Raw genomic sequence first — 56180 nt, forward strand, 5'->3', positions numbered from 1 at the left:
GATGGGCATGGCGAAGCTCCCCTGTTCGCCACGTTGAATCAGAGCGCCGTCCTCCTGGGAATCCCCAGCAAGTCACGCTCTCCGAGACTTGGTATGAAGCAGGACAAGACGGTGCCGAAGGAGATGAACCGTCCGCCGGTCGCAGGCGGAGGCGCACAACAGCCAGCACCGCCACCCGGCCCACCGGACACGAAGGGGAGCCTCATCCTGACAAAAGGCGTCCTGACGACCGTCCAAACCGAACCGGCAGGCTTCAAGGCATTGCAGAGCGCGACGCTGCAACTGCCAGCGGAGAATGTGACACTTCTCGTCTACGATCTCGAGGAGGAGTTCCCGGATGGGACGAAGCGAATCTCCGGACCCTTTCTCCGATATGTCCGGGCACCGAGCGCCATCGCGACCGGAGCCGACCTGATGCTGGCGCAGCACAGCAAGCTGCGCTGACAGGCAAATCAATGCCGGAGTATCGCCTCGAGCAGACCCCGGTCGGGTGGAATCACCTGATCGGAGTAGCCTGCACGGTCAGCGGCAGGCAGATCCGGCGGTTTCGTCCATGACGCCAAACTTCTACTGCCGCAGCAGGGCGCGGTAACGCTCCAGCATCGCCCGCCCATCGGGGCCGGCCTTGACCAGCCATTCCTCCTCCTGCTTCGCGCCGATGGCGCGGAGGCCGGACATGAGCGCCTCGCTCGGCGTCGGGGTCTGCATGCCATGGGCCTGGAGGCGGGCGGTCATCTCCCGCTCGGAAGCCTGGGAGGCTTCCAGGCCACGAGCCGCGGCGCGCTCGGCGGCGGCGGTGATGGCGGCCTGGGTCGCGGCATCGAGCGAGCGCAGCGCGCGGGTATTCGCCACGACCACGTTCCGGGTCAGGGTGAAGCCGATGTTGTAGAAGTACTTCGAGTAATCCCAGGCGGCGCTGTCGACGCCGGTCTGGGCGCTCGTCACCATGGCGTTGACGATGCCGGTGGCGAAGGCCTGCGGGATGTCGGCCGCCTGCACCAGCACCGGCGTCGCGCCGAGCAGCTCCGCCATGCGGGCGATGATCGGCGTCTGGGCGCGGAAGCGGCTGCCGCGCAGGTCCTCGACGCTGCGCAGCTCGGTGCGGCTGTAGAGGGCCTGGCTCGGCCAGGGAACCATGTAGAGGGCGGTGAGGCCCTGGCGCTCGAGCCTGGCGCGGATGGCGGGCTCGACCGCCTGGCCGAGGGCGCGGCCTTCCGTCCAATTGCTGGCGAGGAAGGGGATGAAGTCGACCTCGTAGATCGGGTCCTCGTTGCCATAGGCGCCGAGGAGGAATTCGCCGAGCTGGATCTGGCCCGTCTGCACGCCGCGCTTGATCTGGGTCAGCGGCATCAGCGAGGCGTTGCTGTGGAGCTGGACGGCGAGCTTGCCGGGCGCCGCTGCCTCGATATCGGCGAGGAAGGCGCGGACGGTCTGAGTGTGGAAATTGGCGTCCGGATAGGCGGTGGCCATGACCCAGCGGGTCTGCGCCAATGCGGGGGCCGACATGGCGATGAGCGCGGCGAGGGCCGCGGTGACGAGGCGGTGCATGCCGCTCCTTCCTGAGTGCAGGTGTGCCGTGGAGCGGGCGTTCTTCCCGGCTGCGTTATGGCAGGGGGTGGCCGCTCAGGTCCAGTAGAGGCGGCGGGCCTGGGGCAGGTGGCCGGCGAGGCTGGCCTCCAGCCCACGGCGGAGCGACGCCATCTGCTCGCGGGGGAAGACGTATTTGATGCCGCCGAATTTGGTGGTCTTCCGGCTGCGCTGGGCGTCCTCCATCTCGAGGCGACTGCCGGGATACCAGTCGCGCAGGATCTTGCGCGAGGACTCGGTGAAGCGGTGGGTTATGAGCTCGACGGTGAGGTCGGGGTCGGGGATGCCGTCCAGGGCCTCGGCGCAGTCCGCCAGGAGCCGGTCGTATTGCGCTTCCCAGCCGGCGATGGGCAGGATCGGCGCGATGGTGAGGCCGATGCGGTAGCCGGCCCCGGCCATCCGGCGCAGCGCGGCGAGGCGGGCCGGCATACGGGGTGCGCCGCCTTCGAAGCGCTCGGCGCCGGCGGCATTCAGCGAGAAGCGGATGCGCGTGCGGCGGTTGTGCTGCAGGCCGAGCAGCGGCTCCACCGCGTCGTACTTCGTGGTGAAGCGGAGCTGCACCGGCGCCTCCCATTCGCCGAAGCGGCGGATGGTGGTGGCAAGCGCCCCGGTGATGTGCTCGAGCGCCAGCGGGTCGGTGTAGCAGGAGCATTCGAAGGTGGTGCCCTCCCCTGCCCTCGCCGCGTCGGTCGAGGTGACGCGGCCCTGGCCGAGGAGGGGCGGCAGTTCCGCCAGGATCTCGGGCAGGTTGGCATAGGCGCGGATGATAGGCGGGCCGGCCAGCGATCCCGCCAGGTAGCAATACTGGCAATGCGCCGGGCAGCCGGCGGCGAGGTCGAAGCGGAAATCGGCGCTGGGCGGTATGGGCTGGGGGCGGCGCTTGCTCGGCGGGGCGACGACCAGGGCGAGGGTCGTCTTGGCGTCGCGGTAGGTGTCGGGCAGGCCGGTCAGGCGGTCGGACTTCAGCCGGACCAGCTCGGCGCCGAGGGCCGCCGCGCGCTCGGCCATGGCGGCGCCTTCCGGCCAGGCGAGGGCGGCGGGCGTCGCCAGCACGCGCTTCGGCACCCAGAGGCGCGGCGGGGCGGCATCAAAAGGCATAGCGCACCCGGCAGTAGGGCATGTGCTGCGCGAGCAGGGCCTGGAAACGGGCGAGCCAGCGGCCCTTCCAGCCGGTGCGGTAGCGAAGGTTCACCCCGCCGGCCTCGGAACGCTTCTCCTCCTGGATGTCGGGGCGCCAGAGCATCTCCTCGGCCTTGGGGTGCCAGGCGAGGTTGACGTCGTGCAGCGCCTCGTTGTGGGTGAGCATGATAATCTCGGCCGCCAGTTGCTGCTTCACCGCAGCGGGCAGCAGGGCATCGAGTTCCGCGAAGAGCGCGGTCCATTCCGCCTCCCATCCCTCGTGCAGCACAACCGGGGAGAAGTTGAGGTGCACCTCGTAGCCGGCACGATGCAGTTCCGGCACGAAAGCCATGCGCTCGGCGATCGGCGGGGCGCGCACGTCAAGCAGCTTCGCCATGCCGTGCGGCATCAGCGACATGCGGATGCGGGTGCGGCCCTGCGGGTCGTAGTCGAGCAGCGCGGGGTTGACGCCCTTGGTGGCGAAGCTGCCCTTGGCGTTGGGCAGAGTGCGGAAGAGGGCGACGAGGTCGCGGACATTGTCTGAGATCAGCGCATCGACCGAGAGGTCGCCGTTCTCGCCGAGGTCGTAGACCCAGTCGCGCGGGTCCACTTGGTTCGGCTCCGGCTTCGGCCCCTGCTTCTCTGCATGGCGGGCGGTGGCGGCCATGATCTGCTCGATATTGGCGAAGACAGTGATCGGGTTGGCGTGGCCCTTGCGGCGGGCGACGTAGCAATAGGCGCAGGCCATTGCGCAGCCATTGGAGCTGGAGGGGGCGATGAAGTCGGCGCTGCGGCCGTTCGGGCGGAAGGGGAGGCCTTTCTTCACGCCGAGGACCAACACCTCGCGCTTGGGGCGGAGGTAGTCCTCCGGGTCGGCCTCGCGCAGTTCCGGGATGCGCCAGTGGGAGGCGACCTCGATGCGCTCTGCCTCGGGGAAGCGGGCAAGGACCTCACGGCCGCGCGGCAGGGCAGCGGCCGCGGCTTCGAGGTAGATGCGGCGGATGTCGAGGAGCGGGGCGGCCATCCTCCATCAGATGGGGGCGCGGACCCGGAACGTCAGGCCAGGAGGCGGCGCATCACCTGGGCATAGGCGGCGGCGATGGAAGCGGCGGCGATATGACGGCCTGCTTCCACTACCGGACGGCCGCCGGCGATGACGGTGCGGATGGGGTTCGCCGCGCCCGAGAAGACCCAGGCGTCCAGCAGGCCATCGGCCGAATGCCCGACGAGTGACGGATGGTCCGCATCGAGTTCTACCAGGTCGCAGCGGCGGCCGGGGGCGATGGCGCCGATGGGCCGGCCGCAGGCGATGGCGCCGCCGGAGAGCGCACCCTCCAGCAGGAAGCGGCCGGGATGGGGGAGTGCTTCGCTCGCCGCGACGGCGCGGGATTGGAGCAGCAGGCGCTGGCCGGTCTCCAGCAGGCGCAGCTCGTCGCGGGCGGCGGTGCCGACATGGCTGTCCGTGCCGATGCCGAACCGGCCGCCGGCGGCGAGCCAGCCGGGCAGCGGGAAGAAGCCGTCGCCGAGCGAGGCCTCGGTGGTCGGGCAGAGGCCGGCGACGGCGCCGGTCGCGGCCAGCGCCGCCGTCTCGGCGGGGTTCATGTGGGTGGCGTGGATCAGGCACCAGCGCCCATCGACCGGCGCGTTGTCGAGCAGCCATTGCACCGGGCGGGCGCCGGTGGCGAGCAGGCATTCCGCCACCTCGCGCTGCTGCTCGGCGATGTGGATATGCAGCGGCCCCGGCTCAGCCGCCACCGCTGCCAGCATCTCCGGCGTCACCGCGCGCAGGCTGTGCGGGGCGAGGCCGACCGTCGCTTGCGGGTCGCCCGTGACTGCGGAGCGGCAGGCTTCGGCGATGCGCAGATAGGGGTCGAGGTCGTTGAGGAAGCGGCGCTGTCCCGGCGCGGGCGGGCGGCCGAAGATGCCGCCATGGCGGTAGAGCACCGGCAGCAGGGTCAGGCCGATGCCGGTGCGGCGGGCGGCGGCGAGGTTGCGGAGTGCCATCTCGTCGGGATCGGCATAGGGCGTGCCGTCCGGCTGGTGGTGCAGGTAGTGGAATTCGGCGAGGCTGGTGAAGCCGCCCTCCAGCAGCTCCACCTGGAGCTGCGCGGCGATCGCCTCCGCCTCTTCCGGGCCGAGGCGCTCGCCGAAACGGTACATTACCTCGCGCCAGGACCAGAAGCTGTCCTGCCCTTCCGGGCTGCGCCGCTCCGTCGCACCCGCCATGGCGCGCTGGAAGCTGTGGGAATGGAGGTTCGGCAGGCCGGGGATTAGCGCGCCGTGCAAACGCCGCGCCGCGCCGGGCGCCACGCCAGGGGTGACGGCGGTGATGCTGCCGGCGGCATCGGCGGCGATGAGCACATCCGCAGCCCATCCGTCGGGCAGCAGGGCGGCGGGGGCGTGGAAGTCGGGCATCGGCGCATCATGGCCGCTCAGCCGGGCGGCGCGAAGACCCGCAGCGCCGCCCGGTGCAGGCGGAAGACGGCCGGGGTGTGGGTTGTCAACTCGCCATCGGTGTTGACCGGGCGGGGCTTGCGCGTCCGCACCTCCAGCGCCGTGGTGCGGAAGGCGCGCACATCCTGCCAGCGGCCCTGGGTGCCGCTGCGCAGCCAGGGGATCAGCGCCACCAGCCGCCACCAATGCGCGACCTCGAGGCTGTAGACGTCGAAGAGGCCGTCATCCGGCCTGGCATCCTCGGCGACGGTCATCCCGCCGCCGTAGTGCCGGCCGTTGCCGACAGAGACCTGGATGGTCTTGATCCGCTTCGTCACCCCGTCATGGATCAGCGTCGCGGTGAAGGGCCGGGCGCGGCGCAGCAGGCGGAAGGCGGCGATGCCGTAGCCGAGCTTGCCGAAGCGCCGCTTCGCATCCGCCTTCAGCTCGCCCGCCAGCTCGGCACTGAAGCCGATGCTGGCGACGTTGAAGTAGCGGTGGCCGTTGACCTCGCCGAGATCGACCGGCCGCGGCTGCTCCCTGGCGATGACCTGCGCCGCCTCCTCCAGCTCGAGCGGGATGCCGAGGCTGCGCGCCAGGTCGTTCGCCGTGCCGAGGGGGAGGATGCCGAAGGGCAGCCCCGCCTGCAGCAGGCCCGGGATGGCACCGTTCAGCGTGCCGTCGCCGCCGCCGATGACGATGCGGTCGATCCCCCCCTCCCCGGTCCCGAAGCGGGCGAGGCCTGCGGTGACGGAGTCGGCGCAGGACATGCCGGAGGGTGTCTCGAAGCGGGCGACGCCGAGGCCCGCCATCTCCAGCGCGTCATGGGCCGCCTCCGCCGCCTCGGCGCCGCGGCGGGCCTGGCGGTTCACGATCAGCAGGGCACGGCCTCGGTCATGCATCGTCGGAATGTCCCGGTATCGACCTGTTGCGGCGATGCAACCGGCGAAGCGGCCGGAGGTTGCCTGCGGATCGATACCCTGAAGCATGGTCCGCGGTCACCGGATCGCGGACCATGCTTCAGGATTTTGTTTCGTCGCATGATCCACGTCTTCGGCGATGATGCTTTAGGAGCGATACCGCATGCCGGACCCCGCCGAGCCCCGCCCCCTCCCCCTGCGGACCAGGCACCTGGCTCCGCTGCTGGCGCTCGCGGTCTGCGCCGGCGGGCTGTTCGGCTTCCTTGAGGTGATGGAGGTGCTGGAGGGCGACGGCCGCCATATCGACGAGGCGGTGCTGCTGGCGTTGCGCAACCCGGCCGACCCGGCGGACCCGCTCGGCCCGCCCTGGCTCGAGTTGACGATGCGCGACCTGACCGCGCTCGGCGGCATCCCGGTCCTCGGCCTGCTGTCGCTGCTGGCGCTGGGGTGGCTGGTGCTGCGGCGGCGCTGGCGCTCCGTCACGCTGCTGCTGCTCGCCCTGCCGGGCGGGCTGCTGGTGAACATGCTGCTGAAGCGCGGCTTCGACCGGCCGCGGCCGAGCCTCGTCGCGCATCTGGTCGAGGTGGAGACGAGCAGCTTCCCGAGCGGCCATGCGATGCTCTCGGCGATTGGCTTCCTCACCCTCGGCGCGCTGCTGGCCGGGGGGGCGGAGCGGCGGCGGGAGCGGGGCTACATCCTCGCTGCCGCCGTCGTGCTGACGCTGGCGGTCGGCGGCAGCCGGGTCTATCTCGGCGTTCACTGGCCGAGCGACGTGCTGGCCGGCTGGTTCCTCGGCGCCGCCTGGGCGACGGGGTGCTGGCTGCTGCTGGACCTCGCCCGGCGGGTCTTTCCCAACCGATGAGGCGCTATTCCCGCGCCTCCGGCCGCAGCGGCCGGGCGCGGGCGGTCTGCGCGGCGGGGTTGTCGGCGCGGATGACGAGCGCGTGCACGGCGCAGGCCGGAGCCGGGCCATTGGCGATGGCGCCCCGGTCCTCGACCAGCCCGGCCGCCTCCAGCCGCTCGCGGTAGGCGGGGATGGAGCGGTCGGCGACATGGCGGCCGCCCACCGGCGTCTTCCCCGCGTCCTGCTCGCCGCGCCAGAAGATCTCCGGCAGGAGGATGAGGTCGAGCTGGGCGCTCTCGGCCATGAGCTTGTCCCAGTCGATGCTGGTCTCGCTGTCGTTCACCAGCTCGATCACATGGGCGCGCATGTCGCGGCGGAGGAAGCCGTTGTTCACCGTGTTCGGATTGACCGACGTGGTGAGGCCGAAGACGCCGATGCGCAGCCGGTCGCCCTCGGGGCGCTGCGGCAGCAGGTTCGTCAGCCCGGCGAGGTCGCAGGCGTTATTGTCGCGCCAGCTTGCCTTCATCAATGGCCGCAGGGGCCGGCCTGGCAGCGGCCCGGCGACGGCGATCGCCCAGGCGAGGCCGAGCTGCACCAGCCCGGCCGCCGCCACCAGCACCGCCGCGCCGCGGGCGATGCGGCCATATTGCGGGTCGCGCAGCGCCCGGCCCATCGCCAGCCCGACCGGGAAGGCGGCCAGGATCAGGCTGATGCCGACATAGCGGTCGGTCTGGTTGGCGGAGAAGCTGTAGGCGAAGATTGCGGGCAGCGCGGCCACCACGGCGAGCGCGGCGAAGCTCCGCCGCCCCGGGCCGAGCCGCCGCCAGCAGAGCAGGAACAGCACCGCGCCGGCCGCCAGCAGCGCCAGGCCGCTGAAGCCCACTATGTCCCAGATCAGGCCATTGGCGACGCGCACGGGCTGGGACAGGCCGAGATCCTCGGGCTGGACGAAATAGGCGTAGCCCGCCGCCGTCTGCTTGGCATAGCCGACATAGCGGCCGCCATTCAGCAGGTAGAAGGGCCAGGCGGCGAGCGCGAGCCCGACCGCCGGCAGAAGTAGGCGCAGCCGCAGCGCCGGCGCGTCGCGGTCCTGCCACCAGCGCCAGAGCGCGATGCCGACCCAGGTGAGGCCGATGGTCGGAAGGAAGGTCAGCTTGGCCAGCGCGCCGAGGCCGAGCACCGGCCCGAGCAGGCCGAGCCGCCAGATGGAGGCGCGCGGCGCCACCGCCTCGTGCAGGAGCAGGGCGAGGGCGCAGGCGGCGGCGAAATGCAGCGGCAGCTCCGTCATGAAGCTCTGCGCGCCGATCATGTTGAGCGGCGCCAGCAGGTAGACCAGCACGCCCGCCGCCGCGCCGGCGGCGCCCGCGACGCGGCGCAGGCCGAGCCAGATAACGCCCGCCGTCAGCGCCGTCATCACCGAGGCGAAGAGCCGCAGCGCGGTCTGCGGATCGGCGGGGAAGAGCGCCGCGACCGGCAGGCCGAGCAGCCGGAGGCCCGGCGGCAGCCAGCGGTCCTGCAGCAGCAGGTCGTCGCGCAACGCGGCCAGGTCGCCGCTGCGCAGCACCATCGCATCGCCCATGGAGAGGTTGAGGTGCATCACCTCGTCCCAGGTGCTGAGCATCGGATTGCGCTGAATCCAGAGCCAGGCGAGGCCGATCAGCGTCGCCAGCGCCAGCACCGCGACCAGTCCGAGCAGTCGCCCGGGCCAGCGTGGCGCATCGAGCCCTGGCACGGCGGTGGCTTTGGCGTCCGGGACGTGGGTATCCGGCAAGGCGTTGATCCTGGCTGTGTGGCGCTGTCTGCTGCGCCGCAACAACCGCCATCGGTCCCGCCATGCAACGCACATCTGCGCCAGCCATGGTGCCAGCGGCCCCGCCGTGCCGGCTGACGCGGGGAACCGGACGGTTTATCATCCCCCGATGACCGATCAGGCGAATTCCCGTCTCCGCAATTCTCCGGCGATCCGCGCGCCGCGCGGGCTCGAACGCTCCGCCCTGCACTGGACGACGGAAGCGCCGCTGCGGATGCTGATGAACAACCTCGATTCCGAGGTCGCGGAGCGGCCGGGCGAGCTCGTCGTCTATGGCGGCATCGGCCGCGCGGCGCGCGACTGGGCGAGCTACGAGCGCATCGTCGAGGTGCTGCGCCGCCTGCGCGAAGACCAGACGCTGCTGGTGCAGTCGGGCAAGCCGGTCGGTGTGTTCGAGACCCATGCGGATGCGCCGCGCGTACTGATCGCCAACAGCAACCTAGTGCCGCGCTGGGCGAACTGGGAGCATTTCTCCGAGCTCGATCGCAAGGGTCTCATGATGTACGGCCAGATGACGGCCGGCTCCTGGATCTATATCGGCAGCCAGGGGATCGTGCAGGGCACCTACGAGACCTTCGCCGAGGCGGGGCGGCAGCATTTCGGCGGCGACCTCGCGGGCCGCTGGATCCTGACCGGTGGGCTCGGCGGCATGGGCGGGGCGCAGCCGCTGGCGGGCGTCTTCGCCGGGGCTTGCGTTCTGGCGGTCGAGTGCCAGCCTTCCTCGATCGAGAAGCGGCTGGAGACGAAGTACCTCGACCACAGGGCAGATGATCTCGACACCGCGCTGGCGATGATCCGCGCCGCCTGCGCCGAGCGGCGTGCGATCAGCGTCGGGCTGCTGGGCAATGCCGCGGAGGTCTTCCCGGAGCTGGTGCGGCGCGGCGTGGTGCCGGACATCGTCACCGACCAGACCTCGGCGCATGACCCGGCGAATGGCTACCTGCCGGCGGGCTGGACGCTGGCGGAATGGGCGGCGAAGCGGGAGAGCGACCCGGCCGCCGTCGCCGCCGCCGCCCGGCGCAGCATGGTGGCGCATGTCCAGGCGATGCTCGACTTCCAGCGGATGGGCGCCAAGGTGCTCGACTACGGCAACAACATCCGGCAGATGGCGAAGGAGGAAGGGCTGGCGAATGCCTTTGGCTTCCCCGGCTTCGTGCCGGCCTATATCCGGCCCTTGTTCTGCCGTGGCATCGGGCCCTTCCGCTGGGCGGCGCTCTCGGGCGACCCGGAGGACATCTGCAGGACGGATGCGAAGGTGCGGGAGCTGATCCCGGACGATCCGCATCTGCATCGCTGGCTCGACATGGCGCGCGCGCGGATCAGCTTCCAGGGGCTGCCGGCGCGGATCTGCTGGGTCGGGCTCGGCCAGCGGGACCGGCTCGGCCTCGCCTTCAACGAGATGGTGGCGCGGGGCGAGGTCGGGCCGGTCGTCATCGGACGCGATCATCTCGACAGCGGCAGCGTTGCCTCGCCGAACCGGGAGACGGAGGCGATGCGGGACGGGTCGGATGCCGTCTCCGACTGGCCGCTGCTGAATGCGCTGCTCAACACCGCCTCCGGCGCCACCTGGGTCTCGCTGCATCATGGCGGGGGCGTCGGGATGGGCTTCAGCCAGCATGCGGGAATGGTCATCGTCTGCGACGGCACGGCCGATGCGGCGCGGCGGCTGAAGCGCGTGTTGTGGAACGATCCCGCGACGGGGGTGATGCGCCACGCCGATGCGGGCTACGAGATCGCCATCGACTGCGCGCGGGAGCATGGGCTCGACCTGCCGAGCCTCAGCTGACGCGCGGGAGGGGGAGCGATGACGGTCATTCCGGGCGAGGCTGTGCTCAGCCAGTGGCGGGCGGTGATGCAGGGCGAGACTCTGGCGCTCGCTCCCGGCTGGCAGGCGGTGGCGCAGGCGAGCGTCGCAGCGCTGGAGGCACGGCTGGCGACGGGTGAGGCGCTCTATGGCGTCAATACCGGGTTCGGCAAGCTGGCGGGGACGCGGATCGATGCGGCGCGGCTGGCACAGTTGCAGGTCAACCTGCTCCGCAGCCATGCCGCCGGGACGGGCCCGCTGCTGCCGGCGCCGGTGGTGCGGCTGGTGCTGGCGCTGAAGGCGGCCTCGCTGGCGCGCGGCGCCTCCGCCATCCGCGCCGAGGTGATCGAGGCCCTGCTGGCGCTGCTCGCGGCCGATGTGTTGCCAGCTATCCCCGCGCGCGGCTCGGTCGGCGCCTCGGGCGACCTGGCGCCGCTCGCGCACATGGCCTTGGTGTTGATCGGCGAGGGCGAGGCCTTCCAGGGCGAGCGGGTGCTGCGCGGGGCGGAGGCGTTGGCGGCGGCGGGGCTTGCGCCGCTCACCCTCGGCCCGAAGGAAGGCTTGGCGCTGCTCAACGGTACGCAGGTGAGCACGGCGCTGGCGCTGGCCGGGCTCTTCGCGGCGGAAGACCTGCTGCGGACGGCGCTCGTCGCCGGGGCGATGTCGGTCGATGCGGCGCGCGGCAGCGACACGCCCTTCGATGCGCGCATCCATGCGCTGCGCGGCCAACCGGGGCAGATCCGCGTGGCGGCGGCGCTGCGCGGGCTGCTCGCAGGCAGCCAGATCCGCGAGAGCCACCGGATCGGCGATCCGCGCGTACAGGATCCCTATTCGCTGCGCTGCCAGCCGCAGGTGGCGGGCGCCTGCCTCGACCTGCTCGGCCAGGCCGCCCAGGTGCTGGAGCGGGAGGCGAATGCCGTCACCGACAATCCGCTCGTTGTCGATGGTGACGTTCTGTCGGGCGGCAATTTCCATGCGGAGCCGGTGGCCTTCGCGGCCGATACCATGGCGCTGGCGCTCGCCGAGCTGGGCGCGATCAGCGAGCGGCGCATCGCCTTGCTGACGGACCCGGTGCTGTCGGGCCTGCCGGCTTTCCTGGTCCGCGATGGCGGAGTGAATTCCGGCTTCATGATCGCGCAGGTGACGGCCGCGGCGCTCACCGCCGAGAACCGCGCGCTGGCCATGCCGCGCAGCGTGGACAGCATCCCGACCAGCGCCAACCAGGAGGATCATGTCAGCATGGCGACCGGCGCCGCGCTGCGCCTGCACGACATGGCGGACAACCTGGCAGGCATCCTCTCCATCGAATTGCTGGCGGCGGCCCAGGGCGTCGAATTCCATCGCCCGCTGCAGAGCGCCGCGCCAATCGAGGCAGCGCATGGGCTGGTGCGGGGTGTCGCAGCGGCGTGGGACGAGGATCGCGCCATGGCGCCCGACATCGCCGCGGTGAAGGCGCTGGTGGAGCGGGGCCGCTTCGCCGCCCTGGTGGACGTCTCCTAGTGTTCGACCGCATCTGGCTGAATGCGCATCTGGCGACGATGCAGGGCGACGGCCTCGGCATCGTCGAGGATGGCGCCATTGCCGCGAAGGATGGCCGAATCGCCTGGGTCGGGCCACGGGCGGCGGTGCCGGGGCGCGGGATCGAGACGACGGATTGCGGCGGCGCCTGGATCCTGCCCGGGCTGATCGACTGCCACACGCATCTCGTCTTCGGCGGCGACCGCGCGGACGAGTTCGAGCGGCGGCTTGCCGGCGAGGATTACCAGGCGATCCTGAAGGCGGGTGGCGGCATCCTCTCGACCGTGCGCGCGACGCGGGCGGCGGATGAGGAGGGGTTGCTTGCCGCCGCCCTGCCGCGCGCCGAGGCGCTGATGGCCGAGGGCGTCACCACCATCGAGATCAAGTCCGGCTATGGGCTGGAGCAGGAGGCGGAGCTGCGCCAGCTCCGCGCCGCCCGCCGCCTGGCCGAGGCGCTGCCCGTTGCGGTGCGGACGACGCTGCTCGCCGCGCATGCGGTGCCGCCGGAGTATGCCGGCCGCCGCGCCGATTATGCGCGCCTCGTCGCCGCGGCGATGGTGCCCGCGGCGCAGGGCCTCGCCGATGCGGTCGATATCTTCCACGATCCGCTCGCCTTCGACAGCGAGGATGCGAGGCTGGTGATCGGCGCCGCCCGGCGTGCCGGGCTGCCGGTGAAGCTGCATGGCGACCAGCATGGCGACATGGGCAGCGCGGCGCTCGGCGCGGAATGCGGCGCGCTCTCGGTCGATCACCTGGAGCATGCGAATACGGAAGGCCTCGCTGCCATGGGGCGGGCGGGGACGGTTGCCGTGCTGCTGCCGGGGGCGACGCTCTTCCTCCGTGAGACGCGCATCCCCGATATCGGCGCGATGCGGGCGGCGGGGGTACGGATGGCGGTCAGCACGGATATGAATCCGGGCTCCTCCCCTGCCCTGTCCCTGCTGCTGATGCTGAACCTCGCTTGCACACTCTATCGCCTCACCGTCACCGAGGCGTTGCGCGGCGCGACGGTCGAGGCGGCGGCGGCGCTCGGGTTGGATGACCGAGGGCGGCTGGTGCCTGGGCTGCGCTGCGACCTCGCGCTCTATCGCATCGCCCGGCCGGCGGAGCTCTGCTACTGGATGGGCCGCAATCCCTGCATCGGCCGTGTGCTGGAAGGACGCTGATGGATCTCGCCACCATGCTCGCCGTGATTCGCCGCGGCGTGCCGCTCGCCGAGGACTGGGGCGTCGAATTGCTCGAGGCCGAGGACGGCCGTGCCGTGCTGCGGCTGCCTGCCTCGACGCGGCTGCTGCGGCCGGGCGACACGCTCTCCGGCCCGGCGCTGATGGGGCTTGCCGATGTGGCGATGTGGGCGGCGCTGCTCTCGGTGAATGATGGGCGTGACAACAGCGTCACCTCCACCATGACGGTGAATTTCCTCCGCCCTGCCGGCAGCGGCCCGGTGCTGGCCGAGGCGCGGCTCGTCAAGCGCGGCAGGCGCATGGTCTTCGGCGAGATCATGATCCATGCGGAGGACAGCGAGGAGGTTGCCGTGCATGTGACGACGACATGGGCGGTGATCGCGCCGGCCGCCCGATGAAGCGGCTTGCCCTCGCCCTCGCCGCGCTGCTGCTGGCCTCGCCCGCCGGCGCCGCGGGCTTCGACGAATTCCAAGTCTATGACGGGCGCATCGCCGAACCGGGCGTGCCCGACATCAACATCCACTTCAATGCCGGTCGCCGCGGCAGGCTTGGCGACGGAGCGCCCCGCAACGGGCTGCTGGCGACGGCGGAGCTCGGCTTCGCCACCGCCCCCTGGCATGAGGTGGCGCTGCTGCTGCCGGTCGCGCGCGAATTCTCCGGCGACACCTATGGCGGCGGATTCAAGCTGCGCAACAGCTTCATCAGCCCTGGCGCCGACACCCGGCCCTTCGCCTATGGCATGGATATCGAGATCGGCCACCAGTCGGTCCGCTTCGCCGAATCCAATCTGGCCTTGACCCTGCGGCCCATCATCGACATGCGCAGCGGGCCCTGGCAGCTGATCCTCAACCCGTCCGTGGTGTTCCCGCTCGGCCAGGGCGGGCCGGTCTTCGTGCCCTCGGTGCGCGGCGTACGGCAGGTGGCGCCGATCGTCTGGCTTGGGCTGGAGCACTACATGGATTTCGGCCGCATCAGCCGCGGCGAGGGGCTGCCGCAGCAGGCGCACCAGCTTTTCTTCACGACGGACATCAAGATCAGCAACCGCTTCGCCGTACATCTGGGCATCGGCCATGGGCTGACCCATGCGAGCGATCGCTGGCTCGGCAAGATGATCCTGAGCGTGGATTTCTAGGCCATCCCCTTCAGCGCGGCCCAGGCGGAGAGCACCGCGCCCTCCTGCCAGCCGGTGAACCAGGAGAGGTACTCGCCGGCGAAGTGGTAGGGGCCTTCGGGGCTCCGCAGCAGCGGGTAGAGGCCGCGGCGCTGCTCCGCGGTCCATTCCGCCCAGGCGCCGCGGGCGCGCGGCATGCGGCGCCAGGCGATGGAAACCGGCGCCGCGACTTCGCGGGAGAGGCCGGGATGCAGCGCCTCGCCATCGGCGGCGATGACGGCGGCGCGCTCGGCCGGGCTGCGGGCGCCGAAGCGCTCGCCGGTCTCGTCCTCCCAGATATAGGCGCCGATCAGGATGCCCTTGGCGGCGTGGAAGCCGTGCGAGGGATACCAGAGCTGCGTGGCCTCGCGCGGCAGCCAGGAGATGCCGCCATAGATGGCGTGGTCCTCCTCCCAGAAGCGGCGGTCGCATTGGAAGGCAAGCTTGGCGGCGGCGGCGCAATGCAGCGCGGCGAGGCCGATCTTGCGTTCAGACGAAAGGTCGGTGTCGAGCCGCGCCAGGACCGGGGCCGGCAGGGCGAGGAGGATGCGGGGCGCCTCATCCTGCCGCACCGTGCCATCCGCGCCGCGCCAGGTGATGCGGGCGCCGGCCTCGGTGCGGCGGAGCGAGAGCACCTCGGCCTCCGTCACCAACGAATCCCCAAGTGCCGTGGCGAAGGCGGCGGCGATGCGGTCCATTCCGCCGACGGGCTGCAGCATGGTCGCCGCGTAATCGACGCCCTCGGCGAAGGCGGCGCCCTCCCACAGCGCCGGCTCCAGCAGCAGGCGCGGGTCGAGCGGTGCCATCGCGCGCGGCGGGGCGAGGCCGGCGCCGGGCGGCTCCGCCCAGCCGGCGCGGGAGGTGCCATGGTAGCGCATGTCCCGGCCGAGAGCGCCGAAGCGGCGCAGCATGGCGCGCAGCGCATCGAGATCGGCCTCCCCAAGCGGTGCCTCGGCGGTGCCGCGCTCCAGACCCTTGGCGGCGAGTTCGGCGACGAGGCCGCGCAGGTCGGCCTGCACGCGCCGCATCGGCACGGGGCCGGTTGAGGCTTCGAGCCGCGCGGCGCGGTTCTCGTCGACCAGAACCTCCAGCGGCACGCCGAGGGCGCGGCAATAGCCGAGGATGCCGTGATGGTGGTGCGGGATGCGGGCCGGGCCGGGATTGGCGTAGAGATGCGGCGCGGCATCCCACGCGACGCGCTGGGCGGGAGAGCCTTCCTCCTCCACCACGTCGCCGGCGCGGAGCGTCATGCAACGGCCGCCGGCGCGCGGTGCGGCTTCCAGCACGCGGGCCGACCAGCCGGCCCGCTTCATCTCCAGCGCCGCGACCAGTCCGGCGATGCCGGCGCCGACGACCAGTGCCCGGCGTCCATCCCGTGGCAAGGCGGGCGGCGCGGCCGAGGACGGCATCGCCGGCAGCCCGCCGAGCGCGGCGAGCACCGCGACCGCCGCCCGCGCTCCGCCCGCTGCCGCCGCGCCCTCCAGCAGCGCGCGGCGGGAGATCATCCGCCGATCTGCTCCGCGACGGCCCGCATCACCGCCGCGGTGCCGTCGCCGCCGCCGATATCGGCGGTGCGCAGCCCGGCGGCGAAGGCGGCATCCACCGCCGCCTCCAGTTCCGCCCCCGCCTCGGCGAAGCCCTGGCCGGCGCCGCGGCTGGCGAGCCAGTCGAGCATCATCGCCGCCGAGAGCAGCATCGCCGTCGGGTTGGCGATGCCCTGCCCGGCGATGTCGGGAGCAGTGCCATGCGCCGGCTGGAAGACCGCATGCTCGTCGCCGATATCGGCCGAGGGCGAGAAGCCCATGCCGCCCACCAGCCCGGCGGCAAGGTCCGAGAGGATGTCGCCGAACATGTTCTCGGTTGGCAGCACGTCGAAGGCCCAGGGCTTCCGCACCAGGTCGAGCGCCATGGCATCGACATAGTGGTGGCCGCTCTCGACGCCGGGGAATTCCACGGCGACACCGTCGAAGACCGCGCGCATGAAGGCGAAGGCGCGGAAGACATTCGCCTTGTCGACCAGCGTGACGCGCCCCTTCCGGCCGAGCCGTGCCGCGCGCCGCTCGGCGAGGCGGAAGCTGAAGCGGGAGAGCTTTTCCGTCGTCGCGCGGGTGATGCGGAGCGTCTCCTCCGCCCGGTCCTCCGTCACCAGCCCGGCGCCGCGCGAGTGAAACAGCCCTTCCGTGCTCTCGCGCACCAGAACGAAGTCAATGCCCTGGGCGCGCGGGTCGGCCAGCGCCACCGGTACGCCGGGGATGGCGCGGACCGGCCGCACCCCGGCATAGAGGCCGAGGCGGAAGCGGAGGTCGAGTTGCGGCGCGATCTCCGTGCCGTCCGCCTGGCGGATGCCAGGCCAGCCCATGGCGCCGAGCAGAATCGCATCGGCCGCCTCGGCGGCGCGGAAGCTGCTCTCGGGGAAGGCCTCGCCGGTCGCCTGGTAATGGAAGGCGCCGGCCGGCAGCGTCTCGGTCGAGAGGCCGATGCCGTGGCGGCGCGCGAGCGGCTCCAGCACCGCGAGCGCCGCGTCCGTCACCTCCGTGCCGATGCCGTCGCCCGGCAGCACCGCGATCCGTACCGAATTGGCGGCCATGCGCTTTCCCTCTCCCGTGATTTGGCGCCATCCTGCGGCAAAGAGTCCGGGAGGGACAGTTCATGACGCATCTCACGCGCCGCAGCCTGCTCGGGGCAGCCGCCATGGTGCCGGGCCTCGCCCGTGCGCAGCAGCCGGCTTGGCCGGAGAAGCCGGTGCGCATCATCGTGCCCTTCCCGCCCGGGCAGGCGGCCGACATCTTCACCCGGCTCTATGCGGATGAGCTGTCGCGGCGCTGGCCGCAGAGGGTCGTCGTCGAGAATCGCGGTGGTGGCGCCGGAGCACCGGCGCTGGAGGCGGGGGCACGGGCGGCGCCGGATGGCTATACGCTGACGGCGGGGACGTCGGGGACGCTCGGCGTCAATCCCTCCGTGCTGCCGCGCATTCCCTATGACGCGGAACGGGACTTCGCTTTCGTCGGCAATGTGGTGGTGCTGCCGCTGCTGATCGTGGCGCACCCGTCGCTCGGCATGCGTTCGGTGGCGGAGGTCGTCGCGGCGGCCAAGGCGGCGCCCGGGGCGATCGACCTGGCGACGGCGGGGCCGGCGACGAGCCAGCACATGTCGGCGGAGCTCTTCGTTCACCGCACCGGCATCCGGATGAACATGGTGCATTATCGCGGCAGCGGGCCGGCCATGGCCGACCTGCTCTCGGGCAACGTGAAGCTGATGTTCGACAGCGTCGCCTCGGCCCTGCCGCATATCCAGGCGGGGAAGGTCATCCCCATCGCCGTCACCACGCCGGAGCGGGCGCCGCAGCTGCCGGAGGTGCCGACCATCTCGGAGACGGTGGCGCCGGGCTATGGCGCCTATGGCTGGACCGGGCTCTGCGCCCCGGCGGGGACGCCGGCGGAGGTCGTGCAGAAGGTAAATGCCGATCTCAACGCCATCCTGCGCCAGCCGGCGATGCAGGCGCGCTTCATCGAGCTGGGCGGCACGGCGGCGCCGGGCACGCCGGAAGAATTCGGGGCGTTCGTGCGGCGGGAGATCGCGCAATGGCGCGAGGTGGCCCGCATCGCCAATGTCAGGCTGGAGGGGTGAGGTCCCGCAGCGCCCGAAGGCGCCGCGGGAGCTAGGCCGGCGTCAGCCGCCAATGCGGTCGGTGGTGCGCTCGGCGAGGGTCGGGCTGCCGGCCTGGACCGGGGCATAGACCAGGGCCTGCTCACGGCCGCCGCCAACGAGCCGGGCGACATAGCCGGTCACGGGCTGGCCCGCCGTCGGGCCGGAATAGGCGACGCTGCGGTTGCTGGCCTCGCCGGTGATGCGGGCATAGCCGCCGCCGACGACGTTCTGGCTGGGCTCGGCATACTCGACCCGCGGGCCGCCATCGGCGCCGCCGCCGATCAGCCGGGGGCCATTGTCCTGGGCCAGCGCGGCACCGGCCGTGCCAAAGAGCACCACAGAGGCGATCAGTGCGTTGCGGAACATGGTTAAGTCTCCTTCAGGCACCGACAACCGGCGCCGTGTTGGGAGGCTATGTAGCGGGCGATTAGGTCGCACACGATAGACATATCCGCATATCGGCCATGCGGGTCTTTCATGTGCGATTAAATCGCGCGATATTCATTTGGTGAGGTAAGGGTCACCCTTCAGATGGGGATGCAGCCATGAGCGAATCGACACCGACCGGCCCGAGCCTGGATCTGAACGAGTTCCTCTGCTTCGCGCTGCACTCGACGGCGCAAGCGATCGGGCGCGCCAACAAGCCGATGCTGGAGAAGATCGGCCTTACCTATCCGCAGTACCTAGTCATGATCGTGCTGTGGAAGGAGGACAACCGCACCGTCAGCGCCATCGGCGACAAGCTCTTCCTCGAATCGAGCACGCTGACGCCGATGCTGAAGCGGCTGGAGGCTCTCGGCTACATCCGGCGCGAGCGCGACACGGCGGATGAGCGGCAGGTGCGCATCCGCCTCACCGATCAGGGCCGCGCCTTGCACGACAAGGCCTGCGAGCTCCATCCGGATTGGGTGGAACATGTCTTCGGCGGCGACATGAAGGCCGTCCATGACCTGAAGCAGCGCGTCATCGCCCTGCGGGACAAGCTGCTCTCGGTCGAGGGGTAGTCAGCGCGCCGGCGGGACGATCCGGCAGGCCTCCGCCGCGACGCGGGCGAGGCGCAGCATCCGCCGCGCCGCTACCGCCCCGGCCGCCGCCTCGCCGGCGAATTGCTCCAGCAGCTTGTTGGAGAGCAGCGCCCGCGCCGCCGCATCCACCGCCACATCCGTCGCAGCGACGGTCGCGGCGTCGAACAGCGTTCGCCGCAGCAGGGCGAACGTCCCCGCGAGGCCCGGCCGCAGCCCGTGCAGCGCCGCCACCTGCCGCACCAGCCGCACCCCGCGCCAGGCGAAGACCAACGCATCCAGCCCCGGCGAGGGGCTGACCGCGGTGATCGAGAAGGCCTGCACCGCCGCCACCCGGCCGAGCCCCGCGGCCTCGGCATCGAGCAGCCGCAGCGGCCCGCCTTCGAGCAGCGCGCGCAACTCCTCCGTGCTGCCGGCCTGGCGCAGGGCGGGTTGCAGGCTGGCCGCCTCGGCGACGCTGCCGGCCCAGCGCAGCGCCTCGGCCCGCGCCGTCTCCAGGTCCTGCCGGGCGAAGGCGGCCCGTGCCCGGTCCACGGCCCGCAGCGCGGCGAGGCTCCGCAGCTCGCGCCAGGCGCCGCCGGCCAGCAGACCGAAGCCGACCCCCACCACGCCGAGCGTCGCCCAGCCCTGCACCGGACCGCGGCCGAACTGATCGACGACGAAATTCGCCGCATCCAGCGCCGCGAGGCCAAGGCCGAGCACCGCCGCCCCCGCCGCTGCGCGGCCGAGGCCGGACCAACGGGACCGCGGGACCGGCGCCGCCACCGGCACCACCGCCTGCTCCCATTGGAAATCGAGCCGCGGCGCCGGCTCCTCCAGGATCACCCGCGGGCCCTTCGGCGCATCGCTCACAGCAGATCTCCGATCAGCGCCGCCAGCAGCGCATCCAGCCCGAGATGCGGAACGCCCGAGCCGCCCGCCGCGTCCAGCCGCGGCGGCTGGAATTCGGGCATCTCGAAGAAGCCATGCTCCCAGAAGCCCGGCTCCGGCGGCCGCAGCGGAATCTCGCCGGGATAGACCTTGGCGCTCCGTCCGTTCGCCAGCAGCAGGCCGCGCACGGCGGCGACGGGGCGGCCGTCCAGCACCGCCACGTCATCCTCGGTGCAGCGGAGCGAGGCGAGGGCGTGGACGCTGGTCGGCACGCCCGCCTCGCCCGCCCTGCCCTGCGGCCCGGCGACCAGATGGCCGAGCAGCGCCGCCAGCGCATCGCGCTGCCGGGCCGGGACGTGGTCGGCCTTGGTGGCGGCGAAGGCGATGCGGGCGATGCCGGCGCCGGTCAGCCAGTCGAGCCAGCCGCCGCCATACCGCAGCGCGCCGGCGATGGCCGCCAGCGCCTCCGCCGTATCCTCGAAGGCGGCCTGCCCGGCGTGCAGCGCGCCGAGGACATCGACCAGTACCGCCTGCCGGTCGAAGCGGCGGAAGAAGGGCTCGAAGAACTCCGCGCGCTGCGCCGCGACATAGGCTGCGTGGCGCTCGGCCAGCAGCGCCGCAAGGCCGCCGCCGCGTGGATGCGGCAGGGGGAAGAACCAGAGCAGCGGCGTTTCCCCGCGCGGACCCGGGTTGAGCACCCGCCCCGGCTGGAGGAAGCGGAAGCCGAGCCGGTCGCGGCAGTCCCGCAGGGCGTCGCGATAGAGAGCGTGGCCGCGTCGGGCCAGGGTCTCGTCCGCCGCGGCCCCGGCCGGCAGCGCCTCGGCCCAGGCGAGGAACGCCCGGGCTGCCTCGGAGGCCTCCGCCCGGCGCAGCCGCCGCAGCGCCTCGGCCGACCATGCGGCATAGGCCTGGTCGAGCATCGGCAGGTCGAGCAGCCATTCGCCCGGATAGTCGAGCAGCTCCAGCGTCACCGTCCGGTGCCCGATCAGCCCGCCCACCATGCTGCCGAGGCTGCTGCCGCGTTCGAGCTCCAGGGTCAGTTGCAGCGTGGAGAGATCCTCCGTCCGCCCCGGCCAGGCCGGTGGATCGGCCGCCAGCGCCGCCAGATGCGCCTCCACGTCGAAGCGCGGCAGGGCCTCGCTCGCCGAGGGCACCAGCCGCACCCCGCGCAGCCGCCCCCCCGCCGACTGCTCCAGCAGCGGCAACGTCCGCCGCCCCCGCCCGGCGGCCAGCAGGTTGGCGACGAGGGCGGTGAGGAAGACCGTTTTCCCCGCCCGGGTCAGGCCGGTGACCGCGAGCCGGATGCGGGGCTGGCCGATCAGGTTGCGGAAGCCACGCTCGGGCATCTCCGCCAGATCGCGGAGGAGGCCGAAAGGATCAGCGGGCATCGGCAGAGCGGGTCCCCCTTGTCTCGGCCCGGGGTGTAGGGGCCGGCCGGGGCAGCGGCAAGGCGGGGCTCCGATCACGGATTTGGGCGTGGCCTCGCATTGGCGCCGGTGCAAGCTTAAAATGGTAGCGAAACAGGAGGTGGCGGGATGCGGCCCAGGGTCGGCGGCGGGCGCTGATGGCCATGATGCCGGAGCTCGAATGCGAGCGTGTCAGAGCGGTCTTCGCCCAGGCGCCGGTGGCGCTGGCGGCGACGCTGGTGAATGCCAGCCTGGCCGCCGGCCTCATCATCCTCGAGCGCGGCGACTGGCGGGCCCTGTCCTGGTTGCTGGCGACGCTCGGCATCATCGTCCTTCGCTTCGTGACCTGGCGACGCTACCGCGCCTCGGCCAGCCAGGATGCCGTCGACTGGCGATGGGCCTTGCTGGGCGGCAGCTTGGCTTCCGGCCTGGCCTGGGGCGGCGGCGCCGCCTGGCTGATGCCGGAGACCGAGACCTACCGGCTGTTCTGGATCTTCCTGGTCGGCGGCATGTGCGCCGGGGCGGCCGCGCTGCACTACCCGCATCGGCCGACGGTGCTCGCCTTCATCCTGCCGGCCGGGCTGCCGCTGGTGCTGCGGAGCATGATCGAGGGCAGCAGCCAGGGAGTGGTGGAGGCCCTGCTGCTCCTTGCCTTCATCGCGGTGCTGGCGGTGTCGGCCCGCGGCTTCGGCCTGCAATTCGATGCGATGATCCGCTTGCGGATAGACCTTGCCGTGCTCAGGACCCGGCTCGCCGCCGAAATCGCCGAGCACCGCGCCACCGAGGCCAATCTCTTCCACGCCCAGAAGATGGAGGCGGTCGGCCACCTCACCGGCGGCATCGCGCATGACTTCAACAACCTGCTGATGGCCGTGCTCGGCAGCCTGAAGCTGCTCCGCAAGCGCCTGCCGGTGGAGGATGCCAAGGCCCGGCAACTGATCGACAACGCGCTGGCCGGGGCGGAGCGCGGCGCCGGGCTGACCCGCCGCCTGCTCGCCTTCGGCCGCCGGACGCCGAGCCAGCCCGAGCGGGTGGAGCTGCCCCGGCTGGTCCGCGGCATGGCCGACCTGCTGCACAACTCGCTGAGCGCCGCCATCCAGCTCCAGCTTCGCCTGCCGGCGGAGCTGCCGCCCGTGCGGGTGGATCCCAACCAGCTCGAGCTCGCCCTGCTCAACCTCGTGGTCAATGCGCGGGATGCGATGCCGGGCGGCGGCACCATCACCATCACCGGCCGGGTGGCGGAGCCGGAGGCGGATACCCTGCCGCCCGGGGCCTATGTCGTGCTCTCCGTCGCCGATACCGGCGAGGGGATGGACGATGCGACCCTCGCCCGCGCCGCCGAGCCCTTCTTCACCACCAAGCCGGCCGGCAAGGGGACGGGGCTCGGCCTGCCGATGGTGCAGGGGCTGGCACTCGGCTCGGGCGGGCAGTTCCTGCTGCGCAGCGTCCCCGGCATCGGCACCGAGGCGGAGCTCTGGCTGCCCCGGGCACCGGCCGAGGCCGCGGCGGAGGCACCGCCCAGCCCTGCCCCCGCCGCACCGCCCAGCCCCACCGTCCGGCGCACCGTGCTGCTGGTCGATGACGATCCGCTGGTGCTCGCCAGCACCCGCGCCATGCTGGAGGATCTCGGCCATGCCGTGCTGGAGGCGAGTTCGGGCCCGGAGGCGCTGGAGCTGCTGCGTGCCGGCCGCGCCGCCGACCTGGTCATCACCGATTATGCGATGCCGGGGATGACCGGCGTGCAGCTCGCCGCCACCATCCGCCAGCACTGGCCCGGCCTGCCGGTGCTGCTGGCGACCGGCTATGCGGAAGTGCCGGGCGAGGGCGAGGGCGCCCTGCCCCGCCTGGAGAAGCCCTTCGATGCCGAGGCGCTCGCCAGGGCGACGAGCAACCCCCGGCTGGATCAGAGCGAACCCCGCTCAGGCGGCATCACCTGAGCGGGGTAATTCGCTCGCTGAACCACCAAGCTGGAATGGGGTCCGTGAGCCGGTGCGACCGGAGGCCGCTCTAGCGCTGGATCAGCTCGATCTTGTAGCCGTCCGGGTCCTCGACGAAGGCGATGATCGTGGTGCCGAACTTCACCGGCCCGGCCTCGCGCGTCACGCGGCCACCCCCGGCCCGCACCTTCTCGCAGGTCGCCGCCACGTCCGGCACGCCGACCGCGAGATGGCCGAAGGCATTGCCCTGCTCGTACTTCTCGGTGCCGTAGTTGTAGGTCAGCTCGATCTCGGCCTGGCCCTCGGCATTGCCCTCGCCATAGCCGAGGAAGGCCAGGGTGTACTTGCCATCGGGCACGTCGCGGCGGCGCAGCTCCTTCATGTCCAGAAGCTCGGTGTAGAATTTGACGCTGCGGTCGAGGTCGCCGACCCGGATCATGGTGTGCAGGAATTTGCTCATGGCGTCGTCTCCTTGAGGAATTCGTCAGGGTCGAGTGCGAGCAGGAAGAGCCCGGCCGCATCGGCTGCCGCCACCGTGGCGGGCCTGTCCACCACGATGGTGCCGCGTGCCTCGATGGCAATGCCGACCAGCCCCGCCCCGGCGGCGCCGGCAACCGTCACCGGGCCGATGGTCGGCAGGTCCACCCGGCGATCCTGCCCCGGCTTGACCAGCTTCACCAGCACCCCGCCGGGCCCCTCCCGCCTGAGCCCGGCGCAACGCGCCAGCAGCGCATCGGTCCCCTCGATCGCCTCGACGCCCAGCACCAGCCCCTGCTGCACCACCGCGCATTGGCCGACATCGGCAGCCCCCAGCGCCCGCACCACGGCGATGCCCCGGCGGATGTCCCCCCGCGCCAGTTCCCCGGGTGCCGTGGCACCGAGAAGCCCTGGCTCGGGCAGGATGTCGCGGACGATGGCCTGGGAGGGGACGACCTCGAACCCGTCCTCCTCCAAGATGCGGACCACGGCCTTCAGCAGCCCGTCATCCCCCTGCCAGGCCGCGATGCCGACCCGGACCAGCATGCGGGCCATGCCGGCATCCGGCCGGATGGCCATGAGGGAGGGCCGCTGCGCCCTGCCGCACATGACGATCTGGCGGACGCCATGGGCGCGGAACTGCTCGATGGCATAGCCGCCGGCGCCAACGCGCACTACGACATGCGGCACATGGCTGAAATCCGCCGGCTCGGCCCAGCCCTCCACCACCACGGCGAAGACCTGCCGGCCGGCAGCCTGGGCGGCGGCGATTACCCGGAGCGGCATCTGACCGCCTCCGGCGATGAGGCCGAGTGGGCCCGGATCGGGGCTCATCGCCCGGCCGTCACTGGCCGTCCCCGTTCTCCTCGTCCACGCCGCCAAGCTCGGGCGCGGTCATCCGCCCCGGCCGGACGAGCTGGCGGCGGCGGTTGGCGTCGTGGATGAAGGCGATGATCTCCATCACCAGCGGCTCATCCGCATAGCGCTCCTCGGCCTGGGCGAGCTTCGCCGCGAATTCGCCGGGGTCCTTGAAGAGCAGGTTGTTGGCGACGCGGAGGGTACGGAGCTGGTCGCGGCTCGCCCCGCGGCGCAGAAGGCCGATCTTGTTGAAGCCGACCAGCCGGGCCGGCAGGCCGAAGACATAGCCGAAGGGCGGGATGTCGTTGGTGACGCCCGCAAGTCCGCTCACCATCGCCAGCCGGCCGATCCGCACCGTCTGATGCACCGCCGCCCCGCCGCCGATGAAGGCGCCGTCGCCGACATGCACATGCCCGCCGAGCATCACGTTGTTGGCGAGGATGACGCCCTCGCCCACGATGCAGTCATGCGCCACATGCGCCTGGGCCATCAGCATGCAGCCGGCGCCGACGCTGGTGACGCCGGCACCGCCCACCGAGGCGCGGTGGATGGTGCAGCCCTCGCGCACCAGGGTCCGGGCGCCGAGCTCGCAGCGGGTCGGCTCGCCCTTGTACTTGGTGTCCTGCGGCGGGGTGCCGATGGAGGCGAAGGGCAGGATTCGGGCGCCGGCGCCGATGCGCGTCGCGCCATCGACGACGACATGGGAGACGAGCTCGACGCCTGCCTCCAGCACCGCCTCGGGGCCGATCTGGCAGAAGGGGCCGATGCTGACATCGTCGGCGATCTGGGCGCCGGGTGCGACGACCGCGCTGGGATGGATCTGCGCCAAGGCCTCAGCGATCCAGGATCATGGCGGTATAGGTCGCCTCGGCGACGACCTTGCCGTCGACCTTCGCCTCGGCGGCGAATTTCCAGATATTGCCCCGCTGCCGGTCCTTGTTGACATGGATGCGGAGCTGGTCGCCGGGGCCCACCGGCTTGCGGAATTTCGCGCCCTCGACGGACATGAAATAGACCAGCTTGCCGCGCGCCGCGGGACCGAGCGTCTCGACCACCAGCACGGCCGCGGTCTGCGCCATGCTCTCGACGATCAGCACGCCCGGCATCACCGGATGCTCGGGGAAGTGGCCCTGGAAGAAGTTCTCGTTGATGGTGACGTTCTTGATGCCGACGCAGGAGTGGTTCTTCCGCACCTCGACGATGCGGTCCACCAGCAGGAAGGGGTAGCGGTGCGGGATGGCGCGCATGATCTGCGCGATGTCGAAGGCTTCGACCCGCCCTTCCTCGCCGACCGGACCGGCGGTCTCCGCCGCCCTCGCCTCGTTCGCATCCATCGCTTAACCTGCCTTCCCCTCGTCCTTGGCGCCTGGCGCGGCGCCCATCTTCCGCAGCCGGGCGATCGCGCGCCAGAACTCCCGGGCCGGCCAGGCCGGGCTGCCGATGACATCCGTCTTGGCAGGCACGTCGTTCATCACCCCGGCCTGCCCGCCGATGCGGGCGCCGCTGCCGATCTCGAGATGGCCGGCAATACCCGCCTGGGCGGCAACCTGTACATAGTCGCCAAGCGTCGACGAACCGGAAATACCAGCCAGGCCGACGATGATGCAGCCCCGGCCGGTGCGCACGTTGTGCCCGACCTGCACCAGGTTGTCGAGGCGCGAGCCCGGCCCGATGACCGTATCGCCCTGGCTGCCGCGATCGACGCAGCTATTGGCACCGATCTCGCAGAAGTCACCGAGCAGCACACGGCCGAGCTGCGGCATGGTGAGGAAGCCGCCTTCCGGCGTCGGCGCGAAGCCGAACCCCTCCTGCCCGACCCGCGCGCCGGGGTGCAGCACCACGCCGCGCCCGGCCACCGCATGGCTGATGCTGCAATGCGCGTGCAGCCGGCAGCCCTCGCCGAGTTCCACCCCCGGCCCGACCACGGCATGGGCGCCGATGATGCAGCCGCGACCGATGGTCGCCCCGGCGCCGATCACGGCGCAGGGCCCGATCTCGCACCCCTCCCCGATCACCGCGCCATCGCCGATGACGGCGCTTGGATGCACCCCCGGCACCGGCGCCGGCGCCGGGTGGAACAGCGCCGCGACCCGGGCGAAGGCGAGGTAGGGCGCAGCCGCGGTGATGGCGATGGTCCCGTCCGGCACCTGCCCGGCCAGCGCCGGGACCAGCACCACAGCGCCGGCTTTCGTTGCGACGAGCGCCGGCAGGTATTTCCGGTTGTCGAGGAAGCTCACCTCACCCGGCCCGGCCGATTGCAGCGGCGCGACGCCGGTGAAGGCCCGGGCCGGGTCGCCCGCGCTCTGCCCGCCGGCGGCGAGGAGGATATCGGCCAGCACCTGCGGCCCGGCCGAAGCGAAGAAACGTGGATCGACCGCCACGGCCGCCCCCCTGGATCAGCGCCGCTGCTGCGCGGCAGGCGCCTGCGCCGGCGCGGCCGGACGGGCCGGTGCCTGGGCGGCCGGGGCCTCGCCCCCGCCGGCGGCGTCGGGCGGCATGGTGACGTTGCGCAGCACGCGGTTGAACTGCTGCGCCACCTCCTCGGTCAGGTCGAAGGGCGGGTCGTTGAAGATCACCAGCGGCCGCGGGAGCACCAAATTCACCTTGCGGCTCGCCGCCACCTGCCGGATCACGCCGCCGAGCGCCTGCTCGATCTCCTGCAGGGCCTGCTGCGCTGCCTGCTCGATGGCGCGCGACCGCTCGCGGAAGATGCGCTGGCTGTCGGTGATGCGGTCCTGCAAGGTCCGCTCCCGCTCGCGCAGCTGGTCGGGCGGCAGGGATGCGCGCTGGTTGGCCAGCTGCTGCTGCTGCTCGCGCCAGTTGTTCTGCTCACGCTGGAGGTCGTCGTTGAGCCGCTGGCGGCGCCGCTCGATCTCGTCCCGCACCTGGTTGAAGGCGGTCGAGACACGCTGGATCTCCGGCACGTCCACGATGCCAATGACGGCATCCGGCGGCTGCTGGCCGGGCGGCAGCGGGGCCGGCGCCTGGGTGCTCGGCCGCGCCGGGGCCTGGGCCGGACGCTGCTGCTGCTGCTGCGCCGGCTGGGCCGGCCGCGGCTGCTGCGGCGGCTGGGCGGGCCGCTGGCCGCCGGGGATGAAGAAGCCGGGATCCTGCTGCTGGGCCAGCGCCGGCCCCCCGACCAGGGCGGCGATCGCCAGGGCCGAGGCCGAACGAAGAAGGGCGGACGAAGCGCGGAAGGCTGGCATAGGCAGGAAAATCCCAGGGTTCAGATGATCGGGGTCACAAGCTGCGGTCAGAACCGGGTGCCGAAGCCGAACCGGAAGATCTGCGTCTCGTCGTAGGACTTCTTCACCACCGCCTGGGCGATGTCGATATTGATCAGGCCGAAGGGACTCCGCCAGGAGACGCCGACACCGGCACCGACCCGCGGCGAGGAATCGTCGACGACGCCCGGGCCGCTCGCACTCTGCGACAGCGACCCGACATCGACGAAGGCGCGGCCGACGAGCCCGAGCTCGGCCGGCAGGGGCAGCGGGTAGCGCAACTCGGTCGTCTGCGTCCAGAGGAACCGGCCGCCGAGGCTGTCGCGGGTATTGATGTCGCGCGGTCCGGCGCCGGCGATGCGGAAGCCGCGGAGATTCTCGCCGCCGAGGAAGAAGCGGTCGATGATGCGGGTCTGCTTGCCGAACAGATCCTCGAGATAGCCGACGCTGCCGGAGATGGAGAGCAGGTAGTCCGGATCGCCGAGCCAGGACTCGAGCGGCACGTAGTAGGTGCCGTCGAGCCGGGCGCGCAGATAGGCCACGTCGCCGCCGAGGCCCGCGAAGTCGGTGCCGAGGCGGAGCACGGCGCCGCGACGCGGATCCACGATCGAATCGCGCAGGTCGTAGGTCAGCGTCTGGCCGATCTGCGACAGCAGGGTCGCCCCCTGCTGCTCGAGGATGAAGCGCGAGGCGCCCTGCGCGATGTCGGTGATGCGCCGGTTGGTGAGCGTATAGGCCCAGGTCTGCCGCAGCCGCTCGTTGAAGGCATAGCCCATGCGGAGGGTGAAGCCCTGCCGCTCCTCGCGGTAGGAGGCGATGTTCAGCAGGTTGCGCTGGACGTAGAAGATGTCGACGCCGGCCGCGAGGTTGCGGTCGAGGAAGTAGGGGTCGGTGATCGAGATGTCGACCTGGCTGCGGCGCTGCGCGATGGTGCCGTTGATGCGCGCATCGATGCCGGTGCCGAGCAGGTTGCGCTCGCGCAGGCCCACATCGGCCAGCGCGCCCGCATCCGTCGAGTAGCCGCCGCCGATCGAGACCTCGCCCGTGGCGCGCTCGGCGACCTGGGTGTTGAGGATCGCCCGGTCCGGCGCGCTGCCCGGGGTCGAGGTGATCTGCACGTCGGAGAAGTAGCCGAGGTCGCGCAGCCGCTGCCGGCTCCGCCGAATCTGTGCGGCGTTGAAGGCATCGCCCTCGGCGAGCCGGAATTCGCGCCGCAGCACGCGGTCCTGGGTGCGGGTATTGCCGTTGATCTCGATGCGCTCGACATAGACCCGCGGCGCCTCGTTGATCTCGAAGGTCAGGTCGACCCGGCGGTCCTCGCGGTTGCGGGTGATGCGCGGCTGCACGTCGACGAAGGGGAAGCCACGAAGGTTGGCGGCATCCTGGATCGCCTGCGCGGTACGCTCGACGACATCGCCGTCATACCAGTCGCCTTCCGAGAGATCGACCAGCCGCCGGACGCTCGCCGCGTCGAGGTTGCGGAGGTTGGAGACGACCTCCACCTTGCCGACACGGTAGCGAACGCCCTCGTCGATCGAGTAGGTGACGAAGAAGCCGGTGCGGTCCTGCGCCAGCTCCGCCGTCGCATTGGTGACCTGCACATCGGCATAGCCGTTGCGGAGGTAGTACCGGCGCAGCAGCTCGCGGTCGAAGGCCAGGCGTTCCGGGTCGAACTGGTCGGAGGTGGAGAGCAGCCGGTACCAGGCCTGTTCCTTGGTCGCCACGATCTCCTTCAGCTTGCTGTCCGAGTAGGACTGGTTGCCGACGAAGTTGATGCGGGCGACGAGGGCGGCCTCGCCTTCCTGGATCTCGTAGACGACATCGACGCGGTTCTGGTCGCGCTGGATGATCTTCGGCTCGACCGTCGCGGCGAAGCGGCCGCGGCGGGCATAGAGGTCCATGATCCGCTGGCGGTCGGCCTGCACCGCCTGGGTGGTGTAGACGGAGCGCGAACGGAGCTGCAGCTCCTTGCTGAGCACGTCGTCCGAGACCTTGCGGTTGCCCTCGAAGGCGACGCGGCTGACGATCGGGTTCTCCGTCACCTGCACAAGGACGCGGCCGCCCTCGCGGCGGACCTGCACGTCGCTGAAGAGGCCGGTCGCGTAGAGCGACTTCAGGCTGCGGTCGAGCCGGTCGGCATCGAAGGGATCGCCCGGCTGCAGCAGCATGTAGGAGCGGATGGTGTCGCCCTCGATGCGCTGGTTGCCGGTGACGTCGACGGCCTGGACGATCCCGTCCGCCGCCGGCGCCCGGGCCGGCACCGCGCGCCGCGTCGCCGCGCGCGGCTGGAGCTGCGCCTGCTGCTGCCGGGCGCGCGCCCCTTCCGCTGGGCGGGTCTGGGCCTCGGCCGCCGACGGGATCAGACCCGAGGCGATGCAGGCGGTGGCAGCGAGGAGGACACGGAAGGAAGGGAGCAAAGTGCGGGCCCGTAACGTTGGGGTTCAGCGAGCGGCCGGAGAATAGCCGCGCACCCTCGCCACCGCCACCCCACACCTCGCGCCTTCGCTACTAATCCACTCAAAGACTTAGCTGGCGCATCGCAGACGGAAAAAAGCCTAGCCTACGAGACCCGCGACCCAGCGCCCGATCGCCCCGCCGGCGATGTCGTTCCAGGACGCAAAGAGGAAGAGCGAGACCAGCAGCGCGAATCCGGCCCGGAATCCGTATTCCTGCGCCCGCGGCGGCAGCGGCCGGCCGCGCACCGCCTCGGCCGCATAGAAGACGAGATGCCCGCCATCCAGCAGCGGAATGGGGAAGAGGTTCAGCAGGCCGAGGCTCACCGAGAGCAGCGCCATCAGGTTGATCAGCGGCGACAGGCCGAGCGAGGCCGCCTCGCCCGAAACCTCGGCGATGCGGATTGGCCCGCCGAGTTCCTTGGCGCTGCGCTCGCCGGCAAGCATCTCGCCGATACCCTTCAGCGTCTGCCAAGTGATGTCGGCCGTCTGCACGGCGCCGGCCGCGACGGCGGAGAACGGGTCCAGCCGCTCGAAGCGGGAGGCGCCGCCCTGGATGCCGAGCACGCCGACCGGGCCGCTGCCATTGTCTCTGACATCCGGCGTCACGGTCACGGTCTGCTCGGCCCCGTCGCGGGTGATGGCGACCGCCACCGGCTGGCCCGCCCGCGGCTGAATGTAGCGCTGCACCTGCTCGAAGCGGCTGACCCGCTGCCCGTCGAGCGAGAGGATGGCATCGCCCGGCAGCAGCCCGGCCCGCGCCGCGGCCGAGCCCTCGACCACGGTGTTGATGCCCGTGCCGCCGACCGGCTGGCCGATGGTCATGAAGAGTCCAGCAAAGAGCAGGATGGCCAGCAGGAAATTGGCGACCGGCCCAGCCGCGACGACGATGGCACGGTCGCCCACCGACTTCTCGTGAAAGGTCCGCCCCGACTGCCAGTTCGCCCGCACCTCGGGGGAGACATCCTCCGGCGTCTCCTGCCCATGCAGCTTCACGTAGCCGCCGAGCGGAATCCAGCCGAGCCGCCATTCCGTCCCGCGCCGGTCGCGCCCCTGGAGCAGCGGCCGCCCGAAGCCGATGGAAAAGGCATCGACATGCACGCCGCGCCAGCGGGCGGCGAGGTAGTGGCCCATCTCATGGACGAAGACGAGGACACCGAGGACGACGGCGAAGGCGATCAGCGTACGCGGCAGGGCCGGCAGCATGTTCCAGAGATAGCCAAAGGATTCCAACACCGTCGCTCCTGCTCAGGCCGCAGCGCGCGTCGCAGCGAGCCGTCCGGCCTCCTCACGCGCCGCCGCATCCACGGCCAGCACCGCCTCCAGCCCGTCGATGGCGGGGTTGCCGAGGGCGGCCAGCGTCTCCTCCACCACTGCGGCGATGTCGAGGAAGCCAAGCCGCCGATCGAGGAACAGCGCCACCGCGATCTCGTTAGCGGCGTTCAATATGGTGGTGGCGCCCTGCCCTGCCTGCAACGCCGCCCGGCACAGCCGAAGAGCAGGGAATCGTACCGCATCCGGAGCGAAGAATTCCAGCTTTCCGAGCGCGACGAGGTCGAGGCGCGGCATATCGACGGCCATCCGCTCCGGCCAGGCGAGCGCATGGGCGATCGGGGTGCGCATGTCGGGCGAGCCGAGCTGGGCGAGGACCGAGCCATCGGCATACTGGACCAAGCCATGCACGGTCGATTGCGGATGGATCAAGATCTCGATCCGCTCTTCAGGCACCGGGAAGAGCCGCGCCGCCTCGATCAGCTCCAGCCCCTTGTTGAACATGGTGGCGCTGTCGACCGAGATCTTGGCGCCCATCGACCAGACCGGGTGGCGCACTGCCGCTTCCGGCGTTGCCGCCCGCATGGTGGCGAGGTCGGCATTGCGGAAGGGCCCGCCCGAGGCGGTCAGCACGATCTTCTCGATCACCGCCGGGTCGCGCGTGTCGAGGGCCTGGAAGATGGCGTTGTGCTCGGAGTCGACCGGCAGCAACGTGGCCCCCGAGCGGCGGGCCTCGGCGAGTACGATCTCGCCGGCGCAGACCAGGCTCTCCTTGTTGGCCAGCGCCAGCGTGCCGCCGCGGCCAAGCGCGGCCAGGGTGCTGCGCAGCCCGGCGGCGCCGACGATGGCCGCCATGGTCCAGTCGGCCGGCCGGGCGGCGGCCTCGACCACCGCCTCCGGCCCCGCCGCCGTCTCGATGCCGCTGCCGGCCAGCGCCTCGCGCAGCACGCCATGGCAGGCCGGGTCGGCCACCACCGCCAGCCGCGCGCCGAAGCGCCTGGCCTGCGTCGCCAACGCCGTCACGTCCCGCCCGGCGACCAGCGCCTCGACGGCGAAGGTGCCGGGTGGCGCCGCCTCCAGCAAGGCCATTGTGCTGCGGCCGACGGAGCCGGTGCTGCCGAGAACGGTGATGCGCTTCAACGCCATAAGGCTTCCCCAGGGCCCAGCAGCACGCCAAGCAGCGCCGCGGCGGGCGCTGCCGAGATCACCCCGTCCAGCCGGTCCAGCAGGCCGCCATGGCCGGGGATGAGGCGGGAGGAATCCTTCACGTTGAAGCGCCGCTTGATCCAGCTTTCAAACAGATCCCCTGCCTGCGAGAGCAGGCCGAGGATGGCGGCGATCGCCAGCACCCGCGGAAGGGGCACCGTCGCCGGCTCCATGACATACGCCGAGAGCACGCCGACCGCCATGGCCGAGACGAGCCCGCCTAGCGCCCCGGACCAGGTCTTGTTGGGCGAGATGGCCGGCGCCAGCTTCGGCCCGCCGAAGGCCCGGCCGGCGGCATAGGCGCCGATATCGCTCGACCAGACGATCAGGAAGAGGAAGATGACGTTGCGCAGCCCCGCCACCGCATCGCCGCGGAGATGGATGAGGGAGACGCCGGCGAGGCCGATATAGATTACCCCGAAGGCCAGCCAGAAGCCTGGCACCGCCCGGCGGAAGCGCGGCGGCTCGGCCACCGCCCAAAGTCCGAGGAAGCCGAAGCCCAGTACGGCGAAGGCCCAGTTCCAGGCCCCGCCCACCGCCAGCACGCCGGCCAGCAGCACCGCGACCGGCACCACCATCCCCGGCGGGCGCTTGGTGGAGAAGCCACAGAGCCGCACCCATTCCCAGGCCAGCAGGGCGACGGCGGCGGCCATCAGCGCCGTCCAGGCCTCCGCCCCGAGCCAGATGCAGAGCAGGGCTGCCGGCCCGAGCAGCATGGCGGAGAGCGCGCGTTTGCGCAGGTCGGGCCAGCGCGAGGCGGGCCGGGCGGCCAGGTCGGTCACGCGTGGCGACCGCTCAGCCCGTGCGGGCGCCAAAGCGCCGCTCCCGCCTGCCATATTCGCGGAGCGCCCGCGCCAGATGCTCGGCGCCGTAATCCGGCCAGAGCACGTCCTGGAAGACGAATTCGGCATAGGCCGCCTGCCAGAGCAGGAAATTCGACAGCCGCTGCTCGCCCGAGGTGCGGATGATGAGGTCCGGGTCCGGCATGCCGGCGGTGAAGAGGTGCCGCGCGAAGGCCGCGTCGTCGATCGCCTCCGGATCGAGCCGCCCCTCCCGCGCCGCCGCCGCCACGGCCCGCGCCGCAGCGAGGATCTCGTCCCGTGCGCCATAGGACAGCGCGACATTGAGGTTCAGCCGGGTCCCGCCGGCGGTGACCTCCTCCGCCTGGTCAATCTCCCGCACCATCTCGGCGCCGAACCGCGCCCGGTCGCCGATCACCCGGAGGCGGATGCCCTCCTTGGCGAAGGTAGCGACCTCGGAGCGCAGATAGACCTTCAACAGGCCGGTCAGCGCCCGCACCTCATCGGCCGGCCGCAGCCAGTTCTCCGAGGAGAAGGCGAAAAGGGTCAGCCAGCCGATGCCCTGTCCGGCACAGGCCTCGATGGTGCGGCGCACCGCCTCCGCCCCCGCCTTGTGGCCGAGCGCGACCGGCAGGCCGCGGGCCTCTGCCCAGCGCCGATTGCCGTCCATGATGATGGCCACGTGCTGCGGCAGCGCGCCGGGGGACGTTCCCTGCGGGGCGGCATCGGGCAGCGGCTGGAGCTTGGGGGCGCCGGACACGAGGCTCAAACCTGCCGGATGTCCTTCTCCTTCTCGGCCAGCGTGCTGTCGATCTGCTTGATGTACTGATCGGTCAGCTTCTGCACCTCGTCGGACCAGTGCTTCACATCGTCCTGGCTGATCGGCGCCTTCTTGTCCTTCTCCTGCGCCTTCACCTGCTCCATGCCGTCCCGCCGCACGCCGCGGATCGCCACCTTGGCGCTCTCGGCATACTTGCCGGCGGTCTTGATGAGCTCGTTGCGCCGCTCCTGGGTCAGCGGCGGCAGCGGCACGCGGATCACCTGCCCCTCGGTCTGCGGGTTCAACCCCAGCCCGGAGTCGCGGATGGCGATCTCGACCGCCTTCACCACCGACTTGTCCCAGACCTGGACGGAGAGCAGCCCCGGCCCGGAGACCGAGACATTGGCCACCTGGTTCAGCGGCTGGTTGTTGCCATAGGCCTCCACCCGGATCGGCTCCAGCAGCGCCGGGCTGGCGCGGCCGGTCCGCAGACCGGTGAATTCCTTCTTCAGCATCTCGATCGCGCCGTCCATGCGGCGCGTCAGGTCCTGCTTCAGCGTCTTGAGGTCGGCCGGCATGGCCTGTCTCTCCCGATCGGTGCGGCCCTGGACATGGTCCCAGGCCTCGTCATAGCGCGCCCAGGGCGCATTCAAGCCCAATCCACCATGCGAAGATGGCGGGAAGCGGGCGGCGGTGTCAGTGCTGCTCGACCACCGTGGTGAACTTCCCCTCGCCCTTCATGACGGCCGTGAAGGCGCCGGGCTCGTGGATATTGAAGACGATGATCGGCAGCTTGTTCTCGCGGCAGAGGCTGATCGCCGCGGCATCCATCACCAGCAGGTCGCGGGCGAGCATGTCGAGATAGGTGAGCGTGACGTAGCGCTCCGCCTTCGGGTTCTTGCGCGGGTCGGCGGAGTAGACGCCATCCACCTGCGTGCCCTTGAAGAGCGCGTCGCATTCCATCTCGGCGGCGCGGAGCGCGGCGGCGGTGTCGGTGGTGAAGAAGGGGTTGCCCGTGCCGGCGGCGAAGATCACCACCCGGCCCTTCTCCATGTGGCGGATGGCCCGCCTACGGATATAGGGCTCGCAGAGCGACTGCATGGGGATGGCGCTCAGCACTCGGGTCGGCAGGCCCTGCTTCTCGAGCGCCGACTGCATGGCCAGCGCGTTCATCACCGTCGCCAGCATGCCCATGTAGTCGGCCTGGGCGCGGTCCATGCCGGCCGCCGCGCCGGCGATGCCGCGAAAGATGTTGCCGCCGCCGATGACGAGGCAGACCTCCGCGCCGAGCGCGACCGCGCCCTTCACATCCTCGGCGATGCGGCGGACGGTAGCGGATTCGAGGCCGTAGTCGCGGTTGCCCATCAGCGCCTCGCCGGACACCTTGAGCATGACACGCTTGTAGCTGGTCGGCTGGTTCATTATGGGACCGTCACGGGGGCGAGGAACGATATGCAGCGGCCCCCGGCCCCGCAAGGCCCTGGTCGAGCCGCGGACGCCACATGCGGGTGAGCAGAGGCTCCACCCGCATGCAACGGTTTCGGCTCAGGCGGCGCCGACGCCCGAGACCTTCGCCACTTCGGAGGCGAAGTCGGGCCCGACCGGCTTGTCGATGCCCTCGCCGAGCTGGAAGCGGGCGAAGCCCGTCAGCTTGCCGCCGGTCTTCTGGACGATCGCCTTCACGCGGCTCTCGCCGTCATGCACCCAGACCTGCTCCAGCAGCACCACTTCCTCGTAGTACTTGCGGATGCGGCCCTCGACCATCTTCTCGATGATGGCCTCCGGCTTGCCGCTGGCACGAGCCTGCTCGGAGAGCACCGCCTTCTCCCGCTCGAGCGAGGCGGGGTCGACGGCGGTGACGTCGAGTGCCTCCGGACGGGTGGCGGCGACATGCATGCCGATCTGCCGGCCAAGGCCCTCGAGCGCATCGATCTCGGAGGCCCCCTCCAGCGCGACCAGCACCCCGATCTTGCCGAGGCCGGGGCGGATGGCGTTGTGGGTATAGGTGGCGACGGCGCCGCTGCTGACCTCGAGCCGGCGGGCGCGACGGATCGTCATGTTCTCGCCGATGGTGGCGATGAGGCGCGTCAGCTCCTCGGCCACGCTGTGCTGGGCGCCGGGATAGGTCGCCGCCTTCAGCGCCTCGACATCCTCGCCGACGGTCAGCGCCAGCCCCGCCACCTCGGCGACGAAATTCTGGAACTGCTCGTTGCGGGCGACGAAGTCGGTCTCGGCATTCACCTCGACCATGGCGGCGACGTTCGGCGCGCTGGCGACGCCGACCAGCCCCTCGGCGGCGACGCGGCCGGACTTCTTCGCGGCGGCCGAGAGGCCCTTCTTCCGCAGCCAGTCGATCGCGGCTTCCATGTCGCCATTCGACTCAACCAGGGCCTTCTTGCAGTCCATCATGCCGGCGCCGGTCTTGTCGCGCAGGTCGCGGACCATCGCTGCGGTGATTTCGGCCATGGATCAACCCTCCATAGGATTGCGGCCGCCCATCCCGGACGGCCGCTCATCGTCACATCCAAACATCCCGCCCGGAGGCGGCGCGAACTCTCAGCCCTGGGCGGCAGGCTGCTCGGCCGGGGCTTCCTCGGCCGCCGCGGCCGCGGTGAACTCCTCCGGCGTTGCCTCCTCGGCGGCGGCGGTCAGCGCCTCGTCTTCGGGCAACTCCTCGACGGCGCCCATATCGACGCCCGAGGCCTGCAGCCCGGCCGAGATGCCGTCGATGACGGCGCCGGCGATCAGGTCGCAGTAGAGGTTGATCGCGCGGATCGCGTCGTCATTGCCCGGGATCGGGAAGGCGACGCCCTGCGGATCGGCATTGCTGTCCACCACGGCGATGACGGGGATGCCGAGCTTGTTGGCCTCCTCGATCGCCAGCTTCTCCTTCACCACGTCGATGACGAAGATGATGTCGGGCAGGCCGCCCATCTCCTTGATGCCGCCGAGCGCGCGGTCGAGCTTCTCCTTCTCGCGCGTCAGCATCAGGATCTCCTTCTTGGTGAGACCCTGGATGTTGCCGCCGAGCTGCTCCTCCATCTGCTTCAGGCGCTTGATCGAGCCCGTGATGGTCTTCCAGTTGGTGAGCATGCCGCCCAGCCAGCGGTGGTTCACGTAGTACTGGCCGCAGCGCGTCGAGGCCTCGGCCACGTACTCGGCTGCCGCCTTCTTGGTGCCGACGAAGAGCACGCGCCCGCCGGCCGCCACCACGTCGCGGACGGCGCGCAGCGCGCGGTCCAGCATAGGGACGGTCTGCTGCAGGTCGAGGATGTGGACCTGGTTGCGGACGCCGAAGATGTAGGGCGCCATGCGCGGGTTCCAGCGCCGCGTATGGTGGCCGAAATGGACGCCTGCCTCGAGCAGCAGGCGAAGGGAAACCTGGGGCATCGCCATGATGGGCGAGATCCTTCCTGTCAGTCCGGTTGGGCCTCCGCGGCGCCTTCCCGGAAACCGGGACCGGACCCTGCCTGATGGAAGGGCGCGCCGCGTGCGAATTTGCCGCGCCGGGTAGGCCCGGCGGCAGCGCGGCGCATATGGCATGGCCGGCGCCCCGGGGCAAGGCCCGGGGCGCCCTCCCCATCACCGCCGCTCGATGCCCCAGAAGACCGGGAAGCTGAAGGGCACCACCCCGCGCAGGTCCGCCCGCCAGGCCGGCGGCCCGGAGAACTGCCCGCCGGGGATGAAGGTCACGGCGTCATGCACCACCGTCTGCAACTCGTCCGCCAGCCGCCGCCGCTCCTCCGGCGTCGCCGCCTCGGAGTAGCGGACGGTGAGGCCCTTCAGCCGCGCGTCGCAGTACCAGCCGGGATACTCGACGCAGTTATAGGCGATCAGCGGGTTCGCCAGCGGGTTCACCATGTCGACGCCGTTCAGCACGATCGGTGCCACCGACCAGCCGCCTTGCTCCACCGGCGCCCGGCTCAGACGCTTCTGCGCGACGGTCGCGTAATCGGTGCTGCGGAGATCGACATTGAAGCCCGCCCGCCGCATCTGGTCGGCCATGACGAGGCCGATCGGGTTCAGCAGCGCCGAGGCCGCGGCATGGAGGAAGACCACCGGCTCGCCCCGGTAGCCGGTAGCGCGCAGCAGGGTGCGAGCCCGCTCGGTCGAGGCGGCGCGTAGCCCCTCGGTCCCTGCTTCGGTCGTGCCGGCGGCGTTGCACATATAGATCGAGCCGCACCAGGGCACGACCATGTCGTCCGGCAGCCCCATCGCCGCCATCACCTCGGGCTGCATGATCGCCGCTTGCAAAGCACGGCGGACGCCCGGGTCGTTGAAGGGCGGCACCGCATGGTTGACGTTCAGCACAGCGAGGAACTGGTCGATGCCGCGCGGCTGGCCGACCGCCAGGTTCCGGTTCCGCCGCATCCGGGCAACGAAGTCGAGGGGCAGGATCTCGAGGAAGTCGAGCTCGCCCGACTCGAGCGCGGCGGCGCGCGTCGCCTGGTCGGTGATGCTGACCAGTTCGATCCGCTCCATGCGCGCCACCTTGCCGCCGGCCAGCGCCGAGGGCGGCTCCTCGCGCGGCCGGTAACGCGGGTTGCGGACGAAGCTCGCCCGCTCGCCCGGCCGCCACTCGGATTGCAGGAAGCGGTAGGGGCCAGAGCCCACGATCTCCGTCACCGCCGTGTTCGGGTCGCCGGCGGCGATCCGCGCCGGCATCATCACCGGGATGGTGTGCCCCGCCTTGCCCAGCGCATCGATGACGAAGGCGAAGGGCCGGTTGAGCGCGATCTCGAAGCGCTTCGCGTCCAGCACCCGCATCTCGCGCGTCGCCGCCATCAGCTGGGCGCCGAGCGCCTCCCGCTTCGCCCAGCGGCGGATCGAGGCGACGCAATCCTCGGCCGTGACCGGCTGGCCGTCGCTCCATTCCAGCCCGTCGCGCAGGGTGAAGGTATAGGTCAGCCGGTCGGGGCTGATCGCCCAGCCCTCGAGCATCTGCGGCCGGTAGACCCCCTCTGCGTCGAGGCTGACCAGCGTGTCGAAGACCAGATAGGCAAAGACCCGGGTGGCGTTGATCGTCGTCACCAGCGGGTCGAGAATCTGCAGCTCGGTATTCAGCGACACCCGCAGCGTGCTCCGGCGGTCCTGAGCCCAAGCCGAGGATGGCAATGCGGCGCAGGGCAGCAGGAGCAGCAGCAGGGCAAGACGGCACAGCCTCATTGACGCTCTCCAGAAAGCGTTGGGCCGTGGCTGGCGTTGTTGGCCGCCTATTCGGCGGCGGCGGCCTTATCCTTGCGGAAATGCGCGTAATTCTGGCCACGGAACCAGGCCATGTACTCGCCGACCGTCTGCGCCGGGAAGCGCGGCGGGTTGGCCTCGCTGACGCAGGTGGGCAGCGCCTCGATCATCGTCTCGGGGTTGGGGTGGAAGAAGTAGGGGATGGCGTAGCGCGGCGCATCCATCGTGTTGAAGGCGCGGTGCGGCGTCGAGAGGAAGCGCCCGTTGGTCCAGCGGTTCAACACGTCGCCGGTATTGACCACGAAGGTCTGCGGGATGACAGGCGCCGAGATCCACTCGCCCTCCTGGGTGCGGATCTGCAGGCCGGGCACCGGGTTCTGCGCCAGCAGCGTGAAGAAGCTCGAATCGGTATGCGGCGCGATGCCGTACTCGTCGGAGCCGTACTGCACCGGCGGATAGTGCGTCAGCCGCAGCGAGCTGAGCGAGCGGTCGCAGAGCGGCGTGAAGTAGTCCGGCGGCAGGTCAAGCGCGCGGGCATAGACCGGCAGCAGCCGCATCGCCAGCGCCTCGAGCGCGGCGAAGTAGCGCAGCGTCACCTCGCGGAATTCGGGGATCGCCTCCGGCCAGCGATTGGCCGGGCGGGCCGGGTCGCGCTCCGGGTTGACGAAGAAGGCCTCGTTCTCGTTCGGCTTGCGCACGGCGACGAGGCCGTTGGCCCGCGTGGTGCTGCTCTTGTAGGGCAGGTAGCCCTGCATGGCGTCGTCGAGCTTCACCGCCATCTTCGCCTCGAGCGGCTGGGCGTGGAAGCGTGCAGCGGCATCGAAGGTCGCATCCACCAGCGACCAGGGCACGCCATGATTGGCGATGAAGAGGAAGCCGACGGTCTCGCAGATGCGGCGCAACTCGGCGGCGGCGGCCTCCAGCGCGCCGGGCTCGTCGGCGAAGGCGGGGCCGAGGTCGAGCAGCGGAATTGCGGTATCGGGCATCGGATCGGTTTCCTTTCGGCAGCGGCGTCCTGTCCCCACCGGAAGCATGAGCGAGCATGGAGGAATGGTCAAACCGCTCCGGCCAAGGCACGCATCCAGACCGCGACCGCCGCCGCCCCGGCATCCGGCACGCCGACCGCCCGCGCGCCGAGATAGCTCGCTCGGCCGAGCCGCGGGGTCATCGCCGCGGTCGCCGCCGCCCCTTGCTCCGCCGCCTCGGCCGCCGCGGCGAGGCCGCCCTGCTCCAGCGCCTCCGCCGCTGGGGCCAGCGCGTCCAGCATGGTCCTGTCGCCCGGCTTTGCGCCGCCCAGCTCGGCGATGGCCACGATCCCGGCGCGGAAGGCAGCCGGCCAGTCACCGCCCTGCTGCATCGCCCGCGCCGCCCGCAGCAGGCCCGTCGCGTAGAACGGCCCCGAACTGCCGCCGAGCGCCCGCCGCAGCGCCTCGCCAAGCGCGGCCAGCGCCGTCGGCGAATCGGCCCAGGCACCTTCCGGCAAGGCGCGGATCGCCGCCGCGCCGCGCACCATGCTGAGGCCGAGATCGCCATCGCCGGCCGCGGCGTCCAGCTCGGTCAGCCGGGCTTCCGCTGCTTCCAGCGCCGCCGCCACCGCCAGCCCTGCGGCCTGCAGCCGGGGCGCCAGCGGCCCCGGCGCGCCGAAGGTAAGCGGCGCGGCCGGCGGCGCCACCACGACGGCCCGCGCCGCGATCCGCCCAGGGCCTGGCCAAGCGGGCGCCTCGCCAGGCGCATCGAGCAGGGCGAGCCGTACATCGTCCAGCTTCAGCAGGGAGAGGGAGCAGCCCGGCATCTCCAGCGCGGTGAGGAAGTTGCCGGCCCAGGCCCGCTCCACCACCAGCCCCCGCTCGCGCAGCAGGCCGATGGCGCGGCGGGCGACGATCGACAGCTCCATCGGCGGCGTCCCGCCCAGCCCATTGACCAGCAGCGCCACCCGGTCGCCCGCGCCGAGCCCGCGATCGGCGAGGATCGCCCCAAGCATCCGCCCGACCAGCGCATCCGCCGGTGCCATGGCCGCGCGCTCGACGCCCTGCTCGCCATGGATGCCAAGGCCCAGCTCGATCTCGCCCTCGCCCAGGGCGAAGCCCGGCTTCCCCGCCGCCGGCACGGTGCAGGCGCCGAGCGCGACCCCCATGCTGCCCAGCTCCGTCGCCGCCGCGCGGGCGATGGCCGCGACCTCCGCCACCCCCTGCCCCGCCGCCGCGGCGGCGCCGGCCAGCTTGTGGACCAGCACCGTACCGGCGATGCCGCGGCGCCGCTCCGGCGGCACCGTTTCGCGCAGCGCCACGTCATCAGCGACGACGACCACCTCGCAGGGGATGCCCTCCGCCCGCGCCAGCTCGGCGGCGAGACCGAAATTCAGCCGGTCGCCGGTGTAGTTCTTGACGATCAGCACCGCCCCCGTCGACCCGGCCGCGGCGCGGATGCCGCTCAGCACCGCATCGACGCTCGGAGAGGTGAAGACATCGCCGGCGATGGCGCCCGCCAGCAGGCCGGGCCCGACATAGCCGGCATGGGCCGGCTCATGCCCCGCCCCGCCGCCCGAGAGCACCGCAACCGGCCGCGCCGCGGGCACTGGCAGCCCGGCGCGGACAACCACCAGCTCGCCGTCCAGCAGGGCGAGGCCGGGATGCAGGTCGCACAGGCCTTCGAGCATCTCCCGCACCACATGGCGCGGGTCGTTGACCAGCTTCTTCATCCCCTCCCCTCCCTTTGCGTCCTACTTCACCGATGCCACCCGCAGCGCATTGGTGGTGCCAGGCGTGCCGAAGGGAACGCCCGCGGTCACCACCACTTCCTGCCCCGGCGCGGCGAAGCCCTCGGCCTGGGCCGAGCGCAGCGCCTTCGCCACCATATCCGACATCGAATGCGGCTCTTGCGAGACCAGCGGATGCACGCCCCAGACGACGGCGAGCCGCCGCGCGCTCTCGATGCTGGCGGTGAGGCCGAGGATCGGACAATCCGGCCGCTCGCGGGCGACACGCAGGGTCGTCGAGCCGGTCGAGGTGAAGGTCGCGATCACCTGGGCGCCGATGGTATGCGCCACCTGCCGCGCCGCGGCGGCGATGGCGCCGGCGCTGTTGGGCTCCGGTGCCGGCCGGGCATTGTCGGTGAGCGAGCGCCAGTCCGGGTCCTGCTCAACCCGTGCCACGATGCGGTCCATCATGTTGACAGCCTCGAAGGGGTACTGCCCCGCCGCCGTCTCGGCCGAGAGCATCACCGCATCCGCTCCATCGAACACAGCGGTGGCGACGTCCGATGCTTCCGCCCGCGTCGGCGCCGGCGCCGAGATCATGCTCTCCAGCATCTGCGTGGCGACGACCACCGGCCGGCCCAGGGCGCGTGCCGCACGCACGATGCGCTTTTGCACCAGTGGCACCTCCTCCGGCGGCAGCTCGACGCCGAGGTCGCCGCGCGCCACCATGACGCAATCGGCCAGCGCGATGATGGCGTCGAGATTCTCGACCGCCTGCGGCTTCTCCATCTTCACCATGACGAGGGCGCGGCCGGCGCAGATCGCCTTGGTCTCCGCCACGTCCTCCGGCCGCTGGACGAAGCTGAGGCCGATATACTCGACGCCCCGATCGAGGACGAAGGAGAGGTCCTCGCGGTCCTTCTCCGTCAGCGCCGGGATCGGCAGCGCCACATCGGGGACATTGACACCCTTGCGGTCGGAGAGCGGCCCGCCGACGACGATCTCCGTTTCCAGGTGGTCCTCGCGCACGCGCGTGACCCGGAGCCGCAGCTTGCCGTCGTCGAGCAGGAGCGAGGTGCCGATCTGCGCCGCCTTGATGATCTCCGGATGCGGCAGCTGCACCCGGCGCACATCGCCCGGATTGGGGCTGAGGTCGAGGCGGAAGGGCTGGCCGGTCTGCAGCTGCACCCGCCCGCCTTGGAAGCGCCCTACGCGGAGCTTCGGCCCCTGCACATCGGCGAGGATGCCGATGGGCCGCCCGACCTTCCGCTCCAGCGCGCGGATAATGGCGATGCGCTCGGCATGGTCGGCGTGGCTGCCGTGGGAGAAGTTCAGGCGGAAGACATCGGCCCCTGCCCGGTAGAGCCGCTCGATCACCTCGGGGCTGGAGCTGGCCGGGCCGAGGGTCGCCACGATCTTGGTGCGGCGGCGGCGGCGCAGCGGGATGCGTGTGGCCATGCGGGGCGTGTTCCCTTCGAGCGGGGTCTTGTGGAGGTCCGGCCGCAGCCGATGCGGCGGCAGGTCGAGCAGGCGGGACAGCTCGGCGACCCGGTCGGCGGGCACGCGCTGCCATTGCGAAACCGCGGCCGGGGAGATGCCGAGGGCGGTCGCGATGCGGGTGACGGTGCCGCGTCGGGCGAGAAGGTCATCCAGTTCTGGGTCGCGCATGGGTGTAACTTACAAAGTTTAAGCCCATGCCGCCAGGACCGCTTTGGCTTAAATTTGGAAAGGCATGTTAAGTTACGATCACCGCCCGGACATCGTTCACATTGGTCAGCGTCGGCCCGGTGACGATGAGGTCCCCGAGCGCGGCGAAGACCCCGTAGCTGTCATGGGCGGCGAGCATGGCCCTCGGGTCGAGCCCCGCCGCCCGGGCCCGCACCAGCGTATCCGGCGCCGCGATGGCGCCCGCGGCATCCGACTTGCCGTCGATCCCATCGGTATCCGCCATCAGCGCCCAGATGCCGGGGTGCCCTTCCAGCGCCAGCGCCAGGCCGAGCAGCCCCTCCATGCTGCGCCCGCCCCGGCCGCCGGCGCCGGGCGGCAAGGTCACCGTTGTCTCCCCACCAGAGAGGATCAGCGCCGGCCGTCCGACCGGCAGCCCATGCGCCGCGCTGCTCCGGGCGATGCCGGCCAAGACCTTTCCAAGCACCGAGGCCTCGCCTTCCAACGCATCGCCGAGGATGAGCGGGGCGAGGCCGATCGCCTCCGCCTCCCGCGCCATGGCCCGGAGCGCCATCAAGGGCGTGGCGATCATCCTGAGTTCCGCGCCCGTGAGGCGCGGGTCACCCGGCTTCGGGCTTTCCTCCCGCGCCTCCTCCAGATGCCGCATGACGGCGGGCGGCAGGCGCATCCCGTAATGCGCGGCCAGCGCCCGCGCCTCGGCGAAGCTGGTGGGGTCGGGCACCGTCGGGCCGGAGGCGATCACTGCCGGGTCGTCCCCCGGCACGTCGGAGATGGCCAGCGTCACCACCCTCGCCGGATGCGCCGCCGCTGCCACCCGCCCGCCGGAGAAGGTCGAGAGATGCTTGCGGATGCAATTCATCTCCTGGATCGGCGCGCCGGAACGCAGCAGCTCCCGGTTCACCGCCATCAGATCGTCGAGGGAGAGGCCCGCCGCCGGCAGGGTCGAAAGCGAGGAGCCACCGCCCGAGACGAGGAACAGCACAAGGTCCTCAGCCGAGAGCCCTCGCAGCAGCCCGAGCATTTCGGCCGCCGCTGCCGCTCCGGCCGCATCGGGCACCGGGTGGCTGCCGAACCGCACCGCGATCCGCCGCCCCGGCGGCGGGTCCGGCACGTCGGCGCCATGGGTGGTGATGACGAGGCCGGATAGCGGCCGTCCGGCCCAGGCCCGTTCCACCGCGAGCGCCATCTTCGCCGCCGCCTTGCCGACGCCGATGACGATGCAGCGGCCCCGTGGCGCCTCCGGCAGATGCGCCGGCAGCGCGGTCAGCGGGTCCGCCGCCGCCAGTGCCGCCTGGAACACCCGGTGCAGCGCCGCCCGCGCCCGCGCATCGTCCCAGGCATCGTTCCGGTCTGCGGCCATGCTCTGCTCCCCCTCCCCTTTGCCTCGGCGCCAGTATGGACCATCTAGGGCCCTGACCGAGAGGGAGAGACCCATGCCCGATATCGACCCCGCCACCCGCACCGAGCTTGAGGCCGCCGCCTTCCGCCGCCTGGTGGAGCACCTGCGCGAGCGGACCGACGTGCAGAACATCGACCTGATGAACCTCGCCGGCTTCTGCCGGAACTGCCTCAGCAAGTGGTACCGCGCCGCCGCCGAGGAAAAGGGTATCCCGCTCGCCGACCCCGAGGCGCGGGAGATCATCTACGGCATGCCCTACAAGGAGTGGCAGGCGAAGCACCAGGTCGAGGCGACCGCGGCACAGAAGGCGCAGTTCGCCGCCTCCAACCCCGGCCACGGCTGATCGTCGTTGCTGCCGGGCCGCGGGCGCGGTAGGAGCGTGAGCGGCGCGGGCCGGTCTGGCCGGCCGCATGATTCACGCGACAAAACAACGGACTAGGCCGTGTTTCTCGCTTCCATTGGCGGCGATCATGGTCTAGGAGCGCCGCCCGCCCTGGAGCTAGGCAGCAGATGAGCGACATCGACTACGAGGACGAAGCCCGCGCCAGCCGCGCCCGCCAGGAAGCCGATCCGGACCCGGAGGTGGGCGGCATCGCCGTTGACCGGCTGCGCTCGATCATCGAGCGGATCGAGCGGCTGGAGGAGGAGCGCAAGGCGCTCGCCAACGACATCAAAGACATCTACGCCGAGGCCAAGTCGGCCGGCTTCGACGTCAAGGTGGTCCGCACGCTGATCTCGCTCCGCAAGAAGGAGCCGGCCGAGGTGGAGGAGCAGGAGACGCTGCTCGACCTCTACAAGCGCGCCCTTGGGATGTGATCGGCCGGGCCCCCTTGCGGTCCGTCTTTCCATAACGAGTTGAGCTCCGAGGCTGCCGGGCGGAACCGTCCGGCGGCTGCCTTCCGCCCCGCGAGGCCGTGCTGACCGAGCATTCCGACACCAGGGCGCCTGCCCGGCCCGCCTTCCTGGCGGGTGGCGGCCGCATGGGCGCGCTGATGCGCGGGCTCGACTGGTCGCAATCTCCGCTCGGTCCGCCAGAGGGCTGGCCCGCCTCGCTGCGCACCGTGGTCGGGCTCATGCTCGCCTCGCGCTTCCCCATGTTCGTCGCCTGGGGACCGCAGCTCGCCTTCCTCTACAACGACGGCTATGAGCCGATCCTGGGTGCCAAGCACCCGCGCGCCATGGGCCGGCCATTCCAGGAGATCTGGGCCGAGATCTGGCCGGACATCCTGCCCTTGGTCGACCGGGCGCTGGCCGGCGAGGCCACCTGGGCCGAGGACATGTACCTCGTCATGGAGCGGCACGGCTATCCGGAGGATACCTGGTACACCTTCTCCTACAGCCCCGTCCGCGACGAGGACGGGACGATCGCCGGCATGTTCTGCGTGTGCACCGAGACCACCGGCCAACTCCTCGCCGACCGCCAGCGTGCCACGGCCGAGGCGGCGCTCCGCGAGAGCGAGGCCCGCTTCCGCACCATGGCCGACCATGCGCCGGTGATGATCTGGACCACCGAGCCGGATGGCCATTGCAGCTACCTCAACAGCCGCTGGTACGAGTTCACCGGCCAAGCCCCCGGCACGGGCGAGGGCTTCGGATGGCTCGACACCTCGCATCCTGAGGACAGGCCTCGGGTGGAGGCCAGCTTCCGCGCGGCCAATGCAGCGCGGGAGCCCTTCCAGGCGGATTACCGGCTGCGTCGGGCCGATGGCAGCCTCGCCTGGGTTCTCGACAAGGCGGTGCCCCGCTTTGGCGAGCAGGGCGAGTATCTCGGCTTCATAGGCTCGGTGATCGACATCTCCGAGCGCCAGCAGGCCACCGCCGCGGTGGCGGAGAGCGAGGCCCGCTTCCGCGCTCTGGTCGAAGCCTCCGCCCTGATGGTCTGGACCACCGATGCTGATGGCATGGTTCGGGAGGATTCGCCCTCCTGGCGCGCCTTCACCGGCCAGACCCCGGAGGAATGGATCGGCTACGGCTGGCTGAACGTCGTCCACCCCGAGGACCGTGCCGAGGCCGAAGACCGCTGGCGCGAAAGCGTCGCCGGCCTGCGCCCCTACGAGGTCGAATACCGTCTCCGCCACCATGCCGGCGGCTGGCGCTGGACCCTCGCCCGCGGCGTGCCGCTGCTCGACGCCGAGGGCCGGCTGCAATCCTGGGTCGGCATGAATATCGACATCGAGGAGCAGCGCCAGGCCGAGGCCGCGCTGCGGACCCTCAACACCCAGTTGGAGGCCCGCGTCGGCGAAAGGACGCGGGAGCGCGACCGGATGTGGCGCCTCTCCCAGGACCTGATGCTGGTCGCCGAGTTCGACGGCACCATCGTCGCGGTCAATCCGGCCTGGGAGCGCCTGCTCGGTCGCGACGCGGCGATCCTGCCAGGCACCTCTTTCGCCGATCTCATCCATCCCGAGGACATCGCAGCCACCATGAAGGAGGCCGGCCGCCTGGCCGATGGCCTGACTACACTGCGCTTCGAGAACCGCTACCGCCATGCCGATGGCAGCTGGCGCTGGATTTCCTGGACCGCGGTGCCGGCCGAGGGGCAGATCCACGCCCTCGGTCGCGACGTCACCGCCGAGAAGGACGCCGCCGCCGCCCTGGCCGCGGCCGAGGAGCAGCTGCGCCAAGCGCAGAAGATGGAGGCGGTCGGCCAGCTCACCGGCGGCATCGCGCATGACTTCAACAACCTGCTGACCGGCATCATCGGCTCGCTGGCCCTGCTGAAGAAGCGCGTCGCCGAAGGCCGCGTCGCCGAGACGGCCCGCTACGTCGCCGCCGCCACTGAATCGGCCGAGCGCGCGGCGGCGCTGACCCAGCGCCTGCTCGCCTTCGCTCGCCGCCAGCCGCTCGACCCGCGCGCGGTCGATGTCGTCGGCCTGATCCGCTCGATGGAGGAGTTGCTGCGGCGCACCCTCGGCGAGGCGATCACCCTCTCGATCGAGATCGCGCCCGGCCTGCCGGCCACGCTCTGCGACCCGAACCAGCTTGAGAACGCCATCCTCAATCTCGTCATCAATGCCCGCGACGCCATGCCGGGCGGCGGCCGGCTCGCCATCGCCGCCGCCGAAACCCGCCTCGTGGCGGGCGAGGAGGCGCCACCCGGCGATTATGTCGCGATCACGGTCAGCGATACCGGCATCGGCATGCCGCCCGCGGTCGCGGCGCGCGCCTTCGACCCATTCTTCACGACCAAGCCGACCGGCCAGGGCACCGGGCTCGGCCTGTCGATGATCTATGGCTTCGTCCGCCAGTCGGGCGGCATGGTCGACATCCGCACGGCGCCCGGCGCCGGGACCGCCGTGCGCCTCTGCCTGCCGCGCCACGCCGGCGCCGCCAGCGCCGTGCGCATCAGCCCCCTGCCCGGCCTCGCCGGCGCGCCCGCCGCCCGCACCGGCGAGACCGTGCTGGTGGTCGAGGATGAGCCGGTGGTGCGCAGCGTGCTCATCGAGGTGCTGCACGACCTCGGCTATCACGCGCTGGAGGCTGTCGATGGGCGTGAGGCGCTCGGCCTGCTGCGCGGCGACTGGCAGCTCGACCTGATGGTCACCGATGTCGGCCTGCCCGGCGGCATGAACGGCCGGCAACTCGCCAGCCTGGCAAGAGAGCAGCGGCCGGGGCTGAAGGTGCTCTTCGTCACCGGCTATGCCGATGCGGCCGGCCTCTCGGGCGATGTGCTGGAGCCGGGCATGGCGCTGATCGCTAAGCCCTTCGAGGCGGGCAACCTGGCCCGCCGGATCCGCGCCCTCATCGAGGGCTGAGCGTCAGCCGGGTCAGCGCACCTGGGTCAGCGCCGCCGCCGCGGCCATCAGGCCGACCGCCCAGGGCAGCATGGAGATGAGTTCGTTCATGGTCGGTAATCCCGCACGTCAAGATTGCACGTATGCAATCTAAGGCTGCGGAAGATGACATTCCACTCATCATTCCATCTTGCTGCCATGCAGCAACAGAATGGCACTTCACGCCTATGTGGCCTCGCCCTCGGCCTTCCTCCGCTGCTCGCGCAGCCGCGTCGCGCCGCCCGGCATGCGTGGGTTGATGGTGAGCGCCGCGGTCAGGCTGCGCAGCGCGCCTCTGGCATCGCCCGCCCCGTCCTGGATCGCCGCGAGCGCGAGAAGCGCCGGCCAGTGCCGCGGCTCCAGCCGCAGCACCTCCTGCAGATCACGCGCCGCCGCCGCCCCGTCGCCGGCGGCCAGATAGGCCTGGGCACGGAGGAACCAGGCCTCGGCGAAATCCGGCGCCAGGGTGATGGCGGCATCACAATCCTCCAGCGCCTCGTTCGGCAGCCGGGCTTCGAGGTTGCGGGCGCCGCGGCGCAGCAGCAGCACGACCGAGGGGCTGGCCGCCTGGGTCCAGAGGGCGCGGATGCGCGCCTCCACCAGCGCCGCACCCGTCTCGTCCGGCGCCGTGCGCAGCGCGTCGAAGGCGCGGTCGAGCTCCGCCTTTCGTGCCTCCGGCCCTGGCCGCTGCGGCGCTTGGGCGAAGGCCGGGGCGGGCAGCAGCAGGAGCAGCGCGGGCAGCAGGCGCCGCCGCATCAGCCTGCGGCGTCCCGGCAGGCGGCGCAGAGCCCCTCCGCCTCCACCGTGCTGCGCGTGAGCGCGAAGCCGGCTGCGGCAGCGGCGCGGTGCAGGGCAAGCGCCACGCCCGGGTCGCTGATCTCCATCGTCCCGCCGCAACGGGCGCAGATCAGGAACTGGTGCGGATGGTCATGCGCCGCGCCGCAATCGCAATCGTCAGGGTGTTCCTCCACCTCGGCGCAGCCGATGAAGGCGCCGAGCCGCTCCACCTTGTGGATCAGCCCCTGCTCCACCAGGAAGTCGAGGGCGCGGTAGACGGTCGGCGGGGCGGCGCCGGCGCGGCTGGCCTTCAGCCGGTCGAGCAGCGCATAGGCGCCGACCGGCTGGCCGCTCTCCAGCACCAAACGCAGCACCTGCCGGCGCAGCTCGGTCAGCTGGGCGCCGCGCCGGGCGCAGAGGGAGGCGGCACGGTCGAGGCTCGCCTCCAGGGCGTCGGGCATGGGCTCCTCCATCCGGGCATCCTGCCCTTATATAGGGGAATGAGCAGCCCCCCGAAGACCCACGAGCCGGAGCCCTGCCTCCCCCTGCTGGACTCCATCCGCTTCGACCTGCGCGGCCTCGTCCCCGCCATCGCCCAGCAGCATGATACCGGGGAGGTGCTGATGCTCGCCTGGATGAACCGCGCAGCGGTGGAGGAGACGCTGGCGACCGGCCGCGCCTGCTACTTCTCCCGCTCGCGCAACGCGCTCTGGCGGAAGGGCGAGACCTCGGGCCAGGTGCAGCGGCTGGTCGATATCCGCCTCGACTGCGACGGCGACGCGCTGCTGCTGCTGGTCGACCAGACCGGCGTCGCCTGCCATACCGGGCGGCGGAGCTGCTTCTACCTCGCGCCCCGCGACGGCGTGCTGGCCGAGCTGACCAAGCCCGAGGTCTCGCCGGAGGCGTTGTACGGCGCATGAGCACGATCCCCGTCACGGTGCTGACCGGCTTCCTCGGCGCCGGCAAGACGACGCTGCTCAACCGGCTCCTGCGCGACCCGGCGCTCGCCAACACCGCGGTGCTGGTGAACGAGTTCGGCGAGATCGGCCTCGACCACCTGCTGATCGAGCGGCTCGACGGCGACACCGTGCTGCTCAATGCCGGCTGCCTCTGCTGCACGGTGCGGGGCGACCTGGTGCGGGCGCTGCGCGACCTCATGGGTCGCGACATCCGTCGCGTCATCGTCGAGACCACCGGCCTCGCCGACCCGGCGCCGATCCTGCAGACGCTGATGGCCGATCCCATGCTCCTCGCCCGCTACCGGCTCGACGGCGTGGTCACGCTGGTCGATGCGGTGGCCGGCATGGCGACGCTCGATGCGCAGATGGAAGCGGTGAAGCAGGCCGCCGTCGCCGACCGCATCGTCCTCAGCAAGACCGACCTCGCCGAACCCCAGGCGGTGGCGGCGCTCGAGGCGCGGCTGCGCACCCTCAATCCCGGCGCGCCGCTGCTGCGGGCCGATGCCCCGGCCTCGGCGCTGCTCGATTGCGGGCTCTACGAGGTGGCTGGCAAGCACCCCGATGTGCGGCGCTGGCTGGATGCCGAGGCCTTCGCCGATCCGCATCACCACCATCACCACCACGATGTCAGCCGGCACGACGCCCGCATCCACAGCTTCTGCCTCACCTTCGACGAGCCGCTGCCCTGGGACGGGCTGGCCACCTGGCTCGAGGTGCTGACCATGACGCGGGGCGAGAGCGTGCTGCGCATCAAGGGCATCCTGAACATCGAGGGCGAGGAGCGGCCGGTCGCCATCCATGGCGTGCAAAGCCTCTTCCACCCGCCGCTGATGCTGGAGCGCTGGCCCGATGCGGACCGGCGCTCGCGCCTCGTCTTCATCCTGCGCGACCTCGACCGGGCGGTGGTGGAGAACGGCCTCCGTGCCTTCGCCGAGAGCGCGCGACGGGAGCGCGAGGTCGCGCGATGAGGCTCGAAACCCTGGACGGCGCCGCCGCGCGGGCGGTGCTGCCGGCGCTGGCGCGGCTGCGCATCGCGGTCTTCGCCGAATGGCCCTACCTTTACGATGGCGACGCGGCGCAGGAGGAAGCCTATCTGGCGACCCTGCTTGCCGGGCGTGACGCGGCGATCGTCGTGGCCCGGGAAGGCGAGGAGCCGGTCGGCATGGCGACCTGCCAACCCATGGGCGAATCCTACGCGATGGTGCAGGCCGCCTTCCGCCGACGCGGGCTCGATCCCGCGCGCTTCTGCTATTTCGGCGAGAGCGTTCTGCTGCCCGCCTTCCGCGGCCGGGGGATCGGCCTCGGCTTCTTCGCGGCGCGGGAGGCGCATGCGCGGCGGCTTGGCCTCCAGGCCACGGCCTTCTGCTCTGTGGTGCGCAACGCCAACGACCCGCGGCGGCCGCCCAGCTACATCCCGCTCGACGGGTTCTGGCGGCGGCGCGGCTATGTCCCGCGGCCCGACCTTTCCTGCGTCTTCCATTGGCGCGAGCCTGGCGATGCGGCGGAGACGCCGCATGCGCTCGGCTTCTGGCTGAAGGACTCGCTGTGACCGCCCTCCGGCTCGGCGCCCTGGCCTGGCCCGTCGGGCGGCCGGCGGGGATCGAGGGCTATGCGGCGCGGCTCGACGGCTTCGTCGCCGAGGCCAAGGGACGGGCCGACCTCCTCCTGATGCCCGAATATGCGCCGATGGAGATCGTCGGCGGCGCGGGCGGCGAGGCCGCAGAGCTGCGCGCCATGGTCGAGGCCGCGCCCGCGGTGGTCGAGGCGATGCGCGGCGTCGCGCTGCGGCATGGCGTCTGGCTGGCGCCGGGCAGCCTGCCGATGGCGGTGGGCGACCGGGTGGTGAACCGGGCGCCGCTGATCGCGCCGGACGGGCGGCTCGCCTTCCAGGACAAGCGGATGATGACCCGCTTCGAGGCGGAGCGATGGGGCGTCTCGGCCGGGGCGGGGCCCGTGGTGTTCCCGACGCCCTGGGGGCTGGTCGGGCTCTCCGTCTGCTACGATGCCGAATTCCCCAAGCATGTGCGGGCCCAGGTGGAGGCCGGGGCCTGGCTGGTGCTGGTGCCGGCCTGCACCGACAGCCTCCACGGCTACAACCGGGTGCGCCTCTCGGCCCAGGCGCGGGCGTTGGAGAACCAATGCGTCGTCGCGGTCGCGCCGACGGTGGGGCGGGCGCCCTGGTCGGCGGCGCTCGATGTCAATCATGGGGCGGCCTCGATGCACGGGCCGGTGGACCGCGGTTTCCCCGAGGATGGCGTGCTGGCCGAGGGCGCGATGGATCAGCCCGGCTGGGTCTTCTGTTCGCTCGATCCCGGCGCTGTCGAGCGGGTGCGGCGGGAGGGGGCGGTACTCAATCATCGGGACTGGCCGAAAGGGCCGGTCGACCCCCCTGCCCTGGCCATCTTTGCATGATGCGTAGCCGGTCCACGCCTCCGGGCAAGCCCTCCGTCGATCGGGTGCGAGCATGACCCTCATCTACATGGCGGCCGGCGAGGCCTCGGGCGACATCCTCGGCGCGCGGCTGATCGCGGCGCTCAGGCGGCACCGGCCCGACCTCGAATTCGCCGGCATCGGCGGCGAGCGAATGGCCGAGCACGGCGTCCGAAGCCTGTTCCCCATGCGCGAACTCTCCCTGATGGGGCTGCTGGAGGTGCTGCCCAATCTCCGCCGCCTCGCCCGGCGCATGGCCGAGGCGGAGGCGGATGTGCTCGCCAGGCGGCCGGCCCTGCTCGTCACCATCGATGCACCGGGCTTCACGCTCCGGCTCGGCGGGCGGGTGAAGGCGCGCGGTGTCCCGGTGCTGCATTACGTAGCGCCACAGGTCTGGGCCTGGCGGCCGGGACGGGTGCGGCGGATCGCCGAGGAGGTGGACCGCATCCTCGCGCTGCTGCCCTTCGAGCCGCCCTTCTTCGAGGCGGCCGGCATCCCGGTTCGCTTCGTCGGCCATCCGGTGCTGGAGAGCGGTGCCGATGGCGGGGATGCGGCGCGCTTCCGGGCAGCGCATGGCATCCGGCCGGAGGAGCGGGTGGTCGTCGTCATGCCGGGCAGCCGGCGCTCCGAAGTGCGGCGGCTGCTCGGCACCTTCGGCGAGGCGCTGCGGCTCACGGGGCAGGCCGTGCCGGGGCTGCGGCCGGTGGTGGCCCTGGCCGGGGCGGTCGAGGAGACGGTGCGCGAGGGCTGCGCCGGATGGCCGGCGCAGCCGGTGCTGGTCCGGGAGGTTTCGGACAAATACGATTCCTTCGCCGCGGCGGCAGCGGGACTCATCAAATCGGGCACCTCCAGCCTCGAAGTGGCGGTGGGCGGGGTGCCGCATGTGGTGGGCTATCGGGTCAATCCGATCACCGCCGCGATCGTCCGGCGGCTGATCAAGGTGCCCCATGTCTCGCTGGTGAACCTGCTAGCGGAGCGCGAGGTGGTGCCGGAATACCTCCAGGAACGCTGCACCCCGGCGCTGCTGGCGGAGGGGCTGGTGCGGCTGCTGCGCGAGCCCGAGGCGGCGGCGGCGCAGCGCGAGGGCTTCGCCGAGGCGCTCGGCCGGCTGCGGCCGCCGGAGGGCGCGCCGAGCGAGGCGGCGGCGGCGGCGGTGCTGGAGATGGTCGGAGAAGGCCGGGCTGAGGCGGCTCGAACCGCCTCAAATCCCCTCAAGGTTTGAGGCGCCGACGCGCGTCGGCTCGGTCGCGCAAGACTCTATACAGGAACGCAACGGGAAAGTCCAGTGATGGCGGCCTCGATGCGGAGGGCGGCATCCAGCGCGGCAAGGCCCGCCTCGCCGCTCGCCTCGACCGGGGTGCCCGCCTCGATGCTGGCGAGGAAGGCGGCCTGCTCGGCCTCCAGGCTGTCATGCTCGGTCCAGGTGGCGCGGGTGATGCCCCAGCCGGGCATGGTCTCGACCGGCTCCTCGCCGCCCGGATGCAGGCGCTCGAGGCTGCGGGCCAGGAAGTCCACGCGGGTCTCGCCCTGGGTGCCGAGGATGCGCAGGCGGCGCTCCATCCCGACGCTGACGCGGCTGGCGGTGATGGTGGCCCGCGCCCCGCTCTCGAAGCGGAGATGGGCGACGGCGAAATCCGGGTGGCCCGACATGATCCGGGCACCGCTCGCCCGGACCTCGGCGAGCGGCGAGGCGGCGAGGCTGAGCACCAGGTCGAGGTCGTGGATCATCAGGTCCAGCACCACCGAGACGTCGAGGCTGCGCGGGCGGAAGGGGGCGACGCGCGTCGCCTCGAAGCTCATCGCGCCTGCTTCGGCGCCGCTGGCGCGCAGCGTGCGGATGGCGGCCGAATAGCGCTCGATATGCCCGACCTGCAGCACCAGGCCGGCGGCGCGGGCGGCAGCCAGGATTTCCCTTCCATGCTCCAGCGAGCCAGCGAGCGGCTTCTCGACGAAGAGGTGGCGGCCGGCGGCGATCGCCTGCATCGCCAGCGCATGGTGATGCGCGGTGGGCACGGCGATGACCACGGCGTCGCAGGCGGCGAGCAGCGTCTCGGGCGCGAGCGCCGGGGCGCCCGTCTCCGCGGCGATCTGCGCGGCGCGGGCGGCATCGGCGTCGTAGAGGCCGGCGAGCAGGCCGCGCGCGGCGAGCTTCAGCGCGTGGAAGCGGCCGAAATGGCCGGTGCCGAGGACGCCGATGCGGAGGGGCATGGTCAGCTTCACCCTTGGGGCGTGGAGGGCGGCTTGTAGCAGGTCACCGCGCGCCGATCATCTCGCGGATGCGGTTGGCCAGCGTCTCCATGGCGAAGGGCTTGGTCAGCACATGCATTCCCGGCTCAAGATGGCCATGGCCAATGGCGGCGTTCTCGGCGTAGCCGGTGATGAACAGCACCTTGAGCCCGTCGCGCAGCGCCCGCCCGGCATCGGCGAGCTGGCGGCCGTTCATGCCGCCCGGCAGGCCGACATCGGTGACGAGCAGGTCGATGCGGGCGGTGGAGCGCAGCACGCGGAGGCCGGCGGCGCCGTCCTCGGCCTCGATGGCGGTGTATCCCAGCTCGCCCAGCACATCGGCGACCAGCATGCGCACCGTCGGCTCGTCATCGACGATGAGCACGGTCTCGCCATGCTCGGCACGCGGCGCGATGCTGGAGGCGGCGGCGGGCTCGGCTTCCTCCGTCGGACCGAAATGGCGCGGCAGGTAGATGGTGACGAGCGTCCCCTGCCCCACCTCCGAGTAGATCCGCACCTGGCCGCCCGACTGCCGCGCGAAGCCGTAGATCATGGAAAGACCGAGACCGGTGCCCTGGCCGAGCGGCTTCGTCGTGAAGAAGGGATCGAAGGCCTTGGCGATGATGTCGGGCGGCATGCCGGAGCCGGTGTCGCTGACGCCGATCGCCACATACTGGCCGGGCGGCAGGTCGCGGCTGGCGCCGGCGCGCTCGTCGAGCCAGCGATTGGCCGTCTCGACGGTGATGCGG

General features: G+C 71.5%; 53 protein-coding genes (1 of these 53 running past the window's edge). 18 read left to right on the plus strand and 35 right to left on the minus strand.

Annotation, left to right across the window (positions count from 1 at the left end; genetic code table 11):
- Positions 1–444 (plus strand): hypothetical protein (locus EP26_RS01060; RefSeq protein ID WP_211259344.1); only part of this gene is annotated, 444 nt, incomplete at its 5' end.
- A gap of 123 nt (positions 445–567) precedes the next feature.
- Here the strand turns inward: EP26_RS01060 and EP26_RS01065 are convergent.
- The 5 genes from EP26_RS01065 to EP26_RS01085 form a co-directional block, all read right to left on the minus strand.
- Positions 568–1548, minus strand: coding sequence for a TRAP transporter substrate-binding protein (locus EP26_RS01065; RefSeq protein WP_043334790.1), 981 nt, complete (start codon positions 1546–1548; stop codon positions 568–570).
- 75 nt (positions 1549–1623) lie between these two features.
- Positions 1624–2685, minus strand: a complete 1062-nt coding sequence (locus EP26_RS01070) for an SPL family radical SAM protein (protein WP_043334791.1) — start codon at positions 2683–2685, stop codon at positions 1624–1626.
- On the minus strand, positions 2675–3730 hold the full coding sequence (locus EP26_RS01075; RefSeq protein WP_043334792.1) for a spore photoproduct lyase family protein: 1056 nt from the start codon (positions 3728–3730) through the stop codon (positions 2675–2677). Before EP26_RS01075 ends, EP26_RS01070 begins: the two co-directional genes overlap by 11 nt.
- Positions 3731–3762: 32 nt before the next feature.
- Positions 3763–5121, minus strand: coding sequence for a formimidoylglutamate deiminase (locus EP26_RS01080; protein ID WP_043334793.1), 1359 nt, complete (start codon positions 5119–5121; stop codon positions 3763–3765).
- A gap of 17 nt (positions 5122–5138) precedes the next feature.
- Entirely contained in the window at positions 5139–6041 is a 903-nt protein-coding gene (locus EP26_RS01085) for a lipid kinase (protein WP_043335084.1), read from the minus strand.
- Positions 6042–6222: 181 nt separating this feature from the next.
- On the opposite strand from EP26_RS01085, the gene EP26_RS01090 reads away from it, so the two are divergent.
- Positions 6223–6921, plus strand: a complete 699-nt coding sequence (locus tag EP26_RS01090) for a phosphatase PAP2 family protein (RefSeq protein WP_052388654.1) — start codon at positions 6223–6225, stop codon at positions 6919–6921.
- Positions 6922–6925: 4 nt separating this feature from the next.
- Here EP26_RS01090 and EP26_RS01095 read toward each other — a convergent pair whose 3' ends face one another.
- The gene (locus EP26_RS01095) at positions 6926–8674 is read right to left on the minus strand and encodes a glycosyltransferase family 39 protein (RefSeq protein ID WP_043334795.1); all 1749 of its coding nucleotides are present in this window, start codon (positions 8672–8674) and stop codon (positions 6926–6928) included.
- Between the two features lie 148 nt (positions 8675–8822).
- Between EP26_RS01095 and hutU the strand changes: the two genes are divergently transcribed.
- Genes hutU through EP26_RS01120 form a run of 5 tightly spaced genes read left to right on the plus strand, consistent with a single transcriptional unit; the run spans position 8823 to position 14351 of the window.
- Positions 8823–10499, plus strand: coding sequence for a urocanate hydratase (gene hutU / locus EP26_RS01100; RefSeq protein WP_043335088.1), 1677 nt, complete (start codon positions 8823–8825; stop codon positions 10497–10499).
- 18 nt (positions 10500–10517) lie between these two features.
- Positions 10518–12017, plus strand: coding sequence for a histidine ammonia-lyase (hutH, locus tag EP26_RS01105; protein ID WP_043334797.1), 1500 nt, complete (start codon positions 10518–10520; stop codon positions 12015–12017).
- Entirely contained in the window at positions 12017–13201 is a 1185-nt protein-coding gene (gene hutI, locus EP26_RS01110; protein WP_043334800.1) for an imidazolonepropionase, read from the plus strand. The genes hutH and hutI overlap by 1 nt, the downstream gene beginning before the upstream one ends.
- A complete protein-coding gene (locus EP26_RS01115; protein WP_043334804.1) occupies positions 13201–13617 on the plus strand; it encodes a PaaI family thioesterase in 417 nt (138 codons plus the stop codon). Before hutI ends, EP26_RS01115 begins: the two co-directional genes overlap by 1 nt.
- Positions 13587–14351, plus strand: coding sequence for a hypothetical protein (locus EP26_RS01120; protein ID WP_052388655.1), 765 nt, complete (start codon positions 13587–13589; stop codon positions 14349–14351). Before EP26_RS01115 ends, EP26_RS01120 begins: the two co-directional genes overlap by 31 nt.
- Here the strand turns inward: EP26_RS01120 and EP26_RS01125 are convergent.
- The gene (locus EP26_RS01125) at positions 14348–15874 is read right to left on the minus strand and encodes a flavin monoamine oxidase family protein (protein WP_043334805.1); all 1527 of its coding nucleotides are present in this window, start codon (positions 15872–15874) and stop codon (positions 14348–14350) included. The genes EP26_RS01120 and EP26_RS01125 overlap by 4 nt on opposite strands.
- Positions 15871–16956, minus strand: coding sequence for an isocitrate/isopropylmalate dehydrogenase family protein (locus EP26_RS01130; RefSeq protein ID WP_043334807.1), 1086 nt, complete (start codon positions 16954–16956; stop codon positions 15871–15873). The genes EP26_RS01125 and EP26_RS01130 overlap by 4 nt, the downstream gene beginning before the upstream one ends.
- Positions 16957–17018: 62 nt before the next feature.
- Between EP26_RS01130 and EP26_RS01135 the strand changes: the two genes are divergently transcribed.
- Complete coding sequence (locus tag EP26_RS01135; RefSeq protein ID WP_043334811.1) at positions 17019–17996, plus strand: Bug family tripartite tricarboxylate transporter substrate binding protein; 978 nt, start codon at positions 17019–17021, stop codon at positions 17994–17996.
- 42 nt (positions 17997–18038) lie between these two features.
- Here the strand turns inward: EP26_RS01135 and EP26_RS01140 are convergent, their stop codons facing one another.
- Positions 18039–18383 (minus strand): hypothetical protein, encoded by a 345-nt coding sequence (locus EP26_RS01140; protein ID WP_043334815.1) that lies wholly within the window; start codon positions 18381–18383, stop codon positions 18039–18041.
- Between the two features lie 179 nt (positions 18384–18562).
- Here EP26_RS01140 and EP26_RS01145 point away from each other — a divergent pair, with 179 nt between their 5' ends.
- Positions 18563–19021: a MarR family winged helix-turn-helix transcriptional regulator gene (locus EP26_RS01145; RefSeq protein ID WP_043334817.1), complete on the plus strand. Its 459-nt coding sequence runs from the start codon at positions 18563–18565 to the stop codon at positions 19019–19021.
- Here EP26_RS01145 and EP26_RS01150 read toward each other — a convergent pair whose 3' ends face one another.
- Both EP26_RS01150 and EP26_RS01155 read right to left on the minus strand, forming a co-directional pair.
- Positions 19022–19891 (minus strand): DUF697 domain-containing protein, encoded by an 870-nt coding sequence (locus tag EP26_RS01150; RefSeq protein ID WP_043334819.1) that lies wholly within the window; start codon positions 19889–19891, stop codon positions 19022–19024.
- Positions 19888–21297, minus strand: coding sequence for a YcjX family protein (locus EP26_RS01155; RefSeq protein ID WP_052388656.1), 1410 nt, complete (start codon positions 21295–21297; stop codon positions 19888–19890). Before EP26_RS01155 ends, EP26_RS01150 begins: the two co-directional genes overlap by 4 nt.
- Positions 21298–21473: 176 nt before the next feature.
- Between EP26_RS01155 and EP26_RS01160 the strand changes: the two genes are divergently transcribed.
- Positions 21474–23252 carry a response regulator gene (locus EP26_RS01160; protein ID WP_052388657.1) on the plus strand — a complete coding sequence of 593 codons (1779 nt, stop codon included), beginning with the start codon at positions 21474–21476 and terminating at the stop codon, positions 23250–23252.
- A 70-nt stretch (positions 23253–23322) separates the two neighbouring features.
- On the opposite strand, the gene gloA is transcribed toward EP26_RS01160, so the two are convergent.
- From gloA to EP26_RS01260, 20 genes are all read right to left on the minus strand, one after another.
- Entirely contained in the window at positions 23323–23712 is a 390-nt protein-coding gene (gene gloA, locus EP26_RS01165) for a lactoylglutathione lyase (protein ID WP_043334821.1), read from the minus strand.
- A complete protein-coding gene (locus EP26_RS01170; protein WP_043334823.1) occupies positions 23709–24563 on the minus strand; it encodes an LpxI family protein in 855 nt (284 codons plus the stop codon). Before EP26_RS01170 ends, gloA begins: the two co-directional genes overlap by 4 nt.
- A 10-nt stretch (positions 24564–24573) precedes the next feature.
- Positions 24574–25416 (minus strand): acyl-ACP--UDP-N-acetylglucosamine O-acyltransferase, encoded by an 843-nt coding sequence (lpxA, locus tag EP26_RS01175; RefSeq protein WP_052388658.1) that lies wholly within the window; start codon positions 25414–25416, stop codon positions 24574–24576.
- A gap of 4 nt (positions 25417–25420) precedes the next feature.
- Complete coding sequence (fabZ, locus tag EP26_RS01180) at positions 25421–25921, minus strand: 3-hydroxyacyl-ACP dehydratase FabZ (protein ID WP_043334825.1); 501 nt, start codon at positions 25919–25921, stop codon at positions 25421–25423.
- A gap of 3 nt (positions 25922–25924) precedes the next feature.
- Positions 25925–26968: a UDP-3-O-(3-hydroxymyristoyl)glucosamine N-acyltransferase gene (gene lpxD / locus EP26_RS01185; RefSeq protein ID WP_043334829.1), complete on the minus strand. Its 1044-nt coding sequence runs from the start codon at positions 26966–26968 to the stop codon at positions 25925–25927.
- A 15-nt stretch (positions 26969–26983) separates the two neighbouring features.
- Positions 26984–27793, minus strand: a complete 810-nt coding sequence (locus EP26_RS01190; RefSeq protein WP_043334832.1) for an OmpH family outer membrane protein — start codon at positions 27791–27793, stop codon at positions 26984–26986.
- 47 nt (positions 27794–27840) lie between these two features.
- Positions 27841–30228 (minus strand): outer membrane protein assembly factor BamA, encoded by a 2388-nt coding sequence (gene bamA, locus EP26_RS01195; protein ID WP_043334835.1) that lies wholly within the window; start codon positions 30226–30228, stop codon positions 27841–27843.
- A 138-nt stretch (positions 30229–30366) separates the two neighbouring features.
- The gene (rseP, locus tag EP26_RS01200; RefSeq protein ID WP_408735086.1) at positions 30367–31497 is read right to left on the minus strand and encodes an RIP metalloprotease RseP; all 1131 of its coding nucleotides are present in this window, start codon (positions 31495–31497) and stop codon (positions 30367–30369) included.
- Positions 31498–31512: 15 nt separating this feature from the next.
- On the minus strand, positions 31513–32682 hold the full coding sequence (dxr, locus tag EP26_RS01205; protein ID WP_043334837.1) for a 1-deoxy-D-xylulose-5-phosphate reductoisomerase: 1170 nt from the start codon (positions 32680–32682) through the stop codon (positions 31513–31515).
- A complete protein-coding gene (locus tag EP26_RS01210; protein WP_043335103.1) occupies positions 32673–33524 on the minus strand; it encodes a phosphatidate cytidylyltransferase in 852 nt (283 codons plus the stop codon). Before EP26_RS01210 ends, dxr begins: the two co-directional genes overlap by 10 nt.
- 13 nt (positions 33525–33537) lie before the next feature.
- A complete protein-coding gene (uppS, locus tag EP26_RS01215; protein WP_052388693.1) occupies positions 33538–34302 on the minus strand; it encodes a polyprenyl diphosphate synthase in 765 nt (254 codons plus the stop codon).
- Positions 34303–34307: 5 nt separating this feature from the next.
- Positions 34308–34880 (minus strand): ribosome recycling factor, encoded by a 573-nt coding sequence (frr, locus tag EP26_RS01220; RefSeq protein WP_043335107.1) that lies wholly within the window; start codon positions 34878–34880, stop codon positions 34308–34310.
- A 118-nt stretch (positions 34881–34998) separates the two neighbouring features.
- On the minus strand, positions 34999–35724 hold the full coding sequence (gene pyrH / locus EP26_RS01225; protein WP_043334839.1) for a UMP kinase: 726 nt from the start codon (positions 35722–35724) through the stop codon (positions 34999–35001).
- 123 nt (positions 35725–35847) lie between these two features.
- Positions 35848–36768: a translation elongation factor Ts gene (tsf, locus tag EP26_RS01230; protein ID WP_043334841.1), complete on the minus strand. Its 921-nt coding sequence runs from the start codon at positions 36766–36768 to the stop codon at positions 35848–35850.
- Positions 36769–36858: 90 nt separating this feature from the next.
- On the minus strand, positions 36859–37698 hold the full coding sequence (rpsB, locus tag EP26_RS01235; RefSeq protein WP_043334843.1) for a 30S ribosomal protein S2: 840 nt from the start codon (positions 37696–37698) through the stop codon (positions 36859–36861).
- Between the two features lie 186 nt (positions 37699–37884).
- The gene (locus EP26_RS01240) at positions 37885–39468 is read right to left on the minus strand and encodes an ABC transporter substrate-binding protein (protein ID WP_043334845.1); all 1584 of its coding nucleotides are present in this window, start codon (positions 39466–39468) and stop codon (positions 37885–37887) included.
- A gap of 47 nt (positions 39469–39515) precedes the next feature.
- Positions 39516–40472 (minus strand): isopenicillin N synthase family dioxygenase, encoded by a 957-nt coding sequence (locus EP26_RS01245; RefSeq protein ID WP_043334848.1) that lies wholly within the window; start codon positions 40470–40472, stop codon positions 39516–39518.
- A 68-nt stretch (positions 40473–40540) separates the two neighbouring features.
- Positions 40541–42184, minus strand: a complete 1644-nt coding sequence (locus EP26_RS01250; RefSeq protein WP_043334849.1) for a dihydroxyacetone kinase family protein — start codon at positions 42182–42184, stop codon at positions 40541–40543.
- Positions 42185–42205: 21 nt separating this feature from the next.
- The gene (gene pyk / locus EP26_RS01255) at positions 42206–43849 is read right to left on the minus strand and encodes a pyruvate kinase (RefSeq protein ID WP_157033370.1); all 1644 of its coding nucleotides are present in this window, start codon (positions 43847–43849) and stop codon (positions 42206–42208) included.
- 67 nt (positions 43850–43916) lie between these two features.
- A complete protein-coding gene (locus tag EP26_RS01260; protein WP_043334851.1) occupies positions 43917–45227 on the minus strand; it encodes a glycerate kinase type-2 family protein in 1311 nt (436 codons plus the stop codon).
- A 73-nt stretch (positions 45228–45300) separates the two neighbouring features.
- Here EP26_RS01260 and EP26_RS01265 point away from each other — a divergent pair, with 73 nt between their 5' ends.
- The 3 genes from EP26_RS01265 to EP26_RS37240 all read left to right on the plus strand — a co-directional run bounded on the left by EP26_RS01265 (position 45301) and on the right by EP26_RS37240 (position 49021).
- Positions 45301–45609, plus strand: a complete 309-nt coding sequence (locus tag EP26_RS01265) for a DUF1244 domain-containing protein (RefSeq protein ID WP_043334853.1) — start codon at positions 45301–45303, stop codon at positions 45607–45609.
- A gap of 167 nt (positions 45610–45776) precedes the next feature.
- Positions 45777–46082 (plus strand): DUF2312 domain-containing protein, encoded by a 306-nt coding sequence (locus EP26_RS01270; RefSeq protein ID WP_043334855.1) that lies wholly within the window; start codon positions 45777–45779, stop codon positions 46080–46082.
- A 98-nt stretch (positions 46083–46180) separates the two neighbouring features.
- A complete protein-coding gene (locus EP26_RS37240) occupies positions 46181–49021 on the plus strand; it encodes a hybrid sensor histidine kinase/response regulator (protein WP_245624260.1) in 2841 nt (946 codons plus the stop codon).
- A 204-nt stretch (positions 49022–49225) separates the two neighbouring features.
- On the opposite strand, the gene EP26_RS01280 is transcribed toward EP26_RS37240, so the two are convergent.
- Together EP26_RS01280 and EP26_RS01285 are read right to left on the minus strand one after the other, a co-directional pair.
- Positions 49226–49795: a tetratricopeptide repeat protein gene (locus EP26_RS01280; protein WP_052388659.1), complete on the minus strand. Its 570-nt coding sequence runs from the start codon at positions 49793–49795 to the stop codon at positions 49226–49228.
- A complete protein-coding gene (locus EP26_RS01285; RefSeq protein ID WP_084112261.1) occupies positions 49795–50277 on the minus strand; it encodes a Fur family transcriptional regulator in 483 nt (160 codons plus the stop codon). Before EP26_RS01285 ends, EP26_RS01280 begins: the two co-directional genes overlap by 1 nt.
- Positions 50278–50316: 39 nt before the next feature.
- Between EP26_RS01285 and hisI the strand changes: the two genes are divergently transcribed.
- From hisI to lpxB, 5 genes are read left to right on the plus strand one after another with little or no spacing between them, the layout of a single operon-like run.
- The gene (hisI, locus tag EP26_RS01290) at positions 50317–50736 is read left to right on the plus strand and encodes a phosphoribosyl-AMP cyclohydrolase (protein WP_052388660.1); all 420 of its coding nucleotides are present in this window, start codon (positions 50317–50319) and stop codon (positions 50734–50736) included.
- Positions 50733–51743 (plus strand): CobW family GTP-binding protein, encoded by a 1011-nt coding sequence (locus tag EP26_RS01295; RefSeq protein ID WP_043334861.1) that lies wholly within the window; start codon positions 50733–50735, stop codon positions 51741–51743. Before hisI ends, EP26_RS01295 begins: the two co-directional genes overlap by 4 nt.
- Positions 51740–52324: a GNAT family N-acetyltransferase gene (locus tag EP26_RS01300; protein ID WP_043334863.1), complete on the plus strand. Its 585-nt coding sequence runs from the start codon at positions 51740–51742 to the stop codon at positions 52322–52324. Before EP26_RS01295 ends, EP26_RS01300 begins: the two co-directional genes overlap by 4 nt.
- Positions 52321–53187: a carbon-nitrogen hydrolase family protein gene (locus EP26_RS01305; protein ID WP_043334866.1), complete on the plus strand. Its 867-nt coding sequence runs from the start codon at positions 52321–52323 to the stop codon at positions 53185–53187. Before EP26_RS01300 ends, EP26_RS01305 begins: the two co-directional genes overlap by 4 nt.
- 52 nt (positions 53188–53239) lie before the next feature.
- Positions 53240–54427, plus strand: coding sequence for a lipid-A-disaccharide synthase (gene lpxB / locus EP26_RS01310; RefSeq protein ID WP_043334868.1), 1188 nt, complete (start codon positions 53240–53242; stop codon positions 54425–54427).
- Between the two features lie 35 nt (positions 54428–54462).
- Here the strand turns inward: lpxB and EP26_RS01315 are convergent, their stop codons facing one another.
- Together EP26_RS01315 and EP26_RS01320 are read right to left on the minus strand one after the other, a co-directional pair.
- Positions 54463–55413: a Gfo/Idh/MocA family protein gene (locus EP26_RS01315; RefSeq protein WP_043334869.1), complete on the minus strand. Its 951-nt coding sequence runs from the start codon at positions 55411–55413 to the stop codon at positions 54463–54465.
- A 43-nt stretch (positions 55414–55456) separates the two neighbouring features.
- Positions 55457–56180, minus strand: the 3' end of a protein-coding gene (locus EP26_RS01320; protein ID WP_043334871.1) for a PAS domain-containing protein. The gene runs 1886 nt beyond the window's last position; 724 of the gene's 2610 nt are visible here — the last part of the coding sequence; the start codon falls outside the window, past its right edge — the gene reads right to left on this strand; its stop codon occupies positions 55457–55459.

The sequence above is a fragment of the Belnapia moabensis DSM 16746 genome (assembly GCF_000745835.1).
GTDB classification, from domain to species: domain Bacteria; phylum Pseudomonadota; class Alphaproteobacteria; order Acetobacterales; family Acetobacteraceae; genus Belnapia; species Belnapia moabensis.

Coding starts and splice junctions, on each gene's coding strand:
- EP26_RS01140 (WP_043334815.1), bottom strand. CDS start 18,383: ATGTTCCGCAACGCACTGATCGCCTCTGTGGTGCTCTTTGGCACGGCC.
- EP26_RS01065 (WP_043334790.1), bottom strand. CDS start 1,548: ATGCACCGCCTCGTCACCGCGGCCCTCGCCGCGCTCATCGCCATGTCG.
- EP26_RS01130 (WP_043334807.1), bottom strand. CDS start 16,956: ATGGCCGCCAATTCGGTACGGATCGCGGTGCTGCCGGGCGACGGCATC.
- EP26_RS01070 (WP_043334791.1), bottom strand. CDS start 2,685: ATGCCTTTTGATGCCGCCCCGCCGCGCCTCTGGGTGCCGAAGCGCGTG.
- lpxB (WP_043334868.1), top strand. CDS start 53,240: ATGACCCTCATCTACATGGCGGCCGGCGAGGCCTCGGGCGACATCCTC.
- EP26_RS01250 (WP_043334849.1), bottom strand. CDS start 42,184: ATGAAGAAGCTGGTCAACGACCCGCGCCATGTGGTGCGGGAGATGCTC.
- EP26_RS01270 (WP_043334855.1), top strand. CDS start 45,777: ATGAGCGACATCGACTACGAGGACGAAGCCCGCGCCAGCCGCGCCCGC.
- EP26_RS01125 (WP_043334805.1), bottom strand. CDS start 15,874: ATGATCTCCCGCCGCGCGCTGCTGGAGGGCGCGGCGGCAGCGGGCGGA.
- EP26_RS01285 (WP_084112261.1), bottom strand. CDS start 50,277: ATGCCCGACGCCCTGGAGGCGAGCCTCGACCGTGCCGCCTCCCTCTGC.
- EP26_RS01090 (WP_052388654.1), top strand. CDS start 6,223: ATGCCGGACCCCGCCGAGCCCCGCCCCCTCCCCCTGCGGACCAGGCAC.
- pyrH (WP_043334839.1), bottom strand. CDS start 35,724: ATGAACCAGCCGACCAGCTACAAGCGTGTCATGCTCAAGGTGTCCGGC.
- EP26_RS01190 (WP_043334832.1), bottom strand. CDS start 27,793: ATGCCAGCCTTCCGCGCTTCGTCCGCCCTTCTTCGTTCGGCCTCGGCC.
- frr (WP_043335107.1), bottom strand. CDS start 34,880: ATGCCGGCCGACCTCAAGACGCTGAAGCAGGACCTGACGCGCCGCATG.
- EP26_RS01170 (WP_043334823.1), bottom strand. CDS start 24,563: ATGAGCCCCGATCCGGGCCCACTCGGCCTCATCGCCGGAGGCGGTCAG.
- EP26_RS01115 (WP_043334804.1), top strand. CDS start 13,201: ATGGATCTCGCCACCATGCTCGCCGTGATTCGCCGCGGCGTGCCGCTC.
- EP26_RS01280 (WP_052388659.1), bottom strand. CDS start 49,795: ATGCGGCGGCGCCTGCTGCCCGCGCTGCTCCTGCTGCTGCCCGCCCCG.
- fabZ (WP_043334825.1), bottom strand. CDS start 25,921: ATGGATGCGAACGAGGCGAGGGCGGCGGAGACCGCCGGTCCGGTCGGC.
- EP26_RS01120 (WP_052388655.1), top strand. CDS start 13,587: ATGGGCGGTGATCGCGCCGGCCGCCCGATGAAGCGGCTTGCCCTCGCC.
- EP26_RS01145 (WP_043334817.1), top strand. CDS start 18,563: ATGAGCGAATCGACACCGACCGGCCCGAGCCTGGATCTGAACGAGTTC.
- EP26_RS01075 (WP_043334792.1), bottom strand. CDS start 3,730: ATGGCCGCCCCGCTCCTCGACATCCGCCGCATCTACCTCGAAGCCGCG.
- EP26_RS01260 (WP_043334851.1), bottom strand. CDS start 45,227: ATGGCCGCAGACCGGAACGATGCCTGGGACGATGCGCGGGCGCGGGCG.
- EP26_RS01265 (WP_043334853.1), top strand. CDS start 45,301: ATGCCCGATATCGACCCCGCCACCCGCACCGAGCTTGAGGCCGCCGCC.
- EP26_RS01085 (WP_043335084.1), bottom strand. CDS start 6,041: ATGCATGACCGAGGCCGTGCCCTGCTGATCGTGAACCGCCAGGCCCGC.
- EP26_RS01240 (WP_043334845.1), bottom strand. CDS start 39,468: ATGAGGCTGTGCCGTCTTGCCCTGCTGCTGCTCCTGCTGCCCTGCGCC.
- EP26_RS01155 (WP_052388656.1), bottom strand. CDS start 21,297: ATGCCCGCTGATCCTTTCGGCCTCCTCCGCGATCTGGCGGAGATGCCC.
- hutH (WP_043334797.1), top strand. CDS start 10,518: ATGACGGTCATTCCGGGCGAGGCTGTGCTCAGCCAGTGGCGGGCGGTG.
- EP26_RS01080 (WP_043334793.1), bottom strand. CDS start 5,121: ATGCCCGACTTCCACGCCCCCGCCGCCCTGCTGCCCGACGGATGGGCT.
- EP26_RS01315 (WP_043334869.1), bottom strand. CDS start 55,413: ATGCCCCTCCGCATCGGCGTCCTCGGCACCGGCCATTTCGGCCGCTTC.
- EP26_RS01295 (WP_043334861.1), top strand. CDS start 50,733: ATGAGCACGATCCCCGTCACGGTGCTGACCGGCTTCCTCGGCGCCGGC.
- hutU (WP_043335088.1), top strand. CDS start 8,823: ATGACCGATCAGGCGAATTCCCGTCTCCGCAATTCTCCGGCGATCCGC.
- EP26_RS01300 (WP_043334863.1), top strand. CDS start 51,740: ATGAGGCTCGAAACCCTGGACGGCGCCGCCGCGCGGGCGGTGCTGCCG.
- tsf (WP_043334841.1), bottom strand. CDS start 36,768: ATGGCCGAAATCACCGCAGCGATGGTCCGCGACCTGCGCGACAAGACC.
- dxr (WP_043334837.1), bottom strand. CDS start 32,682: ATGGCGTTGAAGCGCATCACCGTTCTCGGCAGCACCGGCTCCGTCGGC.
- EP26_RS01135 (WP_043334811.1), top strand. CDS start 17,019: ATGACGCATCTCACGCGCCGCAGCCTGCTCGGGGCAGCCGCCATGGTG.
- gloA (WP_043334821.1), bottom strand. CDS start 23,712: ATGAGCAAATTCCTGCACACCATGATCCGGGTCGGCGACCTCGACCGC.
- EP26_RS01160 (WP_052388657.1), top strand. CDS start 21,474: ATGGCCATGATGCCGGAGCTCGAATGCGAGCGTGTCAGAGCGGTCTTC.
- rpsB (WP_043334843.1), bottom strand. CDS start 37,698: ATGGCGATGCCCCAGGTTTCCCTTCGCCTGCTGCTCGAGGCAGGCGTC.
- pyk (WP_157033370.1), bottom strand. CDS start 43,849: ATGCGCGACCCAGAACTGGATGACCTTCTCGCCCGACGCGGCACCGTC.
- EP26_RS01245 (WP_043334848.1), bottom strand. CDS start 40,472: ATGCCCGATACCGCAATTCCGCTGCTCGACCTCGGCCCCGCCTTCGCC.
- hisI (WP_052388660.1), top strand. CDS start 50,317: ATGAGCAGCCCCCCGAAGACCCACGAGCCGGAGCCCTGCCTCCCCCTG.